Source organism: Marinomonas lutimaris (genome assembly GCF_019426345.1).
GTDB classification, from domain to species: Bacteria; Pseudomonadota; Gammaproteobacteria; order Pseudomonadales; family Marinomonadaceae; genus Marinomonas; species Marinomonas lutimaris.
Genome location: NZ_JAHLLW010000002.1, coordinates 1 through 57,671, shown reverse-complemented (window position 1 = coordinate 57,671; position 57,671 = coordinate 1). Strand labels below are relative to the sequence as shown.

Below are 57,671 nucleotides of genomic sequence, written 5' to 3'. Positions count from 1 at the left end.
ATACCTTCATTTCAGTTGAAATTAATGGACTAAACTGTGTCTGCAAACCTTGCCTTTTCATTGTTACCAATAGAACTTTGGCAACATCTAATGAGACACATTTACCATAATCCTCCGTAACAATAGAAAGCGCCAAATCAATGCCTGCGGTCACTCCTCCAGATGTAATAAGTTTACGATCTCGCAAATAAATTTTATCCGTTTCGATAAAAGCTTTTGGATACTCTTTCGCAAGCCAAGCACTATAATTCCAGTGTGTTGTCACATGGTACCCATCAAGCAAGCCTGCTTCACCTAGCAAAAATGCGCCAGTACAAATTGAACCATATTGCTTAGATTGTTGGGCGGCTTCAGCTAACCAAGAAGCCAGAATAGGATTTTTTTGGTTGTAGGCTCCAGGGCCTCCAGGTACAAGCAAGTAATCAAAGTCCATCGATACTTGATCAATCGTTTTTTGAGGAATAAGAGCGAGGCCATTGGTTGTTGGTAAAGGTAGAAAATCAATACCGATCGTCGTTATTTTATACTGATCAGAAGGACTGAGATAGCGATTGGCAATACTAAAAACATCAAGTGGGCCTGCAACATCAAGCATTAGAATATCTGGAAATAGAACCATAGCGACACTTTTCATAACCTATTACCCCACCTTTTTGCCAACGCAATATTCATAACATTCAAAAACATAAACTCTAATCCCTTTTAAAACAGTAGAGGTAAAAAACTTAGTCATTGATAATAATATCTTTTTTTTATCTCTGCTAGAAAAAGCCACTTATCTATCGCTAGAAAAGTGGCTTTTTTATTCTCGTTCAATCCCCGCTGAATAAGACTATCTCAACGATGCCAAATACGCTCTCCAGCCGTTCAGATGGGTGATATCTTGTGCGCCTTCGATTCCATATGGCTCGCAGATAAAGCCTGCCACTTGGCTGCCGTCGGCGAGTTTTATTTTGCCAATGCCAAGTGGTGCGGGGATGCCTGCAACGAAGCTACCGAAGTTTGCGGTTGGTACAGACCAGATTTCTACTTCGATGGCGTCGCCCTTGTCTTGATCAAGGATCAATCCTGGACGAAGCGGTGGCCCACCAGCCAGTGCGTACATACGATAATTCGGGGCTGTGGTGGTTTTGGCTTTTAGGGTGGCACCACGTTCTGTTAATTGCCAGTTCAGCGGCTGGCCTTCTAAATGCGCGCCACATACCATGACATCGATGGTTTGATTATTGCCAACTGGTGTCGTGTTGCTCGGCATCGCCATTGCCTCTAACGCCCCTTTTTTCAGTGGAAGCGCTTGCTGAATGCGATTAGCAATGGACATCAACATACGATCACTAAAAGTCGGCCCAACGAGCGTGATACCAAATGGCATGTCGTTATCTGTCATCACTGTGGGTACGGCGATGGAAGCCAAGTCAATCAAGTTCATAAAGTTGGTGTAATAACCCAACTCGCTATTTCGTTTAATCGGCTCTGCCAGCATTTCTGCCACGGTAAAGTGACGACCTGCCGTTGGCGTAAGCAAACAATCGACCTGCGCCATTTGCGCTAGGCAAATTTGTTTCAAATCATTAATGCGGTATTGTGCTTTAAACAATGATGTTGCTGGCGGTTTGCCACCCGGTGCGATGATCTCGCGAACCACAGGGAAAATCGCATCTGGGTTCTCATCGATTAATGGCTGAGTAGCAATATAACGCTCGGACACCCAAGGACCTTCGTACAAAAGTTGGGCGATTTCATCGAACGGCGCATAGTCGATCTCTTGGAAAGCAAAGCCCTGTTCTTTCAATAAATCCAAAGTTTGCAAATACGCTTTTTCGTAGCTTTCGTCACCGAAGAATTTCAATTGATGAGCTGGAATCACGCCGACTTTTAACGACCCCGTACGTAAACCATAATGACGCGCTTGGTTATCAAATGGGTTCTGACGGCTGTAGCCGTCTCGTGCATCAAAACCTTCTGCCACTGCTAAGGCGATGTTGGCATCGTCTGTGTTGTAGGCAAAAATCGTCATGCAGTCCAAGCTACGGCAAGCTGGCAACATACCCGTAGCCGATAACAAACCGATGCTCGGCTTCACGCCAACCAAGTTATTGAAACAAGCCGGAATACGACCGGAACCGGCCGTATCTGTCCCTAAGCTGAAACTAGCCAAGCCAAGCGCCACAGAAACCGCTGAACCAGAACTGGAACCGCCGCTGATGTAGTCGTAATTAAACGAGTTATGACACGCACCAATGGGCGAGCGCGTACCGTTTAAACCGGTAGCAAATTGATCCAAATTGGTTTTGCCAACGGGTATGGCCCCTGCATCAATTAACTGCTGAACCACCTGAGCCGAGACATCTGGCGTATAAGCAAAGGCAACACAACCCGCTGTCGTTGGAATACCTGCAAGATCAATATTATCTTTAATAGCAAATGGAATCCCCCACAAAGGATGGGACGCCATGTCTTTGTCTTTTAACGCGTCCAGCCAAACCGCTTGCTCGACTTCGCTTAATAAATGAATCCAAATATTGTGATCCGCATACTCAGCCGCGCGCTCACGAATGTCCGCCATCACACTGGCTGGTGTGGAAGCGCCTGTTTTATAAGACTCGCGCAATGCACTAAACCCCATGTCCAATGTGTTCTCACTTGTATCGTTCGTCGTCATACTGATGCTCATGCTTCTTTCTCCACTAATTCTTCCAAAACAACAATGGCTTGGCCGGCGTTGACGCGGCTACCGTCTTTTAGTAACAAATCCGATACCACGCCTGCGGCGGGTGCGTAGATAGGAATTTCCATTTTCATGGATTCTAAAATCACCAGAAGCTGCCCCGCCTGTACTTGATCGCCTTCTTTCACTTGGGTTTGCCAAACACTGCCTGACACAGGGCTATCGACGACGGTAGCGTCTTCGTTCCAAGTGATGTCGCTGGCGACGGCTTCGGTTTCGTCCGTATCAAAATGGAACTGTCCATTGGCGTGCCAGCGCGCTAACTCCGCCTCAAAAGCTTGATTACGCACTTGCTTGAATTCATCAATGTTGTTTTGGTTTTCATCAATAAAGCTTTGGTAGTCAGCCAAAGAAAAGGTGCTCTCCTCAATGCGAATACCATAGTTATCGTGCGGGAAGTCTTTACGGATTTGATCCAACTCTTCATGGCTCACTTCATAGAAACGAATTTGATCAAAGAAACGCAACAACCAAGGCTTGGTAAACGCACTTGTTTGGCGATAGCGATTCCACATTTGCAGTGTTCGACCAACAAACTGATAACCGCCAGGACCTTCCATGCCATATACACACAAGTAAGATCCACCGATACCAACGGAATTTTCCGCTGTCCATGTACGCGCAGGATTGTATTTAGTCGTCACCAAACGGTGTCGTGGGTCAACTGGGGTCGCAACGGGCGCACCAAGGTACACATCCCCCAAGCCCATCACCAAATAACTGGCACTGAACAGTATCTCTTTCACATCGTTAATACTGTCTAAGCCGTTAATACGACGAATAAACTCTAAGTTACTTGGACACCAAGGGGCATTCGAGCGTACAGATTGGGCATATTTATCGATGGCTTCTTGGCAGGCCTTATCATCCCAAGACAGTGGCAAATAAACCGTTCTAGAGGGAACAGTCAGTTCATCAAGCTGGCTACTCAAGGCTTGCTCAGCTGACTCCAAATGGTCCAATAAATCGGTGTAGCTCAAATACTGGCTGTCGTAGTGAATTTGCAAAGAACGAATCCCTGGAGTGAGTTCTCGCATGCCTTTTAATGGGTTTTTCTCTAACCATTGCATTAAAGCATGAGCGCGGAAACGTAAGCGGATATCTAACATTTGCTCGCCATATTCCACCAGCAAGAAATGATCGCCCGCAGCACGATAAACAATTTCATCGCCAAAACGATCTGCCGATAGGGTTTTCAGAATCGGCGTCTGCACTTCACAAGAGGCAATATTTCGATCAAATGCAGCTAGATTAGCCAAGCCTTCATTTTGCGAGGCTTCTAACGCCACAGCGTCTTCTAAGGTCACAGGAATAAAACGAATTTTATCGCCAGCACGTAATTGACCCAGCTTCCAAAGATCCGCGGTAATCACAGTCGCAGGACAAACAAAGCCACCAAGAGACGGACCATCTGGACCAAGAATCACCGGCATGTCACCCGTAAAATCTACACTACCAAAGGCATAGGCGTTATCGTGAATATTGGATGGGTGCAAACCTGCTTCGCCACCGTCGTTGCGCGCCCATTTCGGTTTTGGGCCAATCAAGCGAACACCGGTTCGGCTGGAGTTATAGTGAATTTCCCAGTCCGTGCCGAAGAACATTTCTATGTCTTCTGCCGTAAAGAAATCAGGCGAACCATGAGGGCCGTAAATCACACGTAATTCATGCTGATTGCCCAGCACAGGAACTAACTCAGCAGGTAAAGCGTTAGAAAACAATGAACCCTGAGATTCAAGAGTATGCAGCACATCGCCTGTTTGAATGGCGCGACCATTGTGTCCGCCAAATTGCCCTAAGGTGAAAGTCGATTTTGAGCCCAAATAATCTGGGCAATCAAAGCCACCCGCTACGGCCAAATACGCCCGTGCGCCTTGTTCTTTGATTCGGCCCAAGGTTAAGATCTCACCCGCTTTGATGGTCACGACTTGGTTTTGCTCAATCACGCTTCCATCAACTCTCGCCTCAATCAGAGCGCCACAAACCACCACGCGCGTTTCAAAACTGAACTTCAAGCTCGGCCCTTGCAGAGTAATTTCCATAGCAGCGGCGGAATCAGGATTGTTAAGCAAGCGATTTGCTAAGCGGAAATGATAATTATCGAACGGGCCAGACGGTGGTACGCCCACATTCCAATGGTGCTGACGACCAGGAAAATCTTGCAGCGTGGTTTGTGTGCCGCCACTTAAAACGTCAATACGAGCAGGAAGATAAACAAACTCATTAAGGTAACGAGTGCTAACTTCACCGCGTAATAACACAGGGTCGGTCACCAAGTTTTTCAGGTAATCAAGGTTGGTTTCTGTGCCATATAACCTGCAATCCTCTAGCGTGGCTTTTAGTTTGGCAAATGCAGCGTCACGATCCTCTTGATAAACAATCACCTTGGCAAGCATGGGGTCAAAATAAGGTGATACCTCAATACCCGTTTCGATCCATGAGTCGATACGAACGCCAGCATTTTTTTCCTCTACAGGCCAAGCAACCTGACTCAATAAGCCAGCACAAGGCTGAAAATCTTTATAAGGATCTTCTGCGTAAATACGCACCTGCACCGCATGGCCATTTGGTTTTAACGCGGCACGCTTAGCATCCAGCGCAAGGTCTTCACCAGCGGCAAGGCGCACCATCCATTCCACTAAATCCACACCATAGACCATTTCGGTAACGCCATGCTCTACCTGCAAACGGGTATTTACTTCAAGGAAATAGAATTTATCTGTGTCCATATCGTAGATAAACTCTACCGTACCGGCGTTACGGTACTGAACAGACGACAATAATAATTCGGCGGTTTGATGAAGTTGTTTACGCACGTCGTCGATTAAATTTGGCGCAGGACATTCTTCGACAACTTTTTGATTACGACGTTGGCTCGAACAATCACGCTCGCCCAGCGCTAATGCGCCGCCTTTACCATCGGCAAAAATCTGCACTTCGATATGACGGGCGCGAGCAATAAACTTCTCTAAAAAAACACCATCGTCAGCAAAGTTATTGGCACCTAAACGACGCACGGAATCAAAGTTGTCTCGTAGCCCTTTCTCATCGTGGCATAAATACATACCAATGCCACCGCCACCCGCCGTGCTTTTTAGCATCACAGGGTAACCAATCTCGCAGGCAATTTGGCAGGCACTTTCTAAATCGGTAAGCAATTCAGAGCCTGGCGATAATGGCACATTGGCTTTTTGCGCCAATTCGCGTGCTCTGTGTTTCAGACCAAACTCCACCATCTGTTCGGCGGTGGGGCCAATAAATGCAATGCCTTCTTCTTCACAACGACGCACAAAGGTCGCGTTCTCGCTCAAAAAACCATAGCCTGGATGAATCGCCTGAGCGCCAGATTGTTTGGCTATACGCAGGATTTTCTCCATATCCAAGTAGGTGTCGCTGGCACCGCCCTCGCCTAAGGAAAAAGCTTCATCGGCGCGCTTGACGTGTAGGCTTTTGGCATCGGATTCGGCGTACACGGCCACCGAGCCAATCTTCATTGTGTTGAGGGTGCGAATAATACGTGTCGCGATGGCGCCACGGTTGGCAATTAATACCTTGTTAAACATAGTTCAACCTTCGCCGGGCCGTCCCGGAGCGAGATAAACATCAGTGGTCGTCCACTGCGTTAAAATGAGACTAAATTACTTGTTAAAACACCTTAGAAAACGACGCAGTTAGGCATTCCAAACTAGCATGTCGACTGGCGTTGGGTTGTAGCCGTTGCAAGGGTTATTCAATTGTGGACAGTTCGAAATCAGCACGACGACGTCCATTTTGGCGACCATTTCCACATATTTACCTGGTGCAGAAATACCGTCTTCAAAGGTCAAACCACCCGCTTCCGTAACAGGCACATTCATAAAAAAGTTGATGTTGTGACTAATGTCACGCTTCGATAAACCAAACTCTGGGTTTTCAGCAATCGCCAACATCCAACTATCTCGACAAGCGTGCATACAGCGTTTTTCCAAGTCGTAACGCACAGTATTACTTTCCGTCGCGCAAGCGCCGCCCAAGGTATCGTGACGACCACAGGTATCGGCAACGATTTCCAACATGACATTGTTTTCATTAGAACGAATCTCAGACCCAGCGGTTAAATACACATTGCCTTGTTCGCGAATGGTGTCCGTTGCGCTGTAACGCTCGGCAGGATCATTGGCGTTGTAAAACAAGGTATCTGCCGCTTGGTTGCCTTCTAAATCAACAATACGAAAGGTGCTGCCTGCTTTCACGACGCCAATAAAGTAATCACCTGCATCAATATGGTAAGTCGTGTTCGCGCTTTCTGGGGTTAATTGGCTCTCTTTAATCATGATTAGGCCTCCGCGCCGGTGTCTGTGCTCATATCGGCACCAAGGTAATAGAGTTCGTTGTTGGCAAAACCACGTTGATTTTCAGGACGAGACATTTTGCACAAATCGTCTTCTGCCACTGGCGTGGCTTTCTCTAACAGAATAGAAATCGGCTTTTTGGGGTAGCTGGTTGCTTTGTTTAATGGATGCGGACAAGTATGCAGCATTACTAAGGTGTCCATTTCAAAGCGTAAGGTAACGCTGGAACCCGCTGGACTATTGCCTTCCACTAACGACATATTGCCGTCAGCATCGGTACCAACTCGGCTAAACAAGTTTAAATTCGCAGCAATATCCGCTTTGCTCAAACCGTATTTGGCCATTTCCACTAACATGGCGTCATGACCATTTTGCATCCAACCATTGCGGTCGTTTTGATAATCACGCTTACCCCATTTCGCCTCGATATGCGAAGCATGACTATTACCACTGACCGTCTCGTGCCAACCAATGGTGTCTTCAATGATGGAAGCAAATATGCGCCCCATATCGGAATACAAGCAATGACCTTTGGTCAGTTTAAACGTGTGCTGACCTTTTAAGGTATCGGGCGCGTTGTAACGCTCCAAAAGGTTTTCTGGGTTATAAAACACCATACCAACATTGGCATCGCCTTCAATATCTGTCAGGGTCATTTGCATTCCGCGACGTACGCGCAATGACCAATGACTTGCGGCAGGGATAATGGTTTCGTATTTATTCATAATGTCTTTTCCTCTGCGTTCTATTCCATACTCGAAATGGGCTGCTCCGCCGTATTAAGCGGTCGAATACGTTGATCTATTTCTTCAAAAAGTGGCGTTGCCGTATGTCCGACGGGCAAGTCATAGGTAATAGAGGCGCCATAAGCATTAGGGGAATGAGGATCATGACGCAGCTTGTCGAACACCCATAAACGTGTGCCGAGGTAGAAACCTTCTTTTAGGTCGTGAGTGACCATAAATATGGTCAACTTATGCTTGCGCCATAAATCCAACACCAAGGTATGCATATCGGCTCGAATACCAGGATCCAGTGCACCAAAAGGTTCATCCAGCAGTAAAATTCGTGGTTTACAAATGACCGCCTGGGCAATGGCAAGACGCTGCTTCATGCCACCCGATAATTCGTGTGGATAGCGGTGCAAAGCATGACCTAGACCTACTTGTTCTAGCATGTCTGTCGCTTCTTGCTTGGCCGCTTTTTTCTCTTTGCCAAACAAATAGCCAGTGATGGAAGATTTTTGAAACCCTTTCGCAGCGATCACGTTTTCCAACACAGTCATGTGCGGGAAAACAGAGTATTGCTGAAACACAATGCCACGATCCGAGCCAGGCTCATTCGGAATCGGCTTACCATCCAGAAGCAATTCGCCTTCTGTGGCCGATTCAATGCCCAAAATCATTTTCAAGAAAGTACTTTTGCCGCAACCAGATGCACCAACTAAGGTAATAAACTCACCCTCTTCGACATTGACATTAACCCGTTCAAGAATGACATCTTGGCCGTAGCGTTTGCCAATATTTTTGGCTTGAATCATCGTTTCTTTTGATGCTGTCTTGCTCATGATTTTGCCTCCAAACTCCAAGGAAAGAGTCGACGGTTTAATTTACTGAGTAAGAAATCCACCAAGAACGCCAAGAATGTAATCCACGCCACGTAAGGCAAAATTACATCCATAGACAAATAACGGCGCACCAAAAATATCCTGTACCCAAGACCATCTGTTGATGCAATGGCTTCCGCCGCGATTAAAAACAACCAGCCAGCCCCTAAAGACAAACGAATCGCATCAATCAATTTCGGCATAATTTGCGGCAATACCACACGGATCAGAATCTGGCTTGTACTCGCACCCAAGGTTTGTGCTTTAACCAGTTGTTCTGCTGGAATTTCCTGTGTACGACGTTGAATATCTCGAGCGATAAAAGGTGTTATTCCTATTGCGATCAAGGTGATTTTTGACACTTCACCAAGGCCAACAACAATAAATAATATCGGTAGCAAAGCCAGTGGCGGCACCAATGACACCACGGTTAGTAAAGGAGAAAAGCCCGCAGCAAAAATAGGCAAAGCGCCTGTTAATAAACCAACAAACAATCCGACGAATCCCGCAATAAGCACGCCCAATCCCAAGCGCATCAAGCTACTTGTGGTATCTTGCCAAAACAGCAATTCCCCCGAACGCTTGCTTGGCTCAAACGCCATGCGATACATGGATTCACCCATTTGGCTAAACGCAGGCAGAAGCTTGTCATTTGGGTTAATGGCTAATCGCGCATCGGAACTCACCATGTACACTATGATTAATAAGGCGAATGGCAGCAGCCCAAGTAAGATAGTGTTGGTTCGGTTTGGCTTATAATTTATAAGTTTTTTCATGCTTTTTCCCATGGCGCTCCACTTAAACATCCTTAATAAACAGAGCGTTTACTTTGGATGGTTACAGTTGGCCGTCAGCTGCCATTTGCATGTAAGTTGGGTCAAAGCGAAGTTTGATGTAATCAGGGTTACCAAACACACCTGCTGGTGTCTCAATACCAATGGCACCCGCATCTGGTGCGCCATCGCCTAATAAGCCATGATCAAAGGAGAATTGTGCAACATGCTGCATGGTTGCAATCAGCTCTTTGCTGTTAGTCAAAGCCAATGCAGATTGTGGTGTATAAAACATTTTCGTGCTGGCTAGTTGAGAGTCGTAACCTGCTAAATCCGTTTCAGAAGCTTCTGCCATGGCGGTACGAGCATCGATTGCCGCTTGATCATTGCCATTCATCAATGCCATGACTTCATACCAAGCACCGACTAATGCCTTCCCTAAATTAGGATTTGCCTTCAGCGTATCCGTATTAGCAACGAGCATATCGATGATTTCACCTGGGATTTGTGAAGAATCAAACACCTTGTTTGAATTCGGCATAGAGGTGATTTCACTTAACAATGGATTCCACGTCACTACTGATGTCACGTCACTTGTACCATATATAGACACCATGTCGGCATCAGAGGTATTGATAACATTGACATCCGCTTCGCTCATACCAACAGAATCCAAGGCACGAGCGAGCAAGTAATGAGACACACTCAATTCAACCAAGTTGACATCTTGGCCTTTAATATCGGCTAACTTCTTTTTGTCTTTTAAGATAACGGCGTCATTACCGTTTGAGAAATCACCAACAATTAATGCCGTACTATCAACACCGCCAGCAGCAGGAATCGTTAGCGCATCCATATTGGTCATAGCGCAGGCATCAAACTGGCCTGCGGTGTATTGGTTGATAGATTCGACGTAATCGTTGATTTGCACTACATCGATATCGATGCCGTATTTATCACCCCATTTTTTGACAATATCTTCTTGTGCAGCGTAAGCCCAAGGCATCCAACCCACATAGATAGACCAACACACTTTAAATTTGTCGGCAGCAAAGGTGTTTGCAGACAGGAGAAGCGTAAACAGTAAAACGGTTACTTTTTTTGCGGAGTATTTCATTGAAGTTACCTTTTCAGTTTGTTTAATTACACACGGAGTACCCTTGGCAATATCGCCATGTGGTCTCCCGGGCTTTTGTCCCGCCGTGTAACCCTGAAACTGTCAAGGTCGAAAGCTCTCGGACCAGTCACTTCGATCAAATCGAAATCGGAACCCTAGCTCTCTATTGGTAATCTAAATTGTGATGTCCGACTTTCCAAGGGTACGAACACTTCAGTAAAAGCAGATACCGTGCCAACCATTATATATCCTTGTTTTACATGAATTATTTAATAATGTTGTAGAAATAACTAAAGAGAGAACACTCAAAAATGAACTAAATAAGATCATCAAAATTGAAACGCACTATAAAAAAGCACCCCTAATTTGTTTGTAATGCTTGTATTCACCCTAACAAAATTAGTCGTCATCCATAACAATCAGGCTAATTACAACTTTCAAACAACCAACGACGACTTTTACGTTATACTGCACCATCTTTTCTTTTCGACACACCTTACGACAATCTGTCAGAGCACCTTATGCCATTTGCAAAACTAGGATTATCCAGTCCTCTTGTTCAAGCTATTACTGAACTGGGTTACAAAACCCCTACTCCAGTCCAGAAACAAGCGATTCCCATCATCCTTTCAGGTAAAGACTTAATCGCCACAGCACAAACAGGAACAGGTAAAACCGCTGCTTTTGTTCTGCCATTGCTAGAACGATTCACTAAAGCAGGAACACTTCGCGGCAAACGCATCCGTGTACTGATTCTCGTGCCTACTCGTGAGTTAGCGGTTCAGGTTGAAGCCAGTGTGGCTCAATACGCTAAACACACCAAGCTGACCTCTATGGCCGTGTATGGTGGTGTGGATACCGAAGCTCAAAAAGAGCGCCTAATCGAAGGCGTTGATATTCTGGTCGCCACTCCAGGCAGATTGCTCGATTTGGCCCATCAGCGTGCGCTGCACTTTGATGAACTGAAAGTCATGGTGTTGGACGAAGCAGACAGAATGGTCGACATGGGTTTTGTTGGCGATATCAACAAGATTATGGAACGTTTACCTGAAAACCGTCAGAACCTATTATTTTCGGCGACCATGACCGACGATGTTCGCGCTCTAGCATTTGATTTTTCAGACAGCAAAATGACCGATCTAGCGGCAGAAATATCTATTTCACCTAACGTCCGCGCGGCCGCCAATATAAAGCAGTGGTTAATCACCGTTGATAAAGACACTAAGTCTGCCCTACTCAGTCATTTGATTAATGAGCAAAAATGGGATCAGGCGCTTATCTTTATCGAGAAAAAACACGGCGCAGCTAAGCTTGTTGATCAGCTAGCAAAACGCGGAATAGTCGCCGATTGTATTCATGGCGATAGAAGCCAAGCCATGCGTGAAAAGATTTTGGCGCAATTCAAATCTGGCGAACTAAAATACCTAGTCGCAACAGGCGTTGCTGCTCGTGGTCTGGATATCGGTGAATTAAGCCGTGTGGTCAATTACGACTTGCCGTTCAAACCAGAAGAATACATCCACCGCATTGGCCGAACAGGTCGTGCTGGCGCATCTGGCGAAGCTATTTCTTTCGTTGCCATGGGTGACTTTAAAAACCTTTGCGCCATAGAGAGCCGACTAAAGCACATCATTGACCGCAAAGAGATTGACGGTTTCCCTGTGAGAAAAGTCGTTCCAATCTCAATTCTGAATTACGTTCGCAAGGCAAACCGTTAAAGTTACGCCTTGTTGTATGTTTTTATAGAAGATCCGCTTTAGGTAGAGCTTTCTACCTAAAGCAACCTCCACCCCTTTACGATAACCTGAAAATACATGCATAAAAAGTGCGCTTATGCATACAAAAGTTTACAAAGATAGGCGCTTTGCTGTATATCTAAGCTATGAATTATGATGTTGGTAAAAAAGTAAAACGATGAAAGACAATATAACGGTATCCATTTCTTCAGTTGATGGAACAAAACACTTTAGTTTCGGAAAACGGACACGTCATACATTCAAATTTTTCAGTTACATTATTTTCCTTGCGATCTTGCTTACTGCAGGAATCATTTACTACTTAGTTAACGATGCAGAATATTCAAAACTTAAATTACTCGAACTGGAAAATAAATCTTCCTCTTTGACCAAAGAAATATCCTTGCTTACTGCATTAAAACTAAGTTTGGAAGCAGATCTATCGGAAAGAGAAGAACGTATTCAGGGAGTCTCTGATCGGCTAAATGATTTAGAGAAAGTTCTTGGCATGGATGATCAAGAAAATGTTGAACTTGAATCACGACTCGATACGGCCGCAATGAACTCATCATTGCGAATTGCCATGCTGACGCAAATACCAAGCGGACCACCAGTAAAAGATGCCAGAACCTCGTCAGGTTATGGTTCAAGACAACACCCAGTGCTTGGCACAATAAGGATTCACCGTGGCCAAGACTTCGCGGTAAATACAGGAACGCCTATTTATGCGCCAGCGGACGGAACAGTAGAAGTAACCAGACCCAGTAACGAAGGCTCAGGGAACTTCTTGCGTTTATTACATGGATACGGATTTTCCAGTTCTTACTCACACATGAGTAAATTTGCTGTTAACAAGGGCGATTTTATCAGAAAAGGCGATTTGATCGGTTATTCAGGCAACAGTGGATTAACCTCAGGACCGCACTTACATTATGAAATACGCTTCATTGGACGAGCGCTAGATCCCAAGCCCTTCATAGTTTGGGATGTTGATAACTTTGATACTATTTTTGAAAGTGTAAGGGGCATACGATGGGAATCTTTGGTGGGCAAAATAGAGTTAAGAGTCAGTCAGCAACTACAACTCTCATCGCAGAAGGCTGCACAATTAACGGGCACATAAGTGTCGCAAACCACTTACAAATAGACGGTAACGTCGAAGGCCAGATTGAAGCCAAAAATCAAATTAAAATTAGTACATCAGGTAATGTTCAAGGGGAAATCACTACAGAACGCCTGATCATTAATGGCAATTTTGAAGGCATCTGCCACGCAACCTATATTGAAATTTTAAGCTGTGGCCGAGTCAGTGGCACGGTTTACAGTGACAACTTGAGTATCGAACCAGGCGGAAAATTTATGGGGATCACCAACCCTTCTGACAAGGTCGTTGAAAAACAAGAAAGCCTAAGTAGCCTAGACGACATAAAAGAGATAGCTGATCAAGACCATCAAGAAGACAATATGGTCTTGATCAGTAAAAACAAAAACACCTAACTTAAAATCACTTTTGTAGTTAAGCGTTAACTAGGCGAAAAAGCCTTCAATAGTTCGGCATTGGTTGGATATTCTTGCAACAACTCAACCAATTTTTGAGCACCTTCGACCGGTTTAAGGTGCGTAAGTGAACGACGTAAGGCGCGCACCTTCTCAAGATCTTTCGCATCAATAAGCAATTCCTCTCGGCGTGTACTGCTTTTCGCAATATCGATAGCAGGAAAGATTCGATGACTCGCCGCTTCTCGTGATAATACAATCTCCATGTTCCCCGTGCCTTTGAACTCTTCAAAGATCACTTGATCCATTTTACTGCCAGTATCCACCAAAATAGTCGCTAGAATCGTTAACGACCCACCATTTTCTATCTTTCTTGCGGAGCCAAACAACTTACGAGGAATTTCTAAGGCTCTAGTATCAAGTCCACCAGACATGGTTCGACCACTACTCTTTCTGTCGGCATTATGGACCCGTGAGAGCCTTGTTAGAGAGTCAATCACAATCATCACATCATGACCTTCTCCCGCTTGCGTGCGAGCAATATCAAGCAAATCATCAGCGACTTTGACATGTTGGGCGTAACTTTCATCAGAAGACGAGGCATGCACTTCTGCGGATACACCACGCTTAAAGTCCGTTACTTCTTCAGGACGCTCATCGATAAGCAAGGCATAGAGTTTTATCTCTGGATAAGCCGTTCCAACCGCCTGACAAATATGCTTTAACGTGGTCGTTTTACCTGAACCTGGGGGTGCAACAATCAAACCTCGTTGCCCCATACCGATTGGTGTAATCAGATCCATCGCTCGCATCGAAAGATGTTGAGAACCAGTTTCGAGACGAATACAGGGTGAAGGATGCACCGCAACACCATTTAGAAAACGTTTTTGCGGATCATTCTGATATAAATCCTCGGCCACTTCATCGACAGGGTTAGCGTCTGAAGATCGCTTACCTTTCAAACTTAATATTTTTCTCGTCATAATGTGGTCTTATAGTCTAGGATAATTATGTGTTTGATTTATTGATAAAAATAATACTACCTTACCATATAGCCGATGATTTTTTTACTGCTCATAATGCTTAACCTTCGTTATAATGGTGATAGATTAAATTTATAAAACAATAAAAAGCTCGTATCTACACTGACACAAGATTTCAGGCTTAGCACAGGGGGATACGCGTTGCTCCGCTTAGACTTACGGAAACTTTTTTTATTACTTACTATCGCAGCTGTGCTACTCACATTTGCCAATAGCTATTATGTGACCTACCAAGTTCAAAAACAGTTACTGATCGACTCAACTCTTGAAGCCAATCGTGTTTACGCAGCTAAACTAGCAGAAACCACCAATAATTTTTTACAAAATGCTCAAAAGCAATTAGCTTACAGTGCAAATATTTTATCAACAGATTTTGATAACGAAGCACTTCTAGAGTCAGAAGCCAAAAGACTATATCAGCAATCAAGCTTCTTTAACTCTGTTTCAATTATTAATTCAAAAGCAATTATCACGACTGTTTTTCCACTTACAGTTCCTGTGAAAGGACTCTTATTACCAACTGAAGCACGCCAATCCTTTAATACTCGAAAACCAATAGTAGCAGATCCATTTCTATCGCCTTCTGGCAGTTATCTAGTCAGTATTTCTCATCCTATTTATACAAAGAATCGCGAATATTTAGGCTATATTGCGGGCACCATTTACCTACACCAAAACAATGTATTCTTTAACCTACTCGGCCAACATCCTTACAGTGACGGTTCTTATATCTATGTTGTAGACCGACACAAAGAAATAATTTATCACCTGCATAAAAATCGAATTGGAGATCATGTTCAAAACAACCCGGTTCTTAATGCCTCCATAGACGGTAAATCAGGCAGTGCTCGCGTTATAAACTCATTAGGTATATCTATGTTAGCTGGCTATGCACATATCGAACGAGCTGGCTGGGGAGTCATTACACAACGTCCTTTTGATAGTGTTATGGCTGAATTAGATGTGCAATTAACGGAAGTAATTTGGAGAAGCTTACCCGTATTACTATTAACACTTTTAGCTATTTGGGTCGCCAGTATATTTATTACAACGCCTTTACAAGCATTAGCGCACCACGCTAGCAACATGCACGATACTGATGCCGAGCATAATATTTTAAATATTAAATCTTGGTATTTTGAGGTTTATGAACTTAAACGCGCAATTCTTCGCGGTTTAGGCGCCTTGAATAACAAAATCAATCAACTAAATATAGACACTAATACCGACCCTTTGACAGGTTTGTACAATCGTCGCAGCTTAGATCAGATATTAGAACAATGGCGGGAAATTAAACAAAGCTTTGCTGTAATTGCGTTAGATATCGACCATTTCAAAGTAGTTAATGATCTGTTTGGTCATGATGTAGGCGATGAGGTTTTAAAGCAGTTGAGCTGGCTAATGAAAGAGACCTGCGATAAAAACGCGATCATTTTTCGTAATGGCGGAGAGGAATTCTTAATCCTATTACCATCGACTAAACAGTCTGATGCGCATCTTTTTGCGGAGAAATTGCGTGTAAAAATTGCACAATATGAAATACCTATAGCAGGTAACATCACTGTTTCCTTAGGCATTTCATATTGGGATAGCAATAGCAACGATACAATTAAAATAACGCTCAAGAAAGCGGATATCGCTTTGTATCAAGCAAAACGACAGGGCCGAAATTGCTCTATCGTTCACAGCTAATTATCTAGTCTTTTTAAGGCTCGGCCTCTCGGCTCATCACCTTCATAAAGCACAATATCAGAATGCAAAAACTCGGCCGCCTCAGCGGAGCCTTCTACTTTAACTGCACTACGCTCTAACATTTCAGCTTCAAACTCGGTGAGAACACTTGATCGAATACCCGCTTCGCGCCACTGAGATTTTGACCAGCAGCCTTTGGATATTTCCCGAGCCAAGGCCAACGCATCCAACAAAGCCTGATTCGCCCCCTGACCTTTGAATGGACTCATCGGATGAGCCGCATCGCCAATCAGTGTCACTTTATCGCCTTTCTCTAGTAGTTCTGCAGTAAGTAATTCTCGGTCGTAAACCGGATAACCTGACACTTGTGCCGCTTGAGTAGCCGATAGAATCTGAGGAATAGGATCATGCCACTGAGTTCTGCGACAGGCTTCGTCTTTTAAAGCCTGAACACCTTGAGCACTCAAGGCTTTCGCGTCCTCTTCTGACATAGGGAAACTCAGTTGCCACATCACAGAATCAGCGTCATAAGGCATAATATAAATGCGTTCATTGCCATTAGCGGTTTGAAATACCGTTGCCGAATCTAACAAATCGTTCTCAAGACCATCTAAATCGGCCAAGGGGCAAATCCCCAAAATCACGATACAACCAAGATAGCGTAGAGGTGTTTTTTCCTCACCAATCAATAAACGGCGCACCGCACTGCGAATACCATCCGCACCAACAACAAGATCCGCCTTAGCGTGAGTTAACTCACCATCCACCAAAAAGCTGAGATAAACATCATCCCCCTCTTTAAAATCAACTAACTGATGCCCCCATTGTACGACATCGCGCCCACCTAACTGTTCAAGCAAGGCTGAGCGTAAAGACTGACGAGCAATGTGAATATTGGTTCGCTTTGGAGAGGTTGTCGCATCGGACTGCAGCCATTTTCTCATGCCCCATTCACCGACAACTTTCCCTTCCGGCGTATGAACAACGTGTCGAGTTGAAACCACACCTTTTTCTAACGAGAAAATGCCAAAGCCCTCAATCGCCTTGCTAGCTTGCTGCAAGGTCAAACCATAACCTTGCGAACGAGCATCAAAGCCGTGATCACGTTCATACAGCGTGAAAGGAATGCCGCGATGCAGACAAGCAACGGCCAAAGCTACGCCGCCTATACCGCCACCAATAATAGCAACATGAGGATATTTTTCAGTATCTGGTTCAGGGTAACTAACAGAGGCAACCAAACCTGAGCCAGCACAATTTGAACAGGATTCAAGATGCCCTTTAGGCCGAACTGGAGCTGGCCCTTCGCCTTTCAATCTTTCAAATTCGCTCAACTCTTTTAGATAAAGCAAACGTACTTTTTTGCGCAACCTACGGCTTCTTTTACCACGCCCCTGACATTCTGGACAAGCTGTCCAACTCCTAGCTTCACTTACCACTTGATTAATTTTCCACTTGATGTGCTTTAAAAAAAGCTAATGATGTCGTCTTTCTATAAAAGAAATAGTAACCGATACAGTGGATAGGAGCCTAAAAGAAAAACCAGAATAAGGACTTAATTACTATGATAGTTATTATACTTCTGAAAAATTGACTATATTAAAGTTCTACTTAAATAATGGCAGGCTCATAACTAAGCGCTTTTGTCTAGAATCAAAACGACACGTTTACATTCACTTTTAATTTTATCTTCCACAACTTCCGATGCTTTATTAACCGACTGCACACAAGTATGAGAGTAGAAGCGTATTGATGATGCCAGCACAAGAGCCAACGCTATAGAACCGATTGTTAGTAGCACCCTAAAGCCAATTATAGGAGTAAACAGCACCTCAGGTTTAAGAACATGTACGATGGCCGCATCCACCTTACTCACCAGATACCCTGAAACAAAGAGACCTAGGCCTGCAGCATATTTTGAAAATTGAGTTTCTTGTCCTTCATAGGGCGTGACTAATATCCCAGCTAGCCAACCTACACAAGTTCCGACTAACATTAAAGCGAGGTTAATCGGCAAATCATGTGACTTCTCTTGAAAACGAAAAGCCAACCTCAACGCACCAACATACAAAACAATCACAGCGCTCGACGCAATAATCAAGTTAGGTTCAAAATTTGACATGGCATCACCTTCCAACACGGCCTAATTAACATTAACCAATCGCCAACACTATGAAGGGTATTCATGGCAATCAGTTAAATCATAGCATTTCTCATAAATTTCACCGGAAGCGGAGCAGCAATGAAGGGTTGCTTTAACAGGAACAAGTACCATATTCACGATATCTAATTCCAAAGCCCCAATATTTTTATCTGAAGTTAAAAAATGAGGTCTTTTACCATTCGGCATTAGATATTTTGTGTCATCATGGTAAAAATGCTTCGCCATAGCAGAAGCCAAAGACAAGCCGACATTACCACCAACAGGTGAATTACAGGCAGCACTACTACAAAATTGCCAACATGTTACATTTTGATCTGCTAAATGCTGCCTGCGCAGAAAGCCATAATGCACATCGCCACTAAAAATAATGACATGCTTTATGTCAGGCGTTCTCAACAAAGCATCCTGTAAATTTTTAAGTGCTTTTTCGCTCGCAATCCACGGTTCTCTATCAGAAAAAGCCTTAAGCTTTGTTAATAGCGGACTAAGTTGAGCAGCCTCAATAGCATTAAAACCATACATTGGCGTAGGAGAAACCAATATTAACGCGGATGTTTTTGGCAAAAGGGCAAGTTTTTCGCCTATAGCATTAAGCTGTTGCTCAGACATCAACTCAAGGTTATCACCATCATAAACTCGCTGGGTCCGAGTATCTAATACCAGTGTTGGTGGTGTTTGCTCTAATAAATATCCCCAATACTTACTAAATAGCACTTCTAAGGGTTTATGATTTTCCTGAGTAGGATGCTTTGCTAAGGCCGTGATATTTTGCTGCATTGTTGGACTAAAATCATCAGGCTGATTCCCCCAATGCTGACAAACAACGTAGGCAGACAAAGCATTAACATAAACCTGTTTGCCCAACCAACTACTAGAAAGATTATGTTTATTTTCCTCTGTTAAATTCCAATCATCCGTCACGTCATGATCATCAAACATCATATACACACTAATGTTAGCCAACGCTTTACGAACCTGACTCGTTGCCGTAAGCACGAATCGTTCCAAAACCACTTTTTCATTTTCGTATTGCATAGAACTATAATGATATTCCCTATCATCTTTACGTCGTAGCGATGTCAGTCTGGGCTGTAGCGCTTTGTATTTGGCAAATCTTTGCTTAGGTAAACTGGCACCAAAACTGAATAAATACATGCAAAAGTATTCAGAAAAGCTAAAAAGATGGGACCTTTTCTCTCCTGAAGTAAAACCAAATTTTCGTTTAGCCTTACGCCACCGACCATCTAAATGCATTTTATCTGGATCAAAAGAGTCATTTTTATCGGTATACATCATTTCATGGGGCAGACCTAAAGCCTCTCGAACGGCTTGAAAAGATTGCAGTAATATTGGCGACACATCATCCGCATAAATTTGATCGCCTGTAAGATACAGCTGACTAGGCCTTGTCTCTTTGCCTAAAGCATCTTTGAGTAAATCAGCCATTTCAGCCAAATGATCAATACCTTGTTTATCGTGAGGTTTACGGCAAGACGCTTGATAAAGATAACGATGTTGCTTGGGTATCATCACACTTGGTAGTTTTTCTCCCTCTAAACAAACCAGTTGATTAAGCCCTGTTTCTACCAAGCCTTCGCCATCTACAATGACATCATAATAAATAACTTCATTGGAGTCTGATGGTGCTATGGTGGCTGATAGCATTACAGCAAAACAGGACGAGCCAAGCTGCACAACACGACGTGACACCTCAGAAGCAATATTATCAAGGCTCTGTAATGATGAATAAACAGCGAGGTTTATCTCATTAAACTCATGATCTAAAACTTGCCATATATTAATTTTTTCACGAGTTGTATGCCTAACCATTGGCCCGCAGATAATTGCCATAATAAATCACCCTATTTTCCAATCAGTTCAAATTCATTTATTAACCTTCAGTCTATCTAATAATTTAATATACAATGCAGCGCTGCTTTCATGTGCTTTATAAAAGCTATCAATCGTTGCTTTTGGTGCAGATTTTCCTACTTGCTTGCTGTATTCAAGATAATAAGTTTTTGCATTCAAACAAAATAATTCGACTTGATCTTCGTTACTTTTTCCACAGCTCGCCAACTCTCCTTTTCCGACGACATCGAAATAATTTTCTTTAACAGATGCCGCAGAACCATTGCCAGTTGGACGACAACTTTCATCATATGCATTTTTTAGATGCTCGTAAGAGGCTTGTAAACTAGGATCAGTACTACTCTTAATAGCTTGAATATTTGCGCTCATGGATTGACATGAATCATCATCAGCCACTGCGCTACCAGCTTGCTTCATTTGCTTATTTCGAACCACTTGAAGCGCTTCTTTATTTGCCATTAAAAGATTGGGGGCATAGATGCGTCGCTCAACAACGGAACGCTTAGCTGGATCTGATATCTGGGACGTTTGAGCTAAAGATTGTTTAAGTGCAGCAAGATTATTTTTCTCACCATCTTGGCTCCAAATATCTTTAGTTGTGGCTGTCATCACCTGAGCCGCATCATTAGCTGATATACCTGATGAGACTGCCATACCGCCAATCACTGCTGTCGCAAATACTTTGCCAAATAGCCCATCATCATCGTTAGCACTTTTATTAAGAGTACCGCCACCCTGACGAATCAAGTTAGCCGCTCTTGAACCTTCACCACATTTATTAATTGCATAATCTAATGTGCTGTATTTTCCAATTCTTGGAGAATAGGCATCCGCACCGTGAGAAAGTAAATAACTAATCGCATCGGCATTGCAGAATTGAGCTGCATGCATCAATGCTGTCATACCATTATCATCGCTATAATCTATATTCGCTCCAGCAGCTAATAATATTTCCATCTGCAAAATAGGATCGGACTTGTTGTAGTGCGAAAAAATTCGATGTAATGGGGATTTACGCGATGAAGTAGAACTTCCCGTTGTTACAACATTTGGATTTGCACCCGCTGCAAGTAAGTCCGCCATCGCAAACGTACGACCTCGTTCAGCAGCAATCAATAATGGTGAATTGGCGTCAACACCAGACCCAATATTACTCATTATCTTGGTTTTATATTCAACGTCTGCACCTGCTGCAATCAATAGTTGAATAGCTTCTACATTACCAACTTTAGATGCTTCCCATAAAAAACTTTCACCATTAATCAAACGACCATTAGGATCAACACCAGCAGCTAACATGGCGGTAAGCATAGCAATACGATTCTTATCTATCGCTTCTCCGACTGCCCCCGCTTGTATTCCAGACACACCCACGGTCGACAATAATCTAGATAACTCATTATCAAAGGCGACTTTATCTCCTGATATAACCGTATTTTTTAATATAGAAAATGATTCAACAGGTGCTACATAAGTTTTTCTGGATGAACATCCAGATACAACAACACAAAGAAGTAAAATTTTTGTCCATAACTGCCAATTTCTGATCATGTAAACCTCGTATACCTACTGACTTAAATCCACATCATTTAAAAACGCTAAGAAAAATACAATAAAATGCTTTATTTACAAATATAAACATCAACTTTATTTTGGTCATACCCTATATAGGGTAAGTTCTGATTTATATCGTCCTCTGATAGGAATACATACAAAATGAAAGAAAGCACATTACTGGATTTAGTCGATATGATTTATGAACGCGGATTTGAGCATAGAGATTGGGACACTGTCCTAGAAGTACTCTGCAAAACAATCAAAGCAAAAAGCGCTGGACTGTTCTTTATTAAATTTAATAAAAATGTTTATCGAGTCTTGGGAAGTTATGGTGTACCGAGTGATTTTTCTCCTGAATACCAAGAAAAATTGGGCGTACATGATGCAACTGGAACCATCATGAAAGCTTTACCCGAAGGGACCGCGCTTGGAGCAATCGATCATAAAATATCAAAAATAGATCATCCAGAATTTTATCAAAAATTACTATTACCTAATAATGTCGGCTACATAAGCGCTTTAAATATTTGCAACAATACGGAATACTTCGTTGGCATTGGCATTCATAGAGCGATGGATCAAGAACAATTTAATGACAAGGAACTAGAGGTATTAGCACGACTTTACCCTCATTTTCGTAGAGTATTTTATTTCTCTGACACCCTTGAAAAACTGTATGAAAAAAAAGAAGTGCTTAGCAGTGCATTAGCTAAAGTTCCGCTTGGCTTAATTGCAATCGATACTGATCTGAAGGTTCATTTCATCAACGACTTAGCAACATCTTTAGTTAATAAAGTATTTGGCCTTCATATAAAAAACAAACAATTATTCACTGACAAGACATCATCCCAAAAAACACTTAAATCAAAAGTACAAAACATTCTTGACGGCAAGATTTCAGCGACTTCGTTACAATTAGAAAATAACAACAATATGACACCGTTATCAATAACGATTACCAACTCAAGAGCGCAGAGTTTAGATATTTTAAGAGATAAAAACCAAACATCAAATATTGCTTTGATGTATATTTCTCATCCTGACCTTTGTTCACACATGTCACAAGAAGTACTAAAAGATGTTTATAATTTAACAACTTCTGAAACTCAATTAGCGCTAGCCTTAACAAACGGCTTATCCCTACAAGACTACGCAGGCTTGAAAAGTATCAGCGTGCAAACAGTCAGAAGCCAACTAAAAAGTGTGTTTAATAAAGTGCAGGTAAACTCACAAACAGATCTTGTTCGCACTCTGATTATGAGCTCCTTCAATATCTTAAAATAACCTCAACCAACGCCAAATTTCATATTAAACTTACCACGCCCCTGACATTCTGGACAAACCGCCCAATTCGTCTTTTCATCTTCCAATTTATTTACTTCTTCTTTATGTAACCTGATTATGACTTTCGCTTTCAGAACGGAATCTAGTAACCAATCCAAGGAATGCTGTGGCAAATAGTACAATTGTATCCATGCGTTTTACTATTGCTGTAACAATTTAATGCGAAAAAATTAAGATTCTTTTCAATGACATCCGACTCATACACCGATTTTCAGCCATGAAACCTTAGAGTACTGGCGCCATGCGGTCGTGTAAGTAAAAAAGTGCTGCTACACTCTTAACCAACATCAATTTATCAACACATCACACTGTAGAGGTTTTTTAAGCTATCTGTCTAATAATCAAAGGGGAAAAAAATGAACAACAGTTTCGACACCCAGCAACAGATCACTGTTAATGGCGAGCAATTTCATATTCATTCCTTGAAAGGGCTTGGAGACAAAGCCAAGCAACTGCCGTTTTCTTTAAAAATATTACTCGAGAATCTACTACGTAACGAAGATGGCGTTAATATTAAAGAGCAAGACATCCAAGCGTTATTAGATTGGGATCCTCAAGCGAAACCCTCCTCCGAAGTGGCTTTTACCCCTGCCCGTGTTGTCATGCAAGACTTTACCGGCGTCCCTGCCATTGTCGATTTAGCCGCCATGCGCGATGCCATGGAAAAGCTGGGCGGCGATCCTGCAAAAATAAACCCGCTATCACCAGCCGAACTGGTTATTGACCACTCTGTACAAGTCGATGGTTATGGCAATGCAGCGGCATTTAATTTAAATAGCAAACTGGAATACGAACGAAACCAAGAACGCTATGAGTTTTTGCGCTGGGGACAAACCGCCTTTGATAACCTGAAAGTCGTGCCACCAGCGACAGGTATTGTTCACCAAGTAAACTTAGAATATTTAGCTCGCGTGGTATTTAACGAAGAGCGTAATGGCAAAAAGTTTGCCTACCCAGACACACTAGTGGGCACTGATTCGCACACCACCATGATTAACGGCTTAGGCGTGCTTGGTTGGGGTGTAGGCGGCATTGAAGCCGAAGCCGCAATGCTTGGACAACCGATTAGCTTACTAATCCCTCAGGTCGTCGGTGTGAAATTAAGTGGCCGCCTACCTGAAGGCACCACAGCAACAGATCTCGTTCTTACTGTCACTGAAATGCTTCGTAGCCATGGTGTGGTTGGGAAGTTTGTCGAATTTTACGGCGACGGCCTTGCCGACTTACCACTTGCCGACAGAGCCACTATTGCGAATATGGCACCAGAATACGGCGCAACCTGCGGGATCTTCCCTATTGATGATGAAACCATTAATTATCTTCGTCTAACAAACCGCGATGAACAGCAGCTTAACCTCATTGAAGACTACGCAAAACACCAAGGCCTATGGCGCAATGATGGCGATGAAGCCAACTATACCGATAAACTTGAACTTAAATTGAATGATGTTGTACCTAGTCTCGCCGGCCCTAAACGACCACAAGACAGAATAGCTCTTGATAAAGCGGGTGACATTATTCGAGATCATCTAAAAGGCTTTCAAGACGAAAGAATGACTCGTCAAAATAAAAGCAGTGAAGAACAAGCCAGAATAGAAGGTGAAGGCCCAGCCATTCATCCTGATGAATCCGTTGATGAAGCGCCAATAAAAGGCGCAGCCGTCGTCAACTTTAAAGGCCAAGAATTTGAATTGAATGACGGTGCCTGTGTGATTGCTGCCATTACCAGCTGCACCAACACCTCAAACCCAAGTGTTATTTTAGCGGCAGGCTTAGTCGCTCAAAAAGCCAAACAACTGGGTATAAATGTCAAACCTTGGGTAAAAACCTCATTGGCGCCAGGCTCTAAAGTCGTGACCGACTATTTAGAAAAAGCCGGATTAATGGATGATCTAGAAAGTCTTGGCTTTAACCTCGTCGGCTATGGTTGCACCACCTGTATTGGTAACTCTGGCCCATTAGCGAATGAGATATCCGACGCATCCAAAAACACAAACTCATCGTGAGTTCTATTTTATCTGGTAATCGAAACTTTGAGGGGCGTATTCACCAAGACGTGAAAATGAACTTTCTGGCCTCTCCTCCCCTTGTTGTCGCCTACGCCATTGCAGGCCGTACCGATATAGATGTCTACAAGGAGCCTCTAACGCAAGACGCGAACGGTAAAGACATTTACCTGAAAGACATTTGGCCTAGTGTTAAAGAAGTCAGCGATCTCGTTAAAAACACCGTTACCAAAGACATGTTTGCCAAAAGCTACGCCAACGTATACGAAGGCGACAGCCACTGGCAGCAAATTCAAATACCAGATGGTAAACTTTATGACTGGAACAACGCGTCCACCTACATCAAAAAAGCCACTTTTTTTGATGGCATGAGCATCGATCCTCCGGGCATTCCAAGCATTAAAGGTGCTCGCTGTTTAGCCAAACTGGGCGACTCCGTCACCACCGATCATATTTCTCCAGCGGGTTCGATTAAGGCCGACTCTCCAGCCGGTTTGTATCTGCAAGAACACGGCGTAGAAAAAGCGCAGTTTAATTCTTATGGCTCTCGCCGAGGCAACCATGAAGTTATGGTACGTGGGACTTTTGCCAATGTAAGACTAAAAAACCTACTGGCTCCTGGCACAGAAGGCGGTGTTACTCGCACTCAACCTGACAATAACCTAGCCAGTATTTACGATGCGGCAGTGAAGTATCAAGAAAATAATACGCCACTTATTATCTTAGCGGGTAAAGAATACGGCACTGGTTCATCGCGGGATTGGGCGGCTAAAGGCTCATTATTGTTGGGTGTAAAAGCTGTAATTGCAGAAAGTTATGAACGAATTCACCGCTCTAATTTAATTGGTATGGGCGTTTTGCCCTTGCAGTTTAAAGACGGTGACAGCCATGAATCGCTCGGTTTAACAGGGCAAGAGCAATTTGATATTAATGAGCTGCACGACAAAACCGATGAAGTTACCATTGTGGCAACCAATAGCGACGGAAAAGAAATACGCTTTAGCGCAGATGTAAGAATCGATACACCTAAAGAGTGGGATTACTACAAACATGGCGGTATTTTACAATACGTATTACGCGGCATGCTCAACTAACCTGCCCTGCATTACCTATAGAAATATACCGCTCTATATTTAGAAACAAACTCCATCAGCCTAGCTCAGTAATGAGCTAGGCTGACTTACTTATCATTCACAAGTTTATCTCTGAAAATCAAACTTTGGTTTGGCCAATTTTCTTAACCATATTAACGCTAACGGTTTCATAACCCATTTCAGCGTATAAGTTTTGTGCGGCATTATTGTGAGAAAACACATGTAAGCCAATATTAACGATATTATGCGTTGCCGCAAAATCTTCTATTTCCTTTAGAGCAAGCTTGGCATAACCCTGACGGCGATGCTCTGCCTTGATTTCTAAATCGTAAATAAACACCGTACTCGTGGTGCTGCTGTTCTCTAACGACAGCCATATCATACCGACTGTCTCATTCACTTCAGGTACTTTCATTTCAAAAAAATGATTGTTATCTGTTTCTATACCACGCGGTAACAGTCTTTCGATATCACGCCTAGATCGAGTTAATGATCCTGTTTTCTGCCAGCGGCCAGATTCCACATTTTCTCGTGCATACTGTACGATCAGCTCTTCGATATAAGAAGCAAAAAAGGGCTTTGACATTGACACCAAGAAAGACATAACGACTCCAATTCATACTAGACAAAACAAACTCACCTATTCAGTATTCATCATTTTTACAAAAACAGAAGCTTTATTTGCAGCATTTAGTCACCAAGTAAAACCCAACCCCTTGCTATTACTGGCTTCTAAAGGTGAGAGACTTGGTTTTCTCTTCGACTATTCCCCAACGGAATTTATCAACCCAAGCAACGCTGGCGTCTACACCACAGAAAACCTAGCACGCATGGCAGAACAGCTGAAACCAAACGGCGTATTCGCAAGCGTCGACTCCCACCTATTGCCCCTTGACAACCCGTTTCAAAGCGGACAATCAACTAACTCGGTTTATGTTTGTGTGAAGGAGTAAGGCAACTCTTACAAGTAACATGGCCGCTAGCCCCTAGTACTTATTCACTATTCGCCCCACCCTCCCCGACAAATTCAATAACGCGCTCAGAAAATTTCGTAATTGAAGCAATCACCTAAACAAACAATCATTCGTAGGGATAAAAAATAACAATAGTCTGGAGTTCTGATATGAGCGATTTTTTCAAAACTGTGCCCGTTGTCAAATACGAAGGCGCGGATTCAAGCAACCCTTTTGCTTTCAAACATTACGATGCGAACAAGATGCTAATGGGTAAAACCATGGCAGAGCATTTACGCGTGGCGGTGTGTTATTGGCACACGTTCTGCTGGCAAGGTAGCGATGTCTTTGGCGCGAATACTTTTGATCGCCCTTGGTTTAAAGCTGCATCAGAAATGGAAGCGGCAAAGCTAAAAACCGACGCGGCGTTTGAGTTTTTCACAAAGCTGGGTGTTCCCTACTACAGCTTTCACGATGTGGATGTCAGCCCAGAAGGCCGTTCAATCAAAGAATACATTAATAACTTTGCGCAAATGGTCGAGGTTCTACAAGCAAAACAAGAAGCCACTGGCATGAAATTATTATGGGGTACAGCCAATGCCTTTTCCAACCCAAGATACATGTCTGGCGCAGCGTCCAACCCGAATCCTGAGATCTTCACTTACGCGGCGACTCAAGTGTTTCACGCGATGAATGCCACCAAAGCACTCAAAGGTGAAAACTACGTTCTATGGGGCGGCCGTGAAGGCTATGAAACCCTATTGAATACCGATCTAAAACGCGAGCGCGCGCAGCTTGGTCGATTCATGCAAATGGTGGTTGAGCACAAATACAAAATTGGTTTCGAAGGCACTTTATTGATCGAGCCAAAACCAGCGGAACCTACTAAGCATCAGTACGATTACGATACTGCGACGGTATATGGCTTCTTAAAAGAATTTGGCCTTGAAAAAGAGATCAAGGTCAACATTGAAGCCAACCACGCGACCTTGGCGGGTCACAGCTTCCATCATGAAATCGCCACGGCTTGTTCCTTGGGCATTCTTGGTTCCGTCGACGCCAACCAAGGCGACGCGCAACTCGGCTGGGATACAGACCAATTCCCAACCAGTGTAGAAGAGTACACGCTTGTTACTTATGAGATTCTAAAGTCTGGCGGTTTCAAAACGGGCGGTTACATGTTCGACACCAAGTTACGTCGTCAGTCGATGGATCTGGAGGATTTATTCCACGGTCACATTGGCGCAATGGATACCTTGGCGTTGTCATTAGAACGTGCGGTTAAAATGATCGAAGATGAAAAATTGGCGAACATTGTTGATCAACGTTATGCGAAATGGAACGACTCTTTGGGTGCAGACATTTTAGCTGGCAAGCATACTTTGCAAGACCTTGCGGCATATGCTGAGAAAAATAACATCGATCCTAAACCAGTTTCTGGTCGCCAAGAAATGCTAGAAAACATGGTGAATGGCTACATCTTTAAATAAGAGTTCAAATAAGCCGTTAGATAAAAGTTAAACAGCTTAAAACTAAAAAACACAGGCCAACGAAAGCTGACCTGTGTTTTTTATTACTTAATTTTACGAAAAATATTAAGAAAAGATCACACCTTTCTTCAATAGAAAGCAGCCGTAACCTCGGCCTTCGCCAGTCACAACAAAAGCATAGGCTTGTTTAGCCGCTTCGTAAAAAGCAAAGCGCTCTAACGAGCCCATTTCAGCGTTATCACTGTCAGCGGTTTTTAGTACAGCAGCGAACTCTTGCTGTACTTCTGGCATCACCGATTTGTCTTCGCCAACCACTTGCATACGCGTCACTGGTTGATCAACGAAAGTATCTAATGGCAATACCGATAAAATCGCCTTGGCAGCTTGAATGACATTCACGCCATCTAAGCGAATAACGGGCTTTCCAGCCGCCATAGAAGCCGCAGGAAAGTTACGATCAACCAAAACGATATCATCACCGTGGCCCATGGTGCGTAACACGTTCAGTAATTCACCACTTAACAAAGGATCTATATTTTTTAGCATGTTTTTTCCCTAATTACAGATAGGCTGAAAGCAAATATTGATAATCTATTTTTGCTGCACGATGGCGGCTTTATGCTGCAAGCGACTTTGTTTTTGATCGATGATGACAGCTAGAATAATCACCACACCTTTAATCACCATTTGCCAAAATTCACTCACGCCCATCATCACCAAACCATCGGCCAAAATACCAATAACAAAAGCGCCAATTAGCGTGCCCATAATGGTGCCGCGGCCACCAGCCAAAGAGGTTCCACCTAATACCACTGCGGCAATGGCGTTCATTTCAAAAGAGACACCTGTTGCAGGGTGGCTCGCGACCAATTGCGAAGATACAACGATGCCCGCAATCGCTGCACAAAAACCTGAAATGGTGTAAACCCAAACTTTGACGCTGCGAACTTTCACGCCAGACAATTCGGCAGAATGTTCGTTGTCACCAATGGCAAAAACATGGCGACCAAATTGCGTTCTTTTCGCGATGTAGGCAATCACACCAGCTAGGATAAACATCATCCAAATCGCGTAAGGCAGACCCAATAATTTAGCAGAACCAATCAATTCAAAACCCGTATTGCCAAGTTGTTCATTTCCAGACAAACCGGTAAAAGTTTCACCACCAGACAACAACATGGACGCGCCACGAACGATATACATGGTGCCCAAGGTACAAATGAAAGGCGCGACGTTATAACGCGTTATCAAGATGCCATTTATCGCGCCAATCAAGCCACCGATAACCAAGACAATAGGCACAACCAACCAAACGCTTGGGAAGATAGCAATGCCAAACATTGGCAACACGATCCCTTTGGTAATCAACCAACCTGCGACCATGCCACAAAAACCCAGAATCGCGCCGATTGAAAGATCAATGCCTGCAGTAATAATGACGAAGGTAATACCAAGTGCCAAAAAGGCGTTGATGGCAATATGCTTAACCATGATGACCACGCTACTTGCCGCCAAAAAGCCCGGTACCATGAAGGTGAAGAACGCCAGAATTAAAAATAACGCAATAAAGGTTCGCATTTTTAGTGCAAGTAATAACAAGCTTTCGCCAGAGAAAACAGACGATTGTTGAGATGCAGTATTTTGAGAAGTTTTCATATTAAAGTCCTTGCGCGCTTGCTGACACAAGTGCAGATTCTGTTGCTTCAGAACGAGCGATATTGGCGGTTAATTTGCCTCCGGACATCACCAGAATGCGATCAGAAACAGCCATGATTTCTTTGAGGTCGGAGGTCGAAAACAACACACCAATCCCCTGTTCAGATAGCTTTACCATCATTTCAAACACATCGCCTTTGGCACCAATATCAATGCCGCGAGTTGGCTCATCCAATAACAAAACTTTCGGACTGGTTAACAAGGTTCGACCAATCACCACTTTTTGTTGGTTGCCACCGCTTAATGCTCGTATTTCAATATCAGGAGAAGACACCTTGATAGACAAATCACCAATGGCGGACGTTACCGCTTCGGCTTCGGCTTTGTCATCAATCGAAAAACGATGCTTAAGTCGACGCCATAAGCTAGAAATCGTCATGTTATTGCTCACTGACGAAATGGGGAAAATGCCGTTCTTTTTACGATCTTCAGGAACAAGACAAATCCCATAACGAATGCGATCACTGGTATCCATTTTGGCTGGCACTTTATGTCCTGCTATCTCGACCTCGCCAGAGTATTCTTGTAAACCAAGTAGACATTCCATTAGTTCGGTTCGACCTGCGCCCATGAGTCCATAAACGCCAACGATCTCACCGGATTTCACATCCATTGATACATCATCAACCAAAGTAAGACCCATTTCGTTGATCAGCTTGATGTTTTTTACGTCTAGTACTGGCTTGCCAAATTCACGACCCGGTTTCAAGAAATTAGACACAGGGTCGCTACCCAACATCTCTCTGACAATCCACGGCACATCGATGTCTTTGACTTCCGCTTCAGACTGAAAATGCCCATCACGTAAAATCGTAATGTGATCGCCGATCGCCATTAACTCTTCTAAACGATGGGAAATATAAATAATAGAAACGCCCTGAGCGGTTAAGTCTCGAATGACTTTAAACAGCAACTCGACCTCGGTTTTACTCAGCGCAGACGTCGGCTCATCCAGAATCAACACGTCTGCTTCATCAGCCAAGGCTTTGGCGATTTCAATCAACTGCTGCTGGCCAACTTTCAAGTTAGACAGCAATTCTGATGGTGCGATGTCTTGATCAAGGCGCGCCATTAGTTCAGCCGTGACTCTATGTTGCTCAGCGGTATCAAGCGGCATCAGACCATGCTGTTTTTCTCGTCCCAAGAAGATATTTTCAGCGACGGTTAAGTTGCCAAACAAATTCAGCTCTTGGTGAACCATACCAATACCTTTGGCAGCCGCATCACGAGTATGCTGGAAAGACACGGCTTCATCGTTTAGATAAATGGTGCCTTTGCTTGGCTGCTGAACACCCGCCAGAATTTTCATCAAGGTGGATTTACCCGCGCCATTTTCGCCGATGATGACGTTCACTTTGCCGCGATAAACTCGGTAATCAACTTCGTTTAACGCGATAGTGCCTGGGTAAATCATGGAGATTTTTTCAGCGCGAATGACGACGTCTGCGTTAGCTTGGCTCATCATTTGCCTCCACGAGTAATCTGTATTGGCACAGCATCGCTGATGGTATTTTGATCTATGGTAATCGCTGCAATGACCGTGGCTTTTTCGCCTATCCAACTAGAATCTGGCTCGCCAACCGATGCCATGGCACGATTATTAAACTCTCGTGAGATTTGAGCGAAACGAATCTGGTTTTTAAAATCATCGAACAAAACGTATTTAGACGCGTCACGAATGGCATTGCCTTTGATGATGCGACCAACTTGCAGATCGATATTGGTATCGCCCACTTTAATCGTTATCGCACCTCTCATTTTGCCTAAATCAACACTTTCGATAGTGCCATCTAAACGGACAAAAAAGCTTTGCTTGGTGTTAATTTGCTGCGCATCCAACTGGGATTTAATACTTTCCCATGGGGTGAACTCTTGTGTCGCTTCAGGGAAGACTTTTGGCTCCCAAAGCTGATCGGCCACTTCAGACAAACTGAAGTCTGCGAAGCTAACGACGGCATTAGGGTCTTTAGGAATAATAGGATTGCCGTCAGCGTCTAAGTCCGTAACGGTACAGGCTGTCAGCAAATTAAGGCACGCAATGAGCCCGATAAATTGAAAGAGTTTTTTATAAGACATAATGATACCCAAGGAGCCGAAGCTCTCAAAAATGAGAGCTTCGAGTCAGGTTGTTATTTTTTTAGAGCGAAGTTGCTTAAATTTTTCGCATTAGAACTATCAATCAATACACAATCCATTAATTGTTTTTCTGGCAATCCTGTTGAGCCGGTACGAATGTATAGATCTGCTTGTTCAGCAACGCGTTGTGCCTGAGCGTAAGCTGGCTGCATGATGGTTGCCTTGATGTTAGAGCCTTTAAGAATGGAATCACGCGCATAATCTAGGCCGTCAAAACCTACGATGAAAACATCTTTACGGCCAGCTGCTTGCAATGCGGCCTCTGCACCCAAAGCCATAGAATCATTACCAGTGATCACGCCTTTGATATTTGGATTCGCTTGTAAAATTGACTCCATACGGCTGAATGCTTCAGTTTGGCTCCAGTTAGCAGATTGGCGAGCAACCATCTTGAATTCTGGGAAGTTATCAAGAATGTCGTGGAAACCTTCGCTACGTACTTGCGCATTGGTGTCTGACTCTGGTCCCACCAGCTCAACGTATTGACCACCGTCGCCCATCAACTCGGCAAATTTTTCACCTGCAAGCTGAGCACCTTGGAAGTTATTCGATACGATTTGAGTGACAGCGATACCAGTTTTATTGATTTCACGGTCATATAAGAAAGCTGGGATACCGGCTTTTTTCAAACGCTCTAGTGAACCAATACTTGCGTCTGCATCAGCATTATCCAAAATAACCGCTTTGGCTTGACGAGCAATCGCTGTTTCAATCAATTGGTTTTGTTTATTTACATCACCGTCATGAGAAGCAACCAAGGTGTCATAACCCAATTCTTTTGCTTTCGCATCCGCGCCTTCAGCACCAGCTTTAAAAAATGGATTGTCATGAGATGGGGTAATGATGGCAATCAAACCGTTACTAGCCAAAACGCTGGTACTAGCCAAGGTCAATAATGTTGCGGCAAGGCAAGATTTCAAGAAGGTTTTCTTTTTCATTGTATGTCTCCGGTATGCTTATTTTTATTAAAATATTCGAATAGCAAACGATTGCGTAATCGTTTGCTATTTTTATATTAAGCGTATGGAGCTTGTCAATAAATTCTTGACCGATAAGAAAAAAATCATATTTATCAAACGGTTAAGACAATAAAGGCATGAACATATGGTGTAATTTAACTACAAAAAATCAAGCAACTGAATTATAAGGACTTTTCTGTATAAAAAGACTTCTTACAAGCTCTATTCTCAATCTTAAAACGAGTTTTTCGTCTAAAACCGAGCAGAGACTTCAAAAAGCTGAAAGTAAAATACACAGAAAATAACAAGAAATCGGAGCTATTTTGCAGAAACAGCAGCTACCGACGAACGAACCACCAAGTTCGGCTCCAACATAATCATTTTGCCTTCTTGACGAGGATTCTCAATCCGCTCAATCATAGTGCTGATCGCTAATTCGGCTAACCGCTCTTTGGGCTGATTGATGGTGGTTAGCGGCGGACTAAAATAAGCAGAATACATACAATTATCATAGCCGATGATAGACAATTGCTGTGGAATTTTAACACCAGATAATTGTGCTTCACTCATAGCCCCCATCGCCATGGCGTCATTACCAACAAACACCGCGCTAGGTAAATTCTGACAAGATAATAATTGGCGCATCCCTAATTTACCGCCTTCAAATTCGAAGTCAGATTCAATCACCCAGTCGTCTTGAATGGCCAGATTTGCTTGTTCCATGGCTTCAATAAAACCGTCTAAACGCTGCTTCGCGGGCAACTTTTCTAACGGACCACCAATGTACGCGATGCGTTTATGGCCTTGTTCAATTAGATGCTGAATCGCCAAATGCGCGCCTTTCACCGAGTTATCTTGTATACGATCCACATAATCGTCAGATGGACCCCAATCCATGACAACCATAGGCAAATTACGCTGTCCGATCAAAGAGCTAAACAGCGAATCATCATAGGCGGAACACATAACCAAAATGCCATCAACACGTTTTTGCGTCAGCATTCGCAGGTAAGAATTGGTTTTTTCGAGCTCACCATCGGTATTACAAAGCACAAGGTTGTAACCTTCTCGGTAACAGCACTTCTCTACTTCGTTGACTAATTCGGCGAAAAAAGGATTCAAGGTGGTGGTGACTAACATACCAAGGCTTTTAGTATTTTTTACCTTTAAGCTGCGTGCCACCGCACTCGGAGCATAATTCAGCTCTTCAGCGGCTTGGAAAACACGTTCTTGTGTCGTCTTGGCTACAAAACGCGTTTTATTCAAAACATGAGATACGGTAGTTGTCGATACACCAGCCCGTAACGCAACGTCTTTGATTGTTGCAGACAAACTTACACTCCCCTTTCATGAATCGTTTTGATTGAATTGTTTAGCCGCCAAGTTTTCCAAACAATGATAAATAGATCAAGCGCTTACCGCTCGTCTTTATCAGGAAAACAACCACTTAGAATCTAATACCATTTCAGGAAGTATACTTAACGACATCGATAAAATGCATCAAGAGTTTTTTCTAATGTCTGATTTGCCTATTTTTTTGGGCGCTCGATTTTGGAAAATACCATTTAAGATTCTTTACCAAGACGCGATGACACTCGGTATTCCCCTGGCGTCATACCCAAGTTTTTGCGTGACACTGTGTACATGTATTGCACCGATGGATAACCACAGGTTCGGGCTATTTCATCGAACGGCAAATTGGTTGAAGTGATCAATTCACAAGCTCGGTAAAACTTGGTCATGTGCAGTTGTTCGTGCATTGAGCAGCCAATTTCGTCGATAAAGCGGGTTTCTAGGTTAGTTCTTGATATACCAATGTAATCCACTACTTGCGCCACTTTCACTCCTCGGCACGCATTGTGACGAATAAAATGCATGGCTTGAATGACATAAGGATCGTGCAAAGCACGATAATCAGACGATTGTCTTTCGGTAATGCCAATTGGATCTACCACTACCAGTGAGTCTTCAACGGAAAAACCTAACAACATACGATGCAGCATTTTTGCTGCTTCATAACCCATTTGCTTACTTCCTTGTTCAACAGAAGACAAAGCAGTTCGGTTTAAGTATCTCGCCATGCTTTCGTTATCGATCCCAACAATGGCAACTTGTTCCGGCACGAGGATATTCAGATGATCACAGACTTGTAATAAATGACGTGCGCGGGAATCCGTGACGGCAATAATGCCAATGGGTTTAGGAAGATCAGTCAACCATGTTTCTAGCTCGTGTTGAGCAGTTTCCCAGATTTCAGCCGATGTGCAGAAACCTTGATGGACATGAGGTTCAAATCCGTCAGAGCGAACTTGCTCCACAAACGCATGCTCTCGCTCACTGGCCCAACGACTGTAAACCGTACTTGGTAAGCCATAAAAGGCAAACTGAGGCAGCCCTTTGCGTTTCAAATGCTGAAACGCACAACGCACTAATGCCGCGTTATCCGTCGCCACATAAGGCAAACGAGGGTAATCTTTTTTATGATGATAAGAACCACCAACTGCCACGGTTGGAATACTGGTATCTTTTAAGATTTCTTCGACTTCTGGATTATCAAAATCGGCAATAATGCCGTCCCCTTTCCAATGCTTTAGCGCATCAAGGCGAGAGCGGAAATCATCTTCAAAGTAAACATCCCAGTCACATTGCGCGGCTTGTAAATACTCACCAATGCCTTCAATGACTTGTCGGTCGTAAACCTTATTAGCATTGAACACCAGATTAAGTCGGTAGCGTTTCTCAAACATACAAAAGCGTCTCTAATTTTTATTTTTGCTGGCTCGATAATACTCTCTGAGAGTCCATTAGTTCTAGAGAATGATAAAAATCAGAAAAGGAATGACAGAAATCGTAATGAAAGAAAGTTTTAATAAAAGAGCTGCGTCATAAGACACCGCTCTTACTGATTAAAGCCCTTTTAATCTTTGATATAACGCCTGAAAACGTTCGCGTTTTTCGGCATATAGAGCAGCACCTGTCTGGTTCGGCAGATAACGCTTAATTAACGCGGGTTTTGTACATACTTCGCTTACTGTCTCTTGACCTTGATAACCTATCGCCGCCAGTCGGGCAGCGCCTAATGCTGGGCCAACTTCACCACCTTCGCGATAATCCATTGGCACATTAAACACATCTGCCAACATCTGTAACCAATAAGTACTTTTCGCACCACCTCCAATAACATCAATACTTTCATTGATATTTTGTGCAGAACGTACCGCGTCTAAGCCATCTAGCAAAGCAAAAGTCACACCTTCCAGTACTGCATGAACAAGATCCGCTGCGGTGGTTTCATGGGTCATTCCCCAAAATACACCTTTCGCATTGGGATCATTATGTGGTGTTCTCTCTCCACTTAAATACGGCAAAAAAGTGAGGCTATTGTCGTGATCCATTCGATTTTCAGCCGCTAATAAAGCGGCTTCTACACTGCTAAACTGAGCTAATTTCGTCACCCAATTAATACAACTCGCGGCGCTCAACATCACCGACATAGTGTGCCAAGTATTAGGAATAGCATGTCCAAAACTGTGCAAAGCGGCGGCTGGATTGGCCGTAAAACCATCACTTACTGCAAAAATAACTCCTGATGTACCAAGCGACAACATGGTTTGCTCAGGCGATATAATCCCCATACCCACAGCGCCAGCGGCGTTGTCGCCACCACCCGCCACAACAGGAACAATCGGCATAGACCAGTGTTTTGCTAAATCGTCATAAATCACACCAGTGATTTGAGATCCTTCAAATACGTTTGGCATTTGCTCTGCCGTTAATCCTGTGGCGCTCAACATGGTGTCACTCCAAGAGCGTTGTTCCATGTTTAGCCATAAGGTACCAGAGGCATCGGATACATCGGTCGCAAACTCGCCCGTCATGCGAAAGCGCAGGTAATCTTTTGGCAACAGCACTTTCGCGATTTGCCCAAAAATCTCTGGCTCGTGCTGTTTTACCCAAAGCAACTTAGGCGCGGTAAAACCTGGCATGATCAAATTGCCGGTAATCGCCTGCACTTCTGGGCAGCGCCTTTGTAATAACAAACATTCTTCATGGGAACGACCGTCATTCCATAAAATCGCAGGTCTTAATACATCGCCTTTTTTATCCAATAATGTAGCGCCATGCATCTGGCCCGATAAGCCAATGGCTTTAACGCCCTGCAAATCATGCTCTGCCGCTAACTGCAACATGGCTAAGTCCGTGGCTTGCCACCAGTCTTCTGGGCTTTGTTCTGACCAAAGATCAAATGGTCTAGATACTGACAAAGGCGATGAGCAGCTGGCTGTTACCTGACCATCTTCAGCCATTAAAATCACTTTGACACCTGAGGTGCCGAGGTCGATACCTATATACATTAAAAAATATCCTTCATCTTGTTAATCGTCATAATTATTGCTAAACGACTTCTGTGGATCTTGTAGGTCAGATGAGCCGAGGAACGAAGGCGTGATCTGACGGTTAACGGTATACGTAACGTCTCACGCCTGATCACGGTCGTACCTCCCTCATCAGGCCTACGAAACCTATCCAACCTTCGCGCACGAAGTTTTACTGTGCTTTCTTGGTTTTCACATCCAGCCAAACAGCGAGTAATAAAATCATGCCTTTGACGATTAATTGCCAAAAAGTCGGTACATCGAGCATGCTCATTCCATTGTCTAAACTCGCCATAATAAGCGCGCCCATGATGGCTCCAAACACTGCACCAACACCGCCTGCCAAACTGGTTCCGCCAATCACACAGGCGGCAATGGCATCCAGCTCCGCCATATTTCCGGCTGCTGGAGAACCCGCACCAAGCCGAGAAGTCAGTATCAAAGCCGCTACAGCGACCATCATGCCGTTAAAACCAAACACCAACATTTTGGTTCGTTCGACGTTCACACCAGACATGCGAGTCGCTTCGATATTGCCGCCAATGGCATACACACGACGACCAAACGCAGTTCGCTTAGCAACATAAGTGGCAATAAGAATTAATCCACCCATGATCAAAATAGGCGTTGGAATGCCTCGATAACTTTCTAAGGCATAGAGCAAAACGAGCAAGACCACGACCGCGACAAAAGCTTTTGCGTATTCAAACTTTGCCGCTTTGTTTTCAACCCCGTGTTGTTTTCTTGCCTTGCGTCGAGCATACACTTTTGCCACCAAACCTAGGCACAACAAGCCAACAACACTGATGCCCCAACCGGAAGGAATATAGCTTTGGCCAATGATCGCCAGCGAGCTGGACGTTGGTGCAACCGTGGCGCCGTCAGTCAAACCCACCAAAATACCACGAAACGCCAACATTCCCGCCAAGGTAACAATGAAAGATGGCACGCGTTGATACGCCACCCACCAGCCATTAAACAAGCCTAAAACCAAACCTGCGACGACGGTCACTAACACGGTAAGTAAAATCGGAAAGTTAAACCAAACATCCAAAATCGCTGCAATCCCACCCAATAAGCCCATCATAGAACCAACCGACAAATCGATTTCGGCACTGATGATGACAAACACCATGCCAATAGCGAGCACACCCACAATGGCCGTTTGACGAATCAAGTTCGAAATATTCCGTGGCGAAATAAACGCGCCATCGGTCGCAATAGAAAAGAAGACGACAATCAGCAGCATCGCCGCTAACATCGCAAACAATTGTAATTGACTGGTTTTTATTGTTTTAAACATTCGCTACACCTTCTTTGATCGCGCAATTCATAATCATTTCTTGGGTCAAACCTTGATAGTCAAATTGCCCTTTCAAGCGCCCTTCATGCATCACTAATACTCGGTCACTGATACCAATCACTTCGGATAATTCAGACGACACCATAATGATGGACATACCTTGTTTGACGAGAGCAAACATCAACTTGTAGATCTCATATTTTGCGCCCACGTCGATGCCGCGAGTTGGCTCATCGAGAATCAGAATTTTGGGATGGGTTAATAAACATTTGGCGATAATGGCTTTTTGTTGGTTGCCACCGCTGAGGTTTTTAATCGACAAATCAGCGGACGCGGTTTTGACTTTTAGCTGCTCAATATAATCGTCGATGTCATTACTTTCTTTGTCTTCGTTCACAGCACCAAACCAAGAAGAATATTGGCCCAATACAGACAAAGTAATATTACGGCCGACGCTCATAATGGGCACGATACCATGACGTTTTCGATCTTCTGGCACCATGGCAATGCCCGCTTCTAACGCCACACGCTGGGAACGAATATTGATGATTCGCCCTTCTAGCTCGATCTCTGCTTCATAGTCACCATCGTAAGAACCATAAAGACACTGCATCAGCTCGGTACGGCCAGAACCAATTAAGCCCGCGATGCCGAGAATTTCCCCATGGCGTAATTCAAAACTGACATCTTCGACTTGCGCTCGGGTCGCGCCAGCTTGTTTGGCGGTGGCGTGTTTGACACGTAAAACCACCTCGCCAATGTCATGTTCTTCTCTTGGAAAAAGCTCGTCTAGCTCTCGCCCAACCATCATGCTGATGATGTCATTTTGTGTCAGCTGAGCCGCTACTTTGGTATCAATATGGTCACCATCACGAATCACGGTGACCCAATCAGACAAGGCCAATACTTCATCCAATTTATGAGAAATATAAATGCACGCAATACCTTGCTGTTTCAATTCGCTGACGATGTTCAATAGAATGTCGATTTCCGTTGTCGTCAAAGACGAAGTCGGTTCATCAAGAATCAGCAGTTTGACGTTTTTATTCAGCGCCTTGGCAATCTCGACCAATTGCTGCTGACCCACACCAAGATCACGTATTGGCGTATCGGGCAATACGTCTAGTTTCACTCGCGCTAATAATTCCGACGTACGACGATGCATTTCCTCGTCATTGAGCCGTGCAAAAGACCCAAGCTCATTACCAAGAAAAATATTTTCCATCACCGACAATTCTTTAACGAGTGCCAATTCCTGATGAATAATGACAATACCCAACGCTTCGGTATCTCGGATTGTCGATGCTCTTACAAGATTACCTTCAAAGAAGATTTCTCCTTCGTAAGAACCAAACGGCCATACGCCGCTTAACACCTTCATCAAGGTCGATTTACCCGAACCATTTTCACCGCAGATAGACAAGACTTCACCACGATCAAGCTGAATGCTCACGCCATTCAAGGCACGAACACCCGAAAAGCTTTTTACAATGGAACGCATGTCCAATAATGTTTGCTTCATATTTACACCCTTATGAAAAGCAAATGGCGCTCAATTGAGCGCCATACATTAGGAAAACTAAGGATTGTAAACATCGTTACGAGAGTGGAAGCCATCAGCAATGACAGTTGAATCTAGATTGTCTTTGGTAACCGAAATCGGCGTTAACAACACGGCATCCACATCTTTTTTGCCGTTGTTAACCGAGCCATTAACTTTGATTTTTTCACCACGAGCTAGCTTAACCGCCATTTCAGCACTGGTTTTTGCCAGTTTCGAAATCGGTTTGTAAACCGTCATAGTCTGTGTGCCAGCAACAATACGACGCACTGATGCTAAATCAGCATCTTGACCAGAAATCACCACTTTACCACTCAAACCTTGTGCAGCTAGTGCTTGGATCGCACCACCAGCGGTAGAATCGTTAGACGCTACAACCGCATCAATTTTATTAGCATTGGCAGTAAGACCATTTTCCATAATATTCAATGCCGCTTCTGCCGACCAACCCATTGCCCACTGGTCACCGACTATATTGATCTTCTTCGAATCAATCGCAGGTTGCAGTACGTTCATTTGGCCTTGACGGAACATCTTCGCGTTGTTATCTGTTGGCGACCCTCCCATCAGAAAATAATTACCTTTTGGTTTACGCTTCAGTAAAGCTTCGGCCTGCATTTCACCCACACGAATATTGTCAAAAGACACATACAAATCGATGTCGGCGAATTTAATTAATCGGTCATAGGCCAGTACTTTAATACCTTCAGCTTTGGCTTCTGCCAGAACATTACCGAGTACTTCACCGTTTTCTGGCACAATAACTAACACATCGACACCACGGGAAATCATGTTTTCAATTTGAGAAATTTGTGTATTTGCATCACCATTGGCAGATTGTGTGTAAACCTTAGCACCCATAGATTCGGCCGCTTCAGTAAACAAATCTCGATCTTTCTGCCAGCGCTCTAATCGTAAGTCAGACATCAACAAACCGATTTTCTCACCCGCCGCCAATGCAGGAAGAGATGTTGCTGCACAGAGTGTTGCCAGCAAACTTATGGAAAGGATTTTTTTCATCTTTTCATTCCTTGTTATTTTTATTAAAAGTGAACGATCTCCTGATGGAGTGAGACGAATGTAAATCGACGCTTTAATAAGCGGTATTATCTTTTTTTGTTTCCGTTTAGCGTTTTTACAAAAAAGCCCTTTGGACGCCAATCCAAAGGGCTTTGATGATACATAAGAGCAGCTTTTGAACGAGCTAACTAAAACTCTTCTTCAACTTGGTTAATAAAGATAAGCACTAAAAACAACACGACAATAAAACGAAACGCAGAAGCTTGCCCATTCCAAATCTGCGACTGCCACATTAAGAACCATTCTGCGCCAATGGTCATAAATCCGGTAAACCAAAGCAACACACCAAGTGCTAAACCAAAATTTGCCAGTGCTTTTGCAGCATTAAACTGTTTTTTATCTGACTTTCTCTTTTGCCACATATTCCATGCACCCAACGCACACAAAATACCAACTAAAGCTTCAGCCAAGATAATCAACCAATAAAATCCGTGATGCAAAAGAGGTTCATCGATAGCACGGTATTTTAATTCATTCCATTCAAACGTCGTGTCCATGGTTAATACATGCTGGACAAACGCAAAGTTAGAACCGTAATCCACAACATTATTAAAAGCCACCAACCCTGCGAACAGAGCAACACAGCCAACTAGTACGATTTTGATTGTTCTTAAATGATTCATCTGATCCTATCCTTTTGAGATGATTGATATATTATTTGTTAAAGCGAAAGAATCTATATCAAAGCTATGAAGAGTAAGCAAATATTGAATTTAGCCGTAACTGTCTCGCTGAATACAAACGGATATACGATAATAAGTACTCCACCTCTTGCCCATCGCCTACAGATACATCACTATTTAGAGCCTATCTAAAATACCGTTTAGATCACGATTGTTAACAAGAAAGCGTTAAGCAAAGCACCTACATGACACAAGGACGCTAAGAACTACAATGAATCTACTCAAAAAATACACTGGTTGGTTTGTGCTTGGCACCTTGGTTTTTTATCTCTTATCCGTTGCTCACTTCATCCCTGTGTTACTTCCTACCTTATTAGCGTGGGGGGCTAATATCGCCATGTGGCATACTTTAGCGCCAAGCGCGAAACGCCAAGTCACTTGGCTAATGGCAATAGGAATAGCAGCATTGCTGTTCGCAGGGTCAAAAGGCACATGGATGACTTGGCAGCAGGTTTTTGCAGTGAACCTGCCGATGTTGGCCATGTTTGTTGCCGTTTCATTTTTAGATTTAACCAACTCGACAGATGAAAAACGCCCTTTACCAAAAGGCTTCAGCGCCATATTCAACACGGCTATTGGCGTTCAAGTATTAGGCGCAGTGATTAATCTATCGGTGATTATGGTGTTCGCAGATCGCATGAAGGGAATAATCAAATTAAGTCCGGTACAACAATTTATACTGACTCGTAATTTTTCTGCTGCGGCTTGGTGGTCACCCTTCTTCGTGGCAACGGGTGTAGCTATAATCTATGCACCAGGCATGCAGTGGCAAAAAACACTTATTCCAGGCATTGCAATGGGATTAGTTGCCATCATTTTTTCCAGTATCGAGGCGTATAAACGTACAAAAGGCGATTTCAACGGCTATCCAATTCGCCGTGAAAGTCTTTTTATTCCTATGTTTTTAGCTTCGAGCGTTATATTTTTTCACTTTATTTGGCCCAATATCAGCATACTAGTACTTATCTGCCTTTTGGCGCCAAGCGCGACTCTGTTACTAATGCGCACTGCCTCTAGAAAAGCAAGCCTACTGCATTTCGTGAACCACAAGCTGCCACAGATCGGCAGTCAATTTGCTCTATTTCTCGCGGCGGGAATATTTTCAAATGGCATTAGCGCGATAATATTGAGTTATCCAGAGTTCTTTAATTTAGAGAGTTTTAGTTTCAGCCCAATACTATTTTCGCTAACGCTTGCCATCATGATTGCCGCTGGCGTTATCGGCATACATCCTGTTGTAAGCATTGCTATTGCTAGTCCAATGCTACTGCCACTGCATCCAGATCCTACTCAATTAGGCTTTTTATTCTTAAGCGCTTGGGCTATTTCCGCAGGCAGTAGTGGACTAACGGGGCTGGGATTATTAATGACTAGCCGCTATCAAATACCAACCAAGACTATAGTCACTAACAGTATCTACTACGCTATTTTTATGTGGTTACTTTGCAGTTTAGTCAATGGATTTTTTTTGTAGAACGCTGTAAACCTATTCGATGTGACGATGGTATTTTGCATTTTAAGTGTTCCCCCTTTAGTGTGGTAATTAAAACCAAGTTCGATTTTTAATTAAACGTAAAAGGAAGTAGAACAATGAAAACGAACACCACTCATAAAAATAACCCGAGCATCGCTAACTTTGCCGCGATCAAAACAGCCATAGTAAATAATGAAGAAGCGCTACTCAAAGAGTTACTTGCTGATCAAGCTATACCAGAACTCGAAAAAAATACCTCATCGATCTAGCCGATCTCAGCAACAACCCTGCAATTTCACAAATAATCAAAGACATACCTGAGGAAAAATAGGCGTTAACAGGTCGATGTCGCTTATTCGGTCATCCGTTGTGGACCTGTGCCCTTTGCGCCTAATTCATCGTATGGGTTAAGAAGCCGACATCTTTCCAGAGAAAGGCAGCCACAACCAATGCAATCGGACATCATGTTTTTTAGTTCCGTTAATTGAGTTATCTTCCTTTCTAACTCACCTTGCCACCTTAGCCCCAACGCTTCCCAATCTTCTAGGGTGACGCGAGTTCGGTTTGGTAACCCTTCAAGCTCCAATAAAATATCCTCCAAAGAAAACCCTGTCCGCTGAGCAACCTGAATAAGAGAAACAATCCGAATGACATGCTTTGGATATTGTCTGTGATTAGAGGTATTTCTTTGACTCTTGATCAAGCCTTTTCTTTCATAAAAATGCAAAGCCGACACAGACACTCCGGTCCTTTCACTTAACACTCCCACTGAAATCCACTCAGGCATTATTATTTTTCGCATTTCACGCTTGACCTCAACTTAAGTTTAGGTAGCAGAATAGACACAAATCCAAGTGAACTCAAGCTCAGCACGGGAGAAAGCACTTGGAAAAATACTGTCTATTTCTAAAAAGAGAGCCTTAATGAAAATAAATCCATTAGACCCCAGAGCACTTTGCCTGCTACTGATCTCCACGCTAACGGTGATGTCCAACGCGACTATTGCCCCTGCATTACCCGGTTTGGCCAATGAGTTCTCAGGAACACCATCTGCCGATTTCTTGGTAAAAATGCTATTACCTATTCCAGCTTTGTTTGTAGTAATTTTTGCTCCAATACTTGGCTGGACAGCCGATAAATTCGGCCGCAGAATTCAAATAATCATTGCGACTATCGTCTTTGCCATCGCAGGTGCAGCTGGTGCAAAGCTACAAGAAATAGAAGCCATTATTATCAGCCGAGCCATTCTAGGCATATGTGTTGCTGGGCTCATGACGGCTATAACCGCGCTAATCACCGATTATTATTCTGGTCCGAAAAGAAGCCAATTTATGGGGCTGCAACAAGCTTTCTCTAATATTGGCGGCATTCTTTTCATCGTCACAGCGGGCTATTTAGCAGGCATCAGCGCTCGACTGCCTTTTTATATCTACGCCAGTGCTATTCTGTTGCTTCCGCTCATATTCCTTTCTATTCGTGACAGCAAGCAAACCAATCAGCCCAGCGATAACCAACGAGACGATACTAATACCAGCTGGACACTACCGCTCATTGGCTGCTCTATTCTCGTTTTCTGCCACTTAGTCGTGTTTTATATCCTACCAACACAAATTCCATTTTTTATGGCCGATATTGGTATCACTGATCCAAGTAAATCAGGCTTGGCAATCGGAATGGGGACATTAGTCGCCGCGATAACCGGCGTATTTTTTGGCAAGCTGGTTGCCAAAATCCAAAGCTATGGCGTCGCACTCATCGGCTTTATTACCATGAGCATTGGCATGCTCGTGCTATCACAAGCCACATCGTTCAGCTTGGTGATTCTCGGTTGCGGCCTCATGGGCGCTTGCATGGGATTAGTAATGCCAAATTTCATGGTAAAAGGCATGGAACTTGTGCCAAGCCACAAACGCGGACTCGCATCTGGCGTACTGACCAGCAGCATCTTCATTGGGCAATTTGTTTCACCTTTTGTCACCTCAGCTCTTATCGCCAAATTGGGGTACAGCGATTTTTACTTATTAGCAGGGGCTTTTACTTTAGTTCTAGCCATTGCAGGCGCAGCCACTCTGAAAAAACAATCTACTCTCACGACAAACGTCAACAAAGGAAACTAAAATGAAAGTACTGGCCTTCGGCACAAGCAACAGCAAAAACTCTATCAACAAGAAACTGGCTTTTTATGCTGCCCAGCAAATCAACAACGCAGACGTGTCACTAATCGACATTGACGACTTTGAAATGCCAATCTATAGCGAAGACAGAGAAAAAGAGTCAGGCATTCCGCAGCTCGCGCATGATTTTTATAAGGCAATAGGCTCGGCCGATAGCATCGTGATGTCATTCGCCGAATACAACGGTTCTTATACCTCGGCTTATAAAAACTTGTTCGATTGGACATCTCGAATAGACATGAAAGTCTTCCAAAATAAACCTGTAATAATGCTGTCTACTTCACCCGGCCCAAGCGGAGCACAAAGTGTTTTAGCCGCTGCACAAGCCTCAGCGCCCTACTTTGCAGCGAACGTAATCAATGCAATATCACTACCGAGCTTCTTCGATAACTTTGATGTAAATAAAGGTGTCGTAACTGATGAGACATTTAACCAGAACTTACTTACAGCAATCAGCAAACTCTAAGCTTTAAGAAAATGTATTGCGCCACGCATACTTAGATCATTAAGGGTATGCGTGGTGCTTATTATTAAAAAGCAAAAGAGTTGTCATTTTCACCTAAACATTTTTAATTACTTTTATTCCGACTTGGTTCGTGAGCAACATAACGAGGTAAATTGGCATCAAAATCATCCCAATTAGCGCTTGATGACACAAAGTTATGCGATTGCGGTCTTTCATCAATATCAGAATCTAAAATACCAAGACGTAAACGCAGTTGATTCGGTGATTGTTCGTTGCTACTAAAAATTGGGGAAGCACACACCCTGCAAAAGTGACGTTTTTTCCCAGGCGAAGTCTCATAAAATGCAACCAGCTCCTGCCCTGTTTTTATCACTAACTCTTTTGTAGCGACAAACCCATTCGTCGCATATGCAGTGCCGCAGCTTTTTCTGCACTTAGAGCAATGGCAGTGAATAATGGAATCAATACCACCATGAATTTCTAATGTTACCGCCCCGCATAAACAGCTCCCGTGATACATAGAATTCCTTTTAAGCAATTATTGTGGTTTTAATTTATAGCAAAAAACTTAGAAAAATTGATCAAATGATAAAAATTCTTCGTTTGTTATGCATAAAAACACCTTAGATATCACTTTCAACTGTCACTAACAATAAACAGGCTGGTTATTATTCACAGATATATCAAATGGTGGTGGTAAGACAATCATATCGCTGATCGTTAAGTTTCGTTGACGAGTTAGGATGTACACAGCAGCATCCATAAGTTAGCTTCATTAAACAAGGAACTAACGACCTTCGAACGACTGTACTTAAGAGATTAAAAGTGGCATCAGATGAACGACTATCACGAAAAAAATAAACTATAAATATAGTATTACTTTTAGCGAAACTTTTGAATTTGAAATATGGCTGAGGGAGTCAGTATTCTTGATAAGAAAGGGAATAAACGAACTTTTGAAATGGTTGCGGGAGCACTTGTTTGAACTTAAAAGTGAACCTACGAATTTTGAAATGGTTGCGGGAGCAGGATTCGAACCTACGACCTTCGGGTTATGAGCCCGACGAGCTACCAGACTGCTCCATCCCGCGACAAGTTAAACTATTGATATAGCTTACTTTTTAGTAATGTATTTCTGAATATTTGTATGACCAAATCTGATATTTGGTTGCGGGAGCAGGATTCGAACCTACGACCTTCGGGTTATGAGCCCGACGAGCTACCAGACTGCTCCATCCCGCGACAAGTTAAACTATTGATATAGCTTACTTTTTAGTAATGTATTTCTGAATATTTGTATGACCAAATCTGATATTTGGTTGCGGGAGCAGGATTCGAACCTACGACCTTCGGGTTATGAGCCCGACGAGCTACCAGACTGCTCCATCCCGCGACAGATTAAACTATTGATATAGCTTACTTTTTAGTAATGTATTTCTGAATATTTGTATGACCAAATCTGATATTTGGTTGCGGGAGCAGGATTCGAACCTACGACCTTCGGGTTATGAGCCCGACGAGCTACCAGACTGCTCCATCCCGCGACAGATTAAACTATTGATATAGCTTACTTTTTAGTAATGTATTTCTGAATATTTGTATGACCAAATCTGATATTTGGTTGCGGGAGCAGGATTCGAACCTACGACCTTCGGGTTATGAGCCCGACGAGCTACCAGACTGCTCCATCCCGCGACAGATTAAACTATTGATTTATATAGTTTATATGCAGAAATTAAAGATAAAAATATGTCAAGATAACTAAATTCACTTGGTTACTGGAGCCCTTTTATTAACTAAAAAGTGAACCAACGACCTACTGTAAGATGGTTGCGTGAGCCCTTTTCTTAACAAAAAGTGAACCAACGACCTATAGTAAAATGGTTGCGGGAGCCGGATTCGAACCAACGACCTTCGGGTTATGAGCCCGACGAGCTACCAGACTGCTCCATCCCGCGACAGATTAAACTATTGATTTATATAGTTTATATGCAGAAATTAAAGATAAAAATATGTCAAGATAACTAAATTCACTTGGTTACTGGAGCCCTTTTATTAACTAAAAAGTGAACCAACGACCTACTGTAAGATGGTTGCGTGAGCCCTTTTCTTAACAAAAAGTGAACCAACGACCTATAGTAAAATGGTTGCGGGAGCCGGATTCGAACCAACGACCTTCGGGTTATGAGCCCGACGAGCTACCAGACTGCTCCATCCCGCGACATACTAAACAATTTATATAGTTTAGATTTTATCTTTTAGTACTGAAGAAATTATATGACTAAATAAATATAAATGGTTGCGGGAGCCGGATTCGAACCAACGACCTTCGGGTTATGAGCCCGACGAGCTTCCAGACTGCTCCATCCCGCGACATACTAAACAATTTATAGAGTTTAGATTTTATCTTTTAGTACTGAATAAATGATATGACGACATAAATATAAATGGTTGCGGGAGCCGGATTCGAACCACCGACCTTCGGGTTATGAGCCCGACGAGCTACCAGACTGCTCCATCCCGCGACAAATTAACTTTCTTTACATCACTAACAACTTCATTTGATTAGTTTTGGCTGGAGCCCTTTTCTTAATTAAAAAGTGAACCAACGACCATTTTTTTAATATGGTTGCGGGAGCCGGATTCGAACCAACGACCTTCGGGTTATGAGCCCGACGAGCTACCAGACTGCTCCATCCCGCGACTAATCATCGTTAACAACAATCATTCATCAATTCTTGTTGGTTAAGCTAATTCGCTCAACCCTTGCCAACGAGGTGCGTATTATAGGTAGATTAATCTAAGAGTCAAGCGCTGCAAGAGAACTAGATAGGATTAGTTGAAAAAAACTCTTTCTGCCTCATTATCTACCTATACCAAACAGACTCAGCCTCTAATTAGATATAGAGAAGCTTAAATACTTGTATCCTACGCTACCACAAGGTAAAAGGTAGCCATCCAATATTTTCGACCAATAGGTTAGGAGCCAATCATGCCCAGCAATATTGAAGCCATTCTAAAAAAATCAGCAATCCCCACTGAAGCCGATGCCCTACCCGGTAGAAGCACGCCTTTAAAAATCTCAGGTATACACGTTGTCAACAATGAACCGTTTGTCCGCTCTGAAAAACCTAATGAATCCGAGGTTATTCTTGGAATGGGTTGTTTCTGGGGTGCCGAGCGCAAACTATGGAATACTCCCGGCGTTATCGTCACTTCTGTTGGTTATGCTGGCGGCTTTACACCCAACCCAACTTATGAAGAAGTTTGCTCAGGACAAACAGGACATAGCGAAGTCGTACAAGTTGTGTTTGATACCTCTATTATCTCGCTAGAGGGCGTGCTTAAGGTTTTCTGGGAAAACCACGACCCAACTCAAGGCATGCGCCAAGGCAACGACATAGGCAGCCAATATCGCTCTGTTATCTATACAACTAATGATAAAGATATGCCAATTATTGAAGCTAGTAAGGCTGCATTCCAAAAAGAATTACTTACTGCAGGTCACGGCATGATCACCACAGAAATCGAACCGCTTGAAACTTATTACTTCGCTGAAGAATATCATCAGCAGTATCTTCATAAAAATCCGAACGGTTACTGCGGACTAGCTGGAACTGGCGTGAGCTGCCCTATCGGCTTAGGCGTGTAGTTTTTAGTTAACGGGGAGATCACTCTCTAAACTGAACAAGTTACAGAAACGAAAAGGCCGAATCGAAAAACGATTCGGCCTTTTTAGTGGTCTCTATGTCAGAGCAAGATTAGCCATCAATATTGATGTTGTACTCTTGGTCGTTGTAGATGACTTTGATGGAGTCAGCAGCAGTAACACTGCCACTTCCATTTGAATCAAAGTTAGAACCAGAACCAAATGTAGCGACATCGCTGCCATCCACTTTTACATGTTTATCCGTAACAGTAACATGAGCTGACAAGAAGCTCGCAATCGCATCTGCGGACGCATCAGCACCTGGGTCACCAGCTACGCCAGTCAGAAGATCTGTTAAATCTAGCGCATCGTCCTTAGCATTGAAGTCAGTAATGGTATCGATCGAAGCATTATTTAACACGAACAAATCAGCTCCTGCCCCACCAGTTAAGGTATCATTACCTGACCCACCGATTAGAACATCATTATCATCGCCGCCAAGTAACGAATCATCACCAGCGCCACCAATTAAGATGTCATTGCCTGCTCCACCAGAAAGGTAATCATTACCACTTCCGCCATCTAACAAGTCATTACCAGAACCTCCATAAAGCTCATCGCTTCCTGCTCCGCCGCTTATGCTGTCGTTGCCACTTCCACCATCTATCCAATCATTACCATCATCACCAGTAAGAAGGTCGTTACCGCCCCTACCATATATAGTATCGTTCCCGCCGTTACCATGGATAGTATCATTGCCACTCTTCAATAAACTAGAGTCGCCACCATAAAGGGTATTACTCCAACCACCATCATTCCAATTTGTATTAAATATATTTCCATCATAACCAGCTCCTGTTTGTATTGAAGAGGTTCCTGCATATACTTGATCAACCAAATGGCTCATATCTTCAAAAGTAGTATCACTTGACTCAGTAACCGTACTACCTGTTCCATTTACAGTAATATTGATGGTGTTAAGAACAGAATCGCCGTCGTTATCAATCACTGTATATTGATAGCTCACAACTTTAGAGTGCCCTTTTCCTAAAGAACCAATAAGTGCAGCACTGGCAGTAAAGACATAGCTTCCATTTGAGTTAGTAACAAAGGTTCCATTGTTGTTACTGGTCGTATTTTCTATCACTTTATCTAAGCCATCCGCACCAGCATCTATTTCAAGCATACCTGACATGGAACTCGTTAAGACTGAGCCAATAGGCTCAACATGAGCAGCTATATTATAGGTGACTGTTTTATTTTCAGGTGTTGTAACAGTATTTGTTATAGCGCCATTCACCAAGAAACCATCAAGGTAAACATTATAACTAACACCACCGACAATAATTGTCTTACTGCTATTTTCTAGCGTTAAAACATCTCCGCTGTTAGTCGTGTTATTCGCCGTTTCATTAATAGTTAACAATGATGATAGATTTACTGTGATTTGCTTGCCACCAATGGTCAAGGTGACATCCACATTAAAGTTTGAGTGCGAAAATGAATCCTCACTCTGAGAAGTCGCATTATTTCTATGGGTAATCGAAGCGACAATTACCTCATCATCAATTGAAACATTGCTATGTGCAACCGATTCACTAACGACAACACTACTATATATGCTATCCGAGTCAGATGTTTTCCCCCAAATTATCGCATCCTGATATGAATCATTGTCTGTGTTATTAAACTGCATCCCATCAGAGTTATTATTACCATTGCGATCGTAATAATAAGAAGAAGAAAAACCAGCAGCCAAATTACTAACAGAGTAGGAATCCACCCCTTCTAAATTAAACGTCGCATTCATTGTTACAGCACTAGGTGAATCGTCTTCAATAGACACAGTAACTGTTTGTGTCGTTACAGCTAATCCATCACCCACTTTAATCTCGAACGGCACAGAAACAGTGTCTTCCTCACCAGCCGAAGGTTGATCTAGAGCTCCTTCCAACGTCACGCTATAAGAGCCTTTTCCTGAACTATCAAGATCTCCGTTCAATGTAACGACCAAAATGGTTTTGTCTCCAGCTGATCCTGTTAACGTATGACCATCATCGCTCAACGTCCAAGTCAGCTCCACTCCACCTGATTTCAATTGTATATCTTCGTTCGGTAGAACTAACGATACCGGTAAATTATCACTCTCATGAACAAAGAACTTACCTGATGTGGTTGCGCTATTTGTCGTATCCGGATTCCCTAGATTATCAGGGTTGCCATTAACCAAACCTTCTTCCGATACAGAAACTGCGGTATGAATTGTCGCGCTATCCGTACCAGTATCAGAAGTATTGCCATACCTATCACTAAGTGTCGCACTGACATTGATATCTTTGCCTTCCCCAGGGTTCGCAAATGTTGTCGCCACAAACCCCGCTGCAATAGAGGCCGCATTCAATACGATACTAGTACTTGTTGTTCCATTACTTACCGTAATCGTATTACCAACCACTGCACCTTCTGGCAAAGTCACTTTTACATCAATTGCACCATTCAATTCATCAGCACTAATCACGCCATCATTATTCGAATCTTCGGTAATTTCAACAGTGGGAGCTTCACTAGCAACACCAGCTAATTCAAGCTTAACTGTAGTGGTTGCACTATCCCCATCACTATCGATAGCCGCTATTGTAAACTGAATATCTTTAGCTATATTCTGATATTGCAGAATATCCCAAGCGCCTGTTTTTTCACTTAACTTAACTTCAAATACTTTATGATCATCAGTATCTTTCGCTGTAAGGGTATGGCCATCATCACTAAGAGTAACGGTATAACCTAAATCATCGACCAAGCCAGTTAATTTGAAATCACTAATACCATCAGCTGAGCTTGCGGTTACTTGACCAGTTGCACTTGCGATAGGCTGAGCAGAATCGACCCCGATAAAAGAAATAGACTGTATAGCAAAATCACTATTAGTCGCATTATTGGAGTTCGTTCCGTTATCAACTGCAATGAAATGCACCTCATCAAAACCGCCCGGAATTGAGGTTAAATCTGTCGTCAAATGACCACCTAATGAATCCGCAGTAAAGTTAGTCGTAGAACCCACTTCTTTACCATCACGATAAAATACTGCTTTTGCAATTTCATTCGCTGCATCACCTTGTTCACCACTGATGAAAAGAGAACTTAATTGCGCATTAATACCAAATGCTAAATGTCCAGGCTCAAGTTTAAATACAATCTCTTCCGATTGACCATTTCGAATAGAAATTTCACTTGCTAGCTCGTCAATAGAAGATGAGGCTTCAGGACTATAAACAGACAGACCACGATAATCTGTTTGGAAGACTTGCGCTTGGGTTAGGTTGCCATTTGTATCAAACCCAATAGCTTGAATGGTAAACCCATCAGCTTGATATATAGATCCATTAACAGTATGTCCTGAGTTCGCAGAATCGGAAGGGCTCCATGCCGCACCAGTTACCGCGAAGCTATAACTACCAGTGACAACTTGAGTTACGCCTTGCGTCGAGACATGGTAACCCTCTGCCGGCTCATTTTGAGAAATAGTGACACCGTCATCTTCAAATTTAAGATGTGAACCAAGATCAACCTCAACATAACCCAAATCTCCTGCTGACGTATTACTGTCTCCATCTGCAGCTGTTATAGCTAATTTAACACCCAAATCTTTCAATGAAACCTGTTCATCAGAGCTGTTCGTATCAGGGTGTGAAACTGCTTGATATTGGATCATAGAGACCTTGCCATCACCATCAACAGTAACTTCGAATACCTTCGTTCCACTTTCTGTCAAACCAACTAATTTACCGCCATCTAATGACAAACTAATCTCTTCACCCGTCCTGGATACAGTAAAGCCAGTGGCAACTGAAGATTCTGCAAGCTTAATTTCATAAGCAACATCACCACGGCCATCCGTACCGTAACCGATATCGAACACTTTAGAAAAATCAGTCGTAGTAGCAGAAACAGAATTCTCAGCAACTAGATCTGAGTCATCCGTAAGCACATTAAGTTTAGCAAGGGCTTCATTATTAACAGTAATAGTTGGAACTGTATCAGTATCAACAAATTCAGCTGCATAAGATCCAACAGCAGTACTGCCGCCTACTTTCTCTGTCGTTATAGCTTCCGCTCTAATAGTGAACGCATCAGAATTTTGCGGCACAGTCATTTTTAACTGAATTCCGGTTAAATCTTTTCCATCCGGATTACTAATAACCCAACCTGTATCACCAAGAGTAAGAGTAACGCCTGCACGCGCTCCAACAAGCTCAACATCAACACCATCAGGAATACCAGAGAGCGTAATACCAGAAAGTGTTTCACTACCATCCGTATCAGTAAGTTCAGCAGATACATCAACCAAAAACTCTTGGCTAGTAGCTATTGTTTCAATTGTTGTGTCATCTTGATTAGGGCCGTCAAGTGTACCATTACCATAGATAACACCTTCTATTTGATTGCTGCCACTAATCAATGTTTGGTTATCATATTTAACAACAATACTGTCGATAGTATTAAAATTACCATTTCTATTATTTGGACCGAAACTTACATCAAAACCTGTAGTATCACCTGATAAGAAAATATAATCCTTCATTGCATCAGGACTCTGCTGAGAAACAGATCCACCTAATACAGAATTAAGATCTCTCAACTCCTCACGCCCATTCCAATCAGACTGTGTATAGAACCAACCGCTATCTGGATGAACGACAAATATATCAGCGTAACTTGAAGACCCATGAGGATTGCCATCCCCGTAATACTCTACTACGCCAGGATGTTCAGAGTCTGGGTTTGCAATTTCTGGTACTGAATCACCTTTAGTCAACCACACACGAACGCCATCACCAATTTTGATAATTTGGCCGTTTTGAACATCAAAACCACCTGGTTGACCACTACCACCGTTAACTTGAGTAATGCCACCAGTATTAGAGCCTTCATTCGATTCTGAAGCCGTTATAGTAAGCTCGACCTTAGGTGCATCAGCAACTGGAACGACATTAATATCCAAATCCGCACTTTCGCCTGTAGATGTTGTATAGCTAACCGTCGGAACATCACCAGACCAATCAGCAGCTGGCACAAATTCATAAGAACCATCTGCTCGAAGTGTTAACGAACCGATGTCTTTATCCGAATCATCACCAGAACCTTTGACTACAACCGTGTCACCAGCTTGATAAGTAACATTATTTATAGAATACGTTGCAACAGTAAAAGCACTATCTACATCTGAATCATTAGACAGAACGCCGTTTGCCGCATTTACAGAAAGAGTTGTATCTTCATTAGTCAATCCTTTATCGCTAACAGTCACTGTCACATCATCAACAGCTGTAACCTCAATAGACAAGGTGGAAGTAACATCCGTACCAGAGCCATTAGTAACAGTATATGAAATGTCAGGCACAGAACCGTTATAATCTTGTTCAGGGATGAAGCTATAACCACCATCAGCAGAAAGAGTAAAGGTACCAACACCAGAAATAGTAGCTATCTTAGAATCGGAATCCGTCAGACTATAAGTCTGCCCATTCACAGTAAAAGAGCTGACTGAGACCGTAAAAATGCTAGCTAGATTAGTAACATTATTAAGCACATTACCTGATGTCACATGATCTTCAGCAGTGGAAACATTTTCATCACCGTCAGAGAAATCATTGTCAATGATACCAATTGTTGCGGAATCAGAGGCAACAACACCATCTACCCCCTTGATAGCTAATTTGAAATGCTCTACCCCTTCAACAATGGCATCATCAACTATTGGGATGCTGATATTTATAGAAATCACACCAGCAGGGATGGTCACATTTCCATTTTCAGTTATAGATAACATCACCGTATCACCAGATGAATTAACATAACTAGCAGTCATATTCTGAAGATCAACATCATCAGCACTTGCAGCGCTATCGAAGGTAGGTAATAACTTGATCGTCACATCAGAACTTGTAGCTTGAGTCAGAGTGACAATAAATTCAGCATTATCACCCTCTATTGGAGCGCCATTATCATTTATATAAGCGATAGTTAAAGTATCAAATTTCGCACTGTCTGTTCCCGGTTCAGAAACATTACCGGCTTTATCAGTAACAGTTGCATCAACTACCAAGGTAGAACCATCTTTAAGACGATCAAACTCAAACTGCACTTTTCCAGCCGTTATTTGCTCCTCCGTCAATACCATAGGCTCTTGCCCAGTTACGGTTAAAGTATCACCAGCAACTGCACCTGTTGGCAAACCTATCTCGACATTTACTTTACCTACTAGTTCAGCATTACTAATTACACCATCATTATTAACATCTTCCGTGATTGTAACGGTTGGAGCTTCTGTAGCTGTTATATCAACAGTTGCAGTATCAGCACCTATTGCAGATTGATTACCATGAGCATCTGTCTGGAAGGCAGATACGGTTATGGCATCTCCGTCCATGACATTTTCAGTCCATGCTATAACTCCATCACTATAACTAAACGAAATTTGAGGAGTGCCGTTCTCATCAACTAAATCACCATTAACATTCAGAGACAAAGAAACTGTACGTTCCTGACCATCACCATTAGCAATCGTAAGAGTAACAACACCTCCAAGCTGCAACTTCTCACCATTTACAGCCACCTCAACTTGAACGTTATCATCACCCAATTCAGCTTTACTAATAAATTCATCATTATCAACATCGTCAATAATAGACACCTTTGGCGTATCTAAGTCGTTGTCTATAATCGTCGCTGTGCCGCTCTCGCCGCCCACATTCAACGTGAACGTTTCATTCGCTTCGTCGATCGTGTCATCGGTCGTCGCGACCGTCGCCGTGAACTCGGTCACGCCCGCTGGGACTGTGATCTTGCCACTGTCCGCATCGTAAGTGACACCACCGCTGAACGTCACGTTCGACAGGTCTGTGTCGTAGTCGTCGCTGCCCGCTGTGCCGTTCGTCAAGCTGAAGTCGTACGTTTGATCCGAGGTGCTTTCATTGCTTAACGTCACGGTGAACACCGCGCCTTGACCTTCAATCACAGTGTCACCGTCCGCATTAACCGCCGTACTAACGATGCTCACCACTGGCGCATCTTGCGCGTCGTCGATGGTC

At 43.2% G+C, this 57,671-nt stretch carries 40 protein-coding genes, 10 tRNA genes, 1 pseudogene and 1 riboswitch (1 of these 52 running past the window's edge); of the genes and pseudogenes, 12 read left to right on the top strand and 39 right to left on the bottom strand.

The annotated features are described in order from the left end of the window. From KPL72_RS03190 to KPL72_RS03155, 8 genes are all read right to left on the bottom strand, one after another. Positions 1 to 634 carry the 5' portion of a GlxA family transcriptional regulator gene (locus tag KPL72_RS03190; RefSeq protein ID WP_219701845.1) on the bottom strand. The gene continues 320 nt to the left of window position 1, outside the view, so the window shows 634 of its 954 coding nt (coding positions 1–634); it begins with the start codon at positions 632 to 634; the stop codon falls past the left edge of the window. Positions 635 to 832: 198 nt separating this feature from the next. Continuing rightward, a complete protein-coding gene (atzF, locus tag KPL72_RS03185) occupies positions 833 to 2,674 on the bottom strand; it encodes an allophanate hydrolase (protein ID WP_249422082.1) in 1,842 nt (613 codons plus the stop codon). After that, on the bottom strand, positions 2,671 to 6,291 hold the full coding sequence (uca, locus tag KPL72_RS03180) for an urea carboxylase (RefSeq protein ID WP_219701844.1): 3,621 nt from the start codon (positions 6,289 to 6,291) through the stop codon (positions 2,671 to 2,673). The genes atzF and uca overlap by 4 nt, the downstream gene beginning before the upstream one ends. A 108-nt stretch (positions 6,292 to 6,399) precedes the next feature. Then, entirely contained in the window at positions 6,400 to 7,041 is a 642-nt protein-coding gene (locus KPL72_RS03175; protein WP_219701843.1) for an urea amidolyase associated protein UAAP2, read from the bottom strand. A gap of 2 nt (positions 7,042 to 7,043) precedes the next feature. After that, a complete protein-coding gene (locus KPL72_RS03170; protein ID WP_219701842.1) occupies positions 7,044 to 7,784 on the bottom strand; it encodes an urea amidolyase associated protein UAAP1 in 741 nt (246 codons plus the stop codon). Between the two features lie 20 nt (positions 7,785 to 7,804). Then, entirely contained in the window at positions 7,805 to 8,626 is an 822-nt protein-coding gene (locus KPL72_RS03165; protein ID WP_219701841.1) for an ABC transporter ATP-binding protein, read from the bottom strand. Continuing rightward, entirely contained in the window at positions 8,623 to 9,441 is an 819-nt protein-coding gene (locus KPL72_RS03160; RefSeq protein ID WP_212918584.1) for an ABC transporter permease, read from the bottom strand. The genes KPL72_RS03165 and KPL72_RS03160 overlap by 4 nt, the downstream gene beginning before the upstream one ends. Positions 9,442 to 9,502: 61 nt before the next feature. After that, the gene (locus KPL72_RS03155) at positions 9,503 to 10,555 is read right to left on the bottom strand and encodes a putative urea ABC transporter substrate-binding protein (RefSeq protein WP_212918583.1); all 1,053 of its coding nucleotides are present in this window, start codon (positions 10,553 to 10,555) and stop codon (positions 9,503 to 9,505) included. A 62-nt stretch (positions 10,556 to 10,617) separates the two neighbouring features. Next, a riboswitch (guanidine-I (ykkC/yxkD leader) is annotated at positions 10,618 to 10,725 on the bottom strand. Positions 10,726 to 11,076: 351 nt separating this feature from the next. On the opposite strand from KPL72_RS03155, the gene KPL72_RS03150 reads away from it, so the two are divergent. From KPL72_RS03150 to KPL72_RS03140, 3 genes are all read left to right on the top strand, one after another. Beyond that, positions 11,077 to 12,273: a DEAD/DEAH box helicase gene (locus tag KPL72_RS03150; protein WP_219701840.1), complete on the top strand. Its 1,197-nt coding sequence runs from the start codon at positions 11,077 to 11,079 to the stop codon at positions 12,271 to 12,273. Positions 12,274 to 12,469: 196 nt separating this feature from the next. After that, positions 12,470 to 13,414 carry a M23 family metallopeptidase gene (locus KPL72_RS03145; protein ID WP_219701839.1) on the top strand — a complete coding sequence of 315 codons (945 nt, stop codon included), beginning with the start codon at positions 12,470 to 12,472 and terminating at the stop codon, positions 13,412 to 13,414. Continuing rightward, a complete protein-coding gene (locus tag KPL72_RS03140) occupies positions 13,324 to 13,788 on the top strand; it encodes a bactofilin family protein (protein ID WP_212918580.1) in 465 nt (154 codons plus the stop codon). Before KPL72_RS03145 ends, KPL72_RS03140 begins: the two co-directional genes overlap by 91 nt. A 26-nt stretch (positions 13,789 to 13,814) precedes the next feature. On the opposite strand, the gene rho is transcribed toward KPL72_RS03140, so the two are convergent. Next, the gene (gene rho, locus KPL72_RS03135) at positions 13,815 to 14,771 is read right to left on the bottom strand and encodes a transcription termination factor Rho (protein ID WP_219701838.1); all 957 of its coding nucleotides are present in this window, start codon (positions 14,769 to 14,771) and stop codon (positions 13,815 to 13,817) included. 201 nt (positions 14,772 to 14,972) lie between these two features. On the opposite strand from rho, the gene KPL72_RS03130 reads away from it, so the two are divergent. Then, positions 14,973 to 16,523, top strand: a complete 1,551-nt coding sequence (locus KPL72_RS03130) for a sensor domain-containing diguanylate cyclase (protein WP_219701837.1) — start codon at positions 14,973 to 14,975, stop codon at positions 16,521 to 16,523. Here KPL72_RS03130 and KPL72_RS03125 read toward each other — a convergent pair. From KPL72_RS03125 to KPL72_RS03110, 4 genes are all read right to left on the bottom strand, one after another. Beyond that, a complete protein-coding gene (locus tag KPL72_RS03125) occupies positions 16,520 to 17,893 on the bottom strand; it encodes an FAD-dependent oxidoreductase (protein ID WP_249422081.1) in 1,374 nt (457 codons plus the stop codon). The genes KPL72_RS03130 and KPL72_RS03125 overlap by 4 nt on opposite strands. Before the next feature lie 263 nt (positions 17,894 to 18,156). Beyond that, on the bottom strand, positions 18,157 to 18,645 hold the full coding sequence (locus tag KPL72_RS03120; protein ID WP_219701835.1) for a hypothetical protein: 489 nt from the start codon (positions 18,643 to 18,645) through the stop codon (positions 18,157 to 18,159). Positions 18,646 to 18,693: 48 nt separating this feature from the next. Further along, entirely contained in the window at positions 18,694 to 20,538 is a 1,845-nt protein-coding gene (locus KPL72_RS03115) for an alkaline phosphatase D family protein (RefSeq protein ID WP_219701834.1), read from the bottom strand. Positions 20,539 to 20,571: 33 nt separating this feature from the next. Continuing rightward, positions 20,572 to 22,110 carry an ankyrin repeat domain-containing protein gene (locus tag KPL72_RS03110; RefSeq protein WP_219701833.1) on the bottom strand — a complete coding sequence of 513 codons (1,539 nt, stop codon included), beginning with the start codon at positions 22,108 to 22,110 and terminating at the stop codon, positions 20,572 to 20,574. 165 nt (positions 22,111 to 22,275) lie between these two features. Between KPL72_RS03110 and KPL72_RS03105 the strand changes: the two genes are divergently transcribed. Both KPL72_RS03105 and acnA read left to right on the top strand, forming a co-directional pair. Beyond that, positions 22,276 to 23,400, top strand: a complete 1,125-nt coding sequence (locus KPL72_RS03105) for a helix-turn-helix transcriptional regulator (protein WP_219701832.1) — start codon at positions 22,276 to 22,278, stop codon at positions 23,398 to 23,400. 416 nt (positions 23,401 to 23,816) lie between these two features. Continuing rightward, a pseudogene (gene acnA / locus KPL72_RS03100) lies at positions 23,817 to 26,560 on the top strand (aconitate hydratase AcnA). Between the two features lie 118 nt (positions 26,561 to 26,678). Here the strand turns inward: acnA and KPL72_RS03095 are convergent. Further along, positions 26,679 to 27,164: a GNAT family N-acetyltransferase gene (locus tag KPL72_RS03095; protein ID WP_212918576.1), complete on the bottom strand. Its 486-nt coding sequence runs from the start codon at positions 27,162 to 27,164 to the stop codon at positions 26,679 to 26,681. Positions 27,165 to 27,683: 519 nt separating this feature from the next. Here KPL72_RS03095 and xylA point away from each other — a divergent pair. Further along, positions 27,684 to 29,003 (top strand): xylose isomerase, encoded by a 1,320-nt coding sequence (gene xylA / locus KPL72_RS03090; protein ID WP_219701831.1) that lies wholly within the window; start codon positions 27,684 to 27,686, stop codon positions 29,001 to 29,003. A 105-nt stretch (positions 29,004 to 29,108) separates the two neighbouring features. On the opposite strand, the gene KPL72_RS03085 is transcribed toward xylA, so the two are convergent. The 12 genes from KPL72_RS03085 to KPL72_RS03030 form a co-directional block, all read right to left on the bottom strand. Further along, positions 29,109 to 29,549 (bottom strand): RbsD/FucU family protein, encoded by a 441-nt coding sequence (locus tag KPL72_RS03085; protein ID WP_219701830.1) that lies wholly within the window; start codon positions 29,547 to 29,549, stop codon positions 29,109 to 29,111. Between the two features lie 45 nt (positions 29,550 to 29,594). Further along, positions 29,595 to 30,659, bottom strand: a complete 1,065-nt coding sequence (locus KPL72_RS03080) for an ABC transporter permease (RefSeq protein ID WP_219701829.1) — start codon at positions 30,657 to 30,659, stop codon at positions 29,595 to 29,597. 1 nt (position 30,660) lies between these two features. After that, the gene (locus tag KPL72_RS03075; RefSeq protein WP_219701828.1) at positions 30,661 to 32,181 is read right to left on the bottom strand and encodes a sugar ABC transporter ATP-binding protein; all 1,521 of its coding nucleotides are present in this window, start codon (positions 32,179 to 32,181) and stop codon (positions 30,661 to 30,663) included. Beyond that, the gene (locus KPL72_RS03070) at positions 32,181 to 32,795 is read right to left on the bottom strand and encodes a DUF2291 family protein (RefSeq protein WP_219701827.1); all 615 of its coding nucleotides are present in this window, start codon (positions 32,793 to 32,795) and stop codon (positions 32,181 to 32,183) included. The genes KPL72_RS03075 and KPL72_RS03070 overlap by 1 nt, the downstream gene beginning before the upstream one ends. Positions 32,796 to 32,848: 53 nt before the next feature. Then, positions 32,849 to 33,793 carry a D-ribose ABC transporter substrate-binding protein gene (locus KPL72_RS03065; RefSeq protein ID WP_212918570.1) on the bottom strand — a complete coding sequence of 315 codons (945 nt, stop codon included), beginning with the start codon at positions 33,791 to 33,793 and terminating at the stop codon, positions 32,849 to 32,851. Between the two features lie 339 nt (positions 33,794 to 34,132). Continuing rightward, entirely contained in the window at positions 34,133 to 35,146 is a 1,014-nt protein-coding gene (locus KPL72_RS03060) for a substrate-binding domain-containing protein (protein ID WP_219701826.1), read from the bottom strand. Between the two features lie 233 nt (positions 35,147 to 35,379). Next, positions 35,380 to 36,561 carry a XylR family transcriptional regulator gene (locus KPL72_RS03055; protein ID WP_219701825.1) on the bottom strand — a complete coding sequence of 394 codons (1,182 nt, stop codon included), beginning with the start codon at positions 36,559 to 36,561 and terminating at the stop codon, positions 35,380 to 35,382. 159 nt (positions 36,562 to 36,720) lie between these two features. Next, on the bottom strand, positions 36,721 to 38,169 hold the full coding sequence (gene xylB, locus KPL72_RS03050) for a xylulokinase (protein WP_219701824.1): 1,449 nt from the start codon (positions 38,167 to 38,169) through the stop codon (positions 36,721 to 36,723). Positions 38,170 to 38,362: 193 nt separating this feature from the next. After that, complete coding sequence (locus tag KPL72_RS03045) at positions 38,363 to 39,493, bottom strand: sugar ABC transporter permease (RefSeq protein ID WP_012069570.1); 1,131 nt, start codon at positions 39,491 to 39,493, stop codon at positions 38,363 to 38,365. After that, positions 39,486 to 41,015: a xylose ABC transporter ATP-binding protein gene (locus KPL72_RS03040; RefSeq protein ID WP_219701823.1), complete on the bottom strand. Its 1,530-nt coding sequence runs from the start codon at positions 41,013 to 41,015 to the stop codon at positions 39,486 to 39,488. The genes KPL72_RS03045 and KPL72_RS03040 overlap by 8 nt, the downstream gene beginning before the upstream one ends. 57 nt (positions 41,016 to 41,072) lie before the next feature. Next, positions 41,073 to 42,074, bottom strand: coding sequence for a D-xylose ABC transporter substrate-binding protein (gene xylF, locus KPL72_RS03035; RefSeq protein ID WP_212918565.1), 1,002 nt, complete (start codon positions 42,072 to 42,074; stop codon positions 41,073 to 41,075). 188 nt (positions 42,075 to 42,262) lie between these two features. Continuing rightward, the gene (locus KPL72_RS03030; protein ID WP_219701822.1) at positions 42,263 to 42,757 is read right to left on the bottom strand and encodes a DUF2165 family protein; all 495 of its coding nucleotides are present in this window, start codon (positions 42,755 to 42,757) and stop codon (positions 42,263 to 42,265) included. A 271-nt stretch (positions 42,758 to 43,028) separates the two neighbouring features. Here KPL72_RS03030 and KPL72_RS03025 point away from each other — a divergent pair, with 271 nt between their 5' ends. Continuing rightward, positions 43,029 to 44,291 (top strand): hypothetical protein, encoded by a 1,263-nt coding sequence (locus KPL72_RS03025; protein WP_219701821.1) that lies wholly within the window; start codon positions 43,029 to 43,031, stop codon positions 44,289 to 44,291. Positions 44,292 to 44,407: 116 nt separating this feature from the next. Continuing rightward, positions 44,408 to 44,560, top strand: coding sequence for a hypothetical protein (locus tag KPL72_RS03020; protein ID WP_219701820.1), 153 nt, complete (start codon positions 44,408 to 44,410; stop codon positions 44,558 to 44,560). An 83-nt stretch (positions 44,561 to 44,643) separates the two neighbouring features. Here KPL72_RS03020 and soxR read toward each other — a convergent pair whose 3' ends face one another. Further along, a complete protein-coding gene (soxR, locus tag KPL72_RS03015) occupies positions 44,644 to 45,093 on the bottom strand; it encodes a redox-sensitive transcriptional activator SoxR (RefSeq protein ID WP_219701819.1) in 450 nt (149 codons plus the stop codon). 121 nt (positions 45,094 to 45,214) lie between these two features. Here soxR and KPL72_RS03010 point away from each other — a divergent pair, with 121 nt between their 5' ends. Together KPL72_RS03010 and KPL72_RS03005 are read left to right on the top strand one after the other, a co-directional pair. Continuing rightward, a complete protein-coding gene (locus KPL72_RS03010; protein ID WP_219701818.1) occupies positions 45,215 to 46,408 on the top strand; it encodes an MFS transporter in 1,194 nt (397 codons plus the stop codon). 1 nt (position 46,409) lies between these two features. Then, positions 46,410 to 46,931 carry an NADPH-dependent FMN reductase gene (locus KPL72_RS03005; protein WP_219701817.1) on the top strand — a complete coding sequence of 174 codons (522 nt, stop codon included), beginning with the start codon at positions 46,410 to 46,412 and terminating at the stop codon, positions 46,929 to 46,931. Between the two features lie 103 nt (positions 46,932 to 47,034). Here KPL72_RS03005 and KPL72_RS03000 read toward each other — a convergent pair whose 3' ends face one another. The 11 genes from KPL72_RS03000 to KPL72_RS02950 form a co-directional block, all read right to left on the bottom strand. After that, positions 47,035 to 47,451: a GFA family protein gene (locus KPL72_RS03000; RefSeq protein WP_219701816.1), complete on the bottom strand. Its 417-nt coding sequence runs from the start codon at positions 47,449 to 47,451 to the stop codon at positions 47,035 to 47,037. Positions 47,452 to 47,945: 494 nt separating this feature from the next. Then, positions 47,946 to 48,022 (bottom strand) — tRNA-Met (locus KPL72_RS02995). Between the two features lie 74 nt (positions 48,023 to 48,096). After that, positions 48,097 to 48,173, bottom strand: a tRNA-Met gene (locus KPL72_RS02990). A gap of 74 nt (positions 48,174 to 48,247) precedes the next feature. Next, positions 48,248 to 48,324, bottom strand: a tRNA-Met gene (locus tag KPL72_RS02985). A gap of 74 nt (positions 48,325 to 48,398) precedes the next feature. Continuing rightward, a tRNA-Met gene (locus KPL72_RS02980) sits at positions 48,399 to 48,475 on the bottom strand. A gap of 74 nt (positions 48,476 to 48,549) precedes the next feature. Further along, positions 48,550 to 48,626 (bottom strand) — tRNA-Met (locus KPL72_RS02975). 186 nt (positions 48,627 to 48,812) lie between these two features. Beyond that, positions 48,813 to 48,889 (bottom strand) — tRNA-Met (locus KPL72_RS02970). A gap of 186 nt (positions 48,890 to 49,075) precedes the next feature. Beyond that, positions 49,076 to 49,152 (bottom strand) — tRNA-Met (locus KPL72_RS02965). A gap of 75 nt (positions 49,153 to 49,227) precedes the next feature. Continuing rightward, positions 49,228 to 49,304 (bottom strand) — tRNA-Met (locus tag KPL72_RS02960). Between the two features lie 75 nt (positions 49,305 to 49,379). Next, a tRNA-Met gene (locus KPL72_RS02955) sits at positions 49,380 to 49,456 on the bottom strand. 101 nt (positions 49,457 to 49,557) lie between these two features. Next, positions 49,558 to 49,634 (bottom strand) — tRNA-Met (locus KPL72_RS02950). Positions 49,635 to 49,923: 289 nt separating this feature from the next. On the opposite strand from KPL72_RS02950, the gene msrA reads away from it, so the two are divergent. Continuing rightward, positions 49,924 to 50,583, top strand: a complete 660-nt coding sequence (gene msrA, locus KPL72_RS02945; RefSeq protein WP_212918562.1) for a peptide-methionine (S)-S-oxide reductase MsrA — start codon at positions 49,924 to 49,926, stop codon at positions 50,581 to 50,583. A gap of 109 nt (positions 50,584 to 50,692) precedes the next feature. Here msrA and KPL72_RS02940 read toward each other — a convergent pair whose 3' ends face one another. Next, on the bottom strand, positions 50,693 to 57,640 hold the full coding sequence (locus tag KPL72_RS02940; protein WP_219701815.1) for a DUF5801 repeats-in-toxin domain-containing protein: 6,948 nt from the start codon (positions 57,638 to 57,640) through the stop codon (positions 50,693 to 50,695). Between the last annotated feature and the right edge of the window lie 31 nt (positions 57,641 to 57,671).

Bases quoted from the DNA above. Each gene is read 5' to 3' on its own strand.
- atzF (WP_249422082.1), bottom strand. From the start codon at position 2,674: ATGAGCATCAGTATGACGACGAACGATACAAGTGAGAACACATTGGAC.
- KPL72_RS03020 (WP_219701820.1), top strand. From the start codon at position 44,408: ATGAAAACGAACACCACTCATAAAAATAACCCGAGCATCGCTAACTTT.
- KPL72_RS03115 (WP_219701834.1), bottom strand. From the start codon at position 20,538: ATGGCAATTATCTGCGGGCCAATGGTTAGGCATACAACTCGTGAAAAA.
- xylB (WP_219701824.1), bottom strand. From the start codon at position 38,169: ATGTATATAGGTATCGACCTCGGCACCTCAGGTGTCAAAGTGATTTTA.
- KPL72_RS03025 (WP_219701821.1), top strand. From the start codon at position 43,029: ATGAATCTACTCAAAAAATACACTGGTTGGTTTGTGCTTGGCACCTTG.
- KPL72_RS03010 (WP_219701818.1), top strand. From the start codon at position 45,215: ATGAAAATAAATCCATTAGACCCCAGAGCACTTTGCCTGCTACTGATC.
- KPL72_RS03140 (WP_212918580.1), top strand. From the start codon at position 13,324: ATGGGAATCTTTGGTGGGCAAAATAGAGTTAAGAGTCAGTCAGCAACT.
- KPL72_RS03165 (WP_219701841.1), bottom strand. From the start codon at position 8,626: ATGAGCAAGACAGCATCAAAAGAAACGATGATTCAAGCCAAAAATATT.
- KPL72_RS03075 (WP_219701828.1), bottom strand. From the start codon at position 32,181: ATGAGCCAAGCTAACGCAGACGTCGTCATTCGCGCTGAAAAAATCTCC.
- xylF (WP_212918565.1), bottom strand. From the start codon at position 42,074: ATGAAAAAAATCCTTTCCATAAGTTTGCTGGCAACACTCTGTGCAGCA.
- KPL72_RS03145 (WP_219701839.1), top strand. From the start codon at position 12,470: ATGAAAGACAATATAACGGTATCCATTTCTTCAGTTGATGGAACAAAA.
- KPL72_RS03030 (WP_219701822.1), bottom strand. From the start codon at position 42,757: ATGAATCATTTAAGAACAATCAAAATCGTACTAGTTGGCTGTGTTGCT.
- KPL72_RS03080 (WP_219701829.1), bottom strand. From the start codon at position 30,659: ATGAAAACTTCTCAAAATACTGCATCTCAACAATCGTCTGTTTTCTCT.
- KPL72_RS03105 (WP_219701832.1), top strand. From the start codon at position 22,276: ATGAAAGAAAGCACATTACTGGATTTAGTCGATATGATTTATGAACGC.
- KPL72_RS03045 (WP_012069570.1), bottom strand. From the start codon at position 39,493: ATGTTTAAAACAATAAAAACCAGTCAATTACAATTGTTTGCGATGTTA.
- KPL72_RS03070 (WP_219701827.1), bottom strand. From the start codon at position 32,795: ATGTCTTATAAAAAACTCTTTCAATTTATCGGGCTCATTGCGTGCCTT.
- KPL72_RS03005 (WP_219701817.1), top strand. From the start codon at position 46,410: ATGAAAGTACTGGCCTTCGGCACAAGCAACAGCAAAAACTCTATCAAC.
- uca (WP_219701844.1), bottom strand. From the start codon at position 6,291: ATGTTTAACAAGGTATTAATTGCCAACCGTGGCGCCATCGCGACACGT.
- KPL72_RS03175 (WP_219701843.1), bottom strand. From the start codon at position 7,041: ATGATTAAAGAGAGCCAATTAACCCCAGAAAGCGCGAACACGACTTAC.
- KPL72_RS03120 (WP_219701835.1), bottom strand. From the start codon at position 18,645: ATGTCAAATTTTGAACCTAACTTGATTATTGCGTCGAGCGCTGTGATT.
- KPL72_RS03155 (WP_212918583.1), bottom strand. From the start codon at position 10,555: ATGAAATACTCCGCAAAAAAAGTAACCGTTTTACTGTTTACGCTTCTC.
- KPL72_RS03065 (WP_212918570.1), bottom strand. From the start codon at position 33,793: ATGAAAAAGAAAACCTTCTTGAAATCTTGCCTTGCCGCAACATTATTG.
- KPL72_RS03160 (WP_212918584.1), bottom strand. From the start codon at position 9,441: ATGAAAAAACTTATAAATTATAAGCCAAACCGAACCAACACTATCTTA.
- soxR (WP_219701819.1), bottom strand. From the start codon at position 45,093: ATGCGAAAAATAATAATGCCTGAGTGGATTTCAGTGGGAGTGTTAAGT.
- KPL72_RS03150 (WP_219701840.1), top strand. From the start codon at position 11,077: ATGCCATTTGCAAAACTAGGATTATCCAGTCCTCTTGTTCAAGCTATT.
- xylA (WP_219701831.1), top strand. From the start codon at position 27,684: ATGAGCGATTTTTTCAAAACTGTGCCCGTTGTCAAATACGAAGGCGCG.
- rho (WP_219701838.1), bottom strand. From the start codon at position 14,771: ATGACGAGAAAAATATTAAGTTTGAAAGGTAAGCGATCTTCAGACGCT.
- KPL72_RS03000 (WP_219701816.1), bottom strand. From the start codon at position 47,451: ATGTATCACGGGAGCTGTTTATGCGGGGCGGTAACATTAGAAATTCAT.
- KPL72_RS03085 (WP_219701830.1), bottom strand. From the start codon at position 29,549: ATGCTAAAAAATATAGATCCTTTGTTAAGTGGTGAATTACTGAACGTG.
- KPL72_RS03055 (WP_219701825.1), bottom strand. From the start codon at position 36,561: ATGTTTGAGAAACGCTACCGACTTAATCTGGTGTTCAATGCTAATAAG.
- KPL72_RS03170 (WP_219701842.1), bottom strand. From the start codon at position 7,784: ATGAATAAATACGAAACCATTATCCCTGCCGCAAGTCATTGGTCATTG.
- msrA (WP_212918562.1), top strand. From the start codon at position 49,924: ATGCCCAGCAATATTGAAGCCATTCTAAAAAAATCAGCAATCCCCACT.
- KPL72_RS03110 (WP_219701833.1), bottom strand. From the start codon at position 22,110: ATGATCAGAAATTGGCAGTTATGGACAAAAATTTTACTTCTTTGTGTT.
- KPL72_RS03040 (WP_219701823.1), bottom strand. From the start codon at position 41,015: ATGAAGCAAACATTATTGGACATGCGTTCCATTGTAAAAAGCTTTTCG.
- KPL72_RS03095 (WP_212918576.1), bottom strand. From the start codon at position 27,164: ATGTCTTTCTTGGTGTCAATGTCAAAGCCCTTTTTTGCTTCTTATATC.